Origin of the sequence: Empedobacter tilapiae (assembly GCF_004785645.1) — a bacterium.
GTDB lineage: Bacteria > Bacteroidota > Bacteroidia > Flavobacteriales > Weeksellaceae > Empedobacter > Empedobacter tilapiae.
On the sequence record NZ_SRPE01000007.1, the window covers coordinates 173,014 to 230,684 of the forward strand.

Genomic DNA, 57,671 nt, shown 5'->3' on the forward strand with positions numbered 1-57,671 from the left:
AGTTTCAACAATACAAATAGTATGCTAAAATAAAAACACACTAATAAATAGTACAAAAAAAGTGTTACAAAAACTGTAACACTTTGAATTTAAATAAAATATTTTTTATGAAATTTTATCCTTTGATAACAATTTCCATTTTTTCTTGTTCTTCTAAAGCTAATTCTAAATCTACAAGAATACGACCTGAATGCTCATCAGCAATAATTTTCTTACGCTGAGCAATATCCATTTGTCTTTGTGGTGGAATTGTAAAGAAAGACCCAGCAGAAGCACCACGTTGAACTGGAACTACAGCTAAACCATTTTTTACAGAACCTCTGATACGGTTGTAAGCGTCTAATAATCTTTGTTCAATTTTAGCAGAATACTCAGAAGATAACTTAATTAAAGTATTTTCTTCTTTCTCTGTATCTTTTACAATTGTATCTAATTCAGCTTTTTTATGCTCTAAATGTTCTTTCATCGAAGCTAATTTTGTATTAAAATCTTCGATTTGAGTATTTTTTTGTTGAATTTTAATTGTAAACTCACGAATACGTTTTTCAGACAATTCAATTTCTAAACCTTGGTACTCTACTTCTTTTGCTAAAGCATCAAACTCTCTGTTGTTACGTACGTTATCTTGTTGCTTCGTATATTTCTTAATTAAAGCTTCTGCATTTTTAATTGCCTCTTTCTTCAATTTAATTTCTTCATCCAAACCTTTCGTTTCGTCAACTACTTTTTGGATTCTCGTTTCTAATTGTGCAACATCGTCGCTCAAATCTTCCACTTCTAAAGGCAATTCACCTCTTGTGTTTCTGATTTCATCTAAACGTGAATCAATTAATTGCAAGTCGTATAATGCGCGAAGTTTTTCTTCTACGCTTAGTTCTTTGATATTTTTTGTTTCAGACATAGTTAACAATAATTAACAGGATTGGTATTAATTCCAGAATTAAAGACCACAAAATTAGTAAATTTTTCTTTAAGATACGAAGTTATTAAGTATTTTGTAAATTGTTCTGACTCGAAATGTCCAATATCAGCCAAAACAAGCTTATTTTCAGCAGTAAAAAAATCATGATATTTTAAATCAGCGGTAATATAAATGTCTGCTCCAGCCGAAATTGCATTTTTTATACCAAATGCGCCAGATCCTCCAAGTACAGCAACTTTCTTTATTTTTTTGTTTAATAATTTCGAGTGACGAATAAATGGCGTATTCATTTGAGTTTTTAAATAATTGAAAAAATCAATTTCACTCATCTCATTTTCCAAGTCTCCAATCATTCCGATCCCAACATAATTGTTCTGATTATTCAACGAAACAACAGAATAAGCAACCTCTTCGTACGGATGATTCTTAAATAAAGCTTTGATTATATCATCTTCCAAATGTTGAGGAATAACAACTTCTATTCTCGTTTCATTTACAGCTTCCAATTTGCCTATTTTTCCTATAAAAGGCTTTGCTCCTTCAATTGGTCTAAAATTCCCTCTACCTTCTTGTGAAAATCCACACGAATCATAATTACCTATTCTTCCTGCTCCAGCTTCATATAAAGCATTCTTTAAAGAATCTGCATTTTCAGTCGGAACATAGGTAATCAATTGTTTTAAGGTTTGAGTTTTTGGAATTAAAATTTTTGTATCTATCAATTTTAATTGTTCTGAAATCTTAAAATTAACACCAACTTTAGAATTGTCCAATGCTGTATGCGTTGCATAAATGTTAATTCCATGTTTTATAGCTGTCATCACAGCTTTTTCAACATAACTCTTGCCATTTAATTTCTTTAATCCAGAAAAAATTATTGGATGAAAACTTACAATTAAATTACAATTTTTCTCAATAGCTTCTTCTACAACTTCTGGTGTTGTATCAAGTGTTACTAAAACTCCTGTAACCTCATCATTATAATCTCCAACTAGTAATCCTACATTATCAAAATCCTCGGCATACGTCAATGGCGCAATTTCTTCCATCGCAAAAGCGATGTCTTTTACTTTTATCATTATATTTTTTTCAAAACTAATTTTTCTGTTGGCAAATCATTTTCAATTCCCTTCCAATAAGATTCAAAATTAAATTTTTCTAACAGTTTTCGTGAAGCTATATTATCAGGATCAATAACAGCCATCACTTCAAGGTTTGGAAATTTGTTTTTAGATTCTGAAAGCAAGTGCTCACAAATAGTAGAACCAAAACCTTTTCTCCAAAATTCTTTTTTTAATAAATATCCTATTTCTAATGAATTTTCGAGATGTTTATTGTAGACTAATTTACAATCCCCTAAAAGATTATCATTTTCATCATAAACTTTAAAAAATCCTAAATTTTCGTCTACCGAACTTTTTTCTAAAATTGAAGTGAATTTATGATTTGCTTGTTCTTCGTTCAGACCTTTACCTGAAATATATTTCATTTGATCATCATCTTGAACAAGTTTATAAAATTCATTAAAATCTGATGGTTTATATTTTTCGAATCGAAGTTTCTTCATGAAATTTAGTTAATGCTTTTAATAAATTGATTTGGTTTATCGTACGATTAAGATTTTGCTTTGGATAAGAAATTGAATAATAGATATCATTATTTAAATAATCACTTAAAAACCTAACCGCTTGAATATAGATTACAATATACGCAACAAAATCCATATTTTCAATCTCTATTGGTCGTAAATCATATTTTAAATGTTCTAAAAACCCATTTTTAACCGCTTTATAATAATCAGGTTCAAATAATTTTTCGGGATTAGGATCATCTTCTTCTTTTAAATTAGAATAAGTTCTTATCATATCTCCAAAATCGCACAAAATATTTCCTGGCATTATGGTATCCCAATCAATTAAAGCAATTGCCTGCGAATAATTCTTTTTATCGAATAGAAAATTACCCAATTTAGCATCTGCATGAACGACACGTTTTGGAAAATCTATCGCTAAATATTCTCTAACCTTTGATAAGTTATCTAGAATATAATTTATTTCATTTTTTGTCTCACTTAAGCGCTCTTCTGAAGCATTTCTCAAAGCTTTATTAAAATCGTCTATACGTTTTTTATAATCTAAAAATCCTTCAATTGATGGAGAAATTTGATTGATGTCAAAATCTAATAAATAAGAATGAAATTCACTTACTGTTTTAGCTGCTTCAAAAGCTTGTTCTGAGGATTCTACTTTATCAAAACAAATAGAATTTGAAATAAAAGAAGTTAATCTCCATATCTCATCATTTTCACGAGCCAAAAGATTTCCCTGTAAATCTGGGATAATTTCGATGATTTGCTTTGGATACTTTTTTGATTTTAAGTGAGATGATATAAGCTGTATATTAGTTGAAATTATACCTGGATTTGGAAAAACTTTTGTATTTATTTTTTGTAAAATATATTTTTTCCCTTGATTAACTATTTCATAAGTAGAATTAATCCAACCAGTATTGATTGGATTAATTGCTATTTGATTAATATTTTGAAAATAGTGTTTTAATACTTTATCCATTTTGTTTTAACTCCAAAGTGTTTTTGGATATTTATTATTTTCAATTAAATTTTGAATAGAATTAACAACGACTTCTCTATCGTCAGGATAAGTCATCCCAAACCAATTTTCATTAGATTTCTTTACAATTACTTCTAACTGATCTTCTTTAATCATGTCATTAATCACTTTTGGTAGAAAAAATTCTGCTTTTAATTGAGTTGCATTTTCTTTTAGAAATTGATTAAACTTATCTTCCAAGTTTCTGAAAATTGAAGGATGAAGTACCCAAAAATTCATTGAAACAGGAGATTCCTCATCCAAAGGGTAATTTGCTCCTTCATTTTCGTAAACAATTGCACCTTCATTATCCACAAATATATTTGTACGTTCTACAACATAACTTAACAACTCTTTTTCAACAGTACAAATTCCTCTAGAAACAGATCCATTTTCGCTCAAAGTATTTTTTAATTTATAAGCAACCATTCCATAACGATTTGGTAAAATCAATTCTTGTTGAACCAAATCTTTTGCTTTTTCAAATGCCTTTCTTCCATAAAAATCATCAGCATTAATTACAATAAAAGGATTACTTAAATGACTTTTTGCAATTAATAAAGCATGTCCTGTTCCCCACGGTTTTTTACGATTTTCTATTGTATCATAAATACTTCTCGAAACAGCTGTGTATGTAGTTTGTAAAATAAATTCTACCGTTCCTCCATTTCGTTCGATTATATTTTGAAAATATTTTTTTGTTTTCAAATCAAACTCTTGGTTAATAATGAACACAAAATGATGAATTCCGATAGAAAAAGCATCAAAAATTGAATACTCCATTAAAGTTTCATGACTTGGACCAATGGGATCAACTTGTTTTTGTCCATTATATCGGCTTCCCATTCCTCCTGCCAATATTACTAAAGATAAATTAACCATAATTTTCAAAACCAAAAACTGGTTTTCTTATTTTATATTTTCCTCTTGTAAAATCTGGCATTTCCTGAGAAGCACCATTTCCTTCTATCGATTTTTCACTTAAAGGTGTTACTGCATACCAAGTAGCTAAATCGTAAACATCAAAAGGAAATTCTTTATTTTCTTTTATACATTCAATAAAATCATTAATCAAAAAGAAATCCATTCCTCCATGTCCAGCTCCTTCTGCTTGAGTTTCATACTTTTTCCAAATAGGATGGTCATGAGTTTTTAAATAATCTTCAGAATTTGCCCATTTATGGGAATGTTGCATTTCATTTTCGAAATAAATAAACCCTTGATTAAATCCTCCTGAACCAATATCTTGCCATATACCATTTGTAGCTTGAATTCTAAAACCAAGATTATATGGACGTTGTAAAGATGTGTCATGAGTTAACAATATTGTTTCTCCATTTTCACATTTTAACATAGTTTGTACAACGTCTCCTTGTTTAAATTTAACTTTTGTATTTGGATGATCTTTTCCTCCGTTCTTTGCTATATAATCTGTTAAACCTGCTTGTTTAGAAGCCATAGAAGTTAAATGTGTAATTCTATTTCCTCTGTTTACATCCATCATTGTTCCAATTGGACCTAAACCATGAGTTGGATACAATTCTGCATTACGTTTTACATAATGTTCTGTTCGCCAAGCTGCTTCAGAAAAACCCTTTGCACCAAACTCAACTCCTCCTCCATAAGGCTGTTTACCATCATTAAATAACACATTTCTCAAATCATGTTGGTAACCTCCTTGCCCATGTAGTATTGTTCCAAACATTCCTTTGCGAACTATATTCATAACTGCCATTATATCTCTACGGTAACAAACATTTTCCATCATAAAAACAGGAACTTTAGTTTTTTCATACGTATCTACATAGTTCCAACATTCTTGTAAATTCATTGCTCCACAAACTTCTAAACCTACAATTTTTCCAGCATTCATAGCAGCAATTGTATGTTCAGAATGAAACTCCCACGGAGACGAAATAATTACAGCATGAATTGATTTATCTTTATATAATTTTTTATATCCATCCAACCCTTTAAAATACTCAACTGGCTTCTTGTTATGTTTCTGAAAAATCTTATTACAACGATCAATCATACGTTGATCTGGTTCTGCTATAGCTACAACCTCTACATCATTTCTCTTCAAAAGTTCGTCTAAATGTACTTGCCCTCTCATTCCACAAGCAACTAGTCCTACTTTTACTTTATCAATCTTTGATGTAAAATCAAATAATGAATCTGGTGATACTAATGCTACTGTTGAAGCTGCTGCAGTTGATTTAATAAAATTTCTTCTATCCATAGTGTTTTTTTAATTTTCGATTTATTCTAAGTATTAGATTGCAAAATATTAAAAAAATCAATATTAATCAGGATTTAGTTAAAGAAATTAATACGTTTTTGGTGAATCCTTAGGAAATACAATAATAAATTCTGTAGTAGTTATTTTTTCGTTTTTAGACTTAATTAAAGATAATTTTTCGCTCATATCATCAGTTTCTAGAATTTCTATTACAGCTATTTTTAAATCTGGTCGAAAATATTTCAAATACCAATAAATTCCACCATAATCTTTCGAATGATAATCACCATTATAATGAACAACTAAATTATTTTTCTTAAAATTATTCAAAATAGATTCAGCCATCGTTGCATCTTTTGTAGCCTGCGCTGCAACAAACTGCTTTGCCTTCACTCCAGCGTGATCTCCCATCATTTTTATCATCTCAGGATAACCAGGTGCATTATAATCTATCGTAATAGGAAGTTTTGCAACAAATTCTTTCTCATTACTTGAAATTGTATCTAGCGCTTCCAATCCATTTTTTGATACATATGAAGCATATTTACGTGTAACATTTGTCGCTATAAAATTCAAATTCTTTTCTTTTGCAAAATCAACAAGAGGCTTATAATCTGTTTTATAATTACTCCAGAGCTTTGTATTCTTTTGAAAATCTTCATCTGTTATTTTTCCTTCTAGATAATTAGTTAAATCCGTTTGCTGATGACGTTCAAACATTTCAGCGCCAAGTTTCAATTGATCACCTTTCAACTCATATAAAGCCTTTGTTGTTTGTAACTGTAACCAATGATTAACTGCATTATTATGATGTTCCCCAAATAAAACCACATCATATTTTGCCAATTCTTTTATCATTTTATCAAAATCAACTTTCTTTTCTTGTTGATTAAAAATTTGATAAACTTTTCCGTTCTGTGCATTTACCTGAATTGCAGCTACAATTAATAAGGAATAAAATATCTTTTTCATGTTATTTAAATTAATTCTAAATTGTAACAAATTAACAAAAAACTCTACATATAAAGAAAACAAATTCAACTACTATGAACAAAGTTCTTGAAATTAATCAACTAACAAAACAATTTGGCAGCTTTACAGCGGTCAACAACGTCAGTTTTTCGGTAGAAAAAGGAAACGTTTATGGATTACTTGGTCCTAACGGAAGTGGGAAATCGACAACCTTAGGAATGATTCTTAATGTAATTAATCCAACTGCGGGTTCGTGGAAATGGTTCGATAAAGAACCTGATAACGATTCGTTGAAAAAAATTGGAGCCATTATCGAAAGTCCAAAATTCTATCCATATTTATCAGCAGAAAAAAATCTTGAAATTGTCGCTGATATTAAAGAAGTTAATTATGCAAAAATTGACGAAAAACTTGAATTAGTTGGATTACTTTCTCGTAAAAAAGATAAATTTCAACAATATTCGTTGGGGATGAAACAACGTTTGGCTATTGCGGCTGCGTTATTAAATGATCCTGAAGTATTAATTTTAGACGAACCTACAAATGGCTTAGATCCGCAAGGAATTATTCAGATTCGTGAATTAATCATCAAAATTGCGCAACAAGGAACTACAATTATTCTAGCAAGTCATTTATTAGACGAAGTCGAAAAAGTGTGTTCGCATGTAGTGGTTTTAAATCAAGGAAAAATGCTTTATGCAGGTTCTGTAGATCAAATGAATTCAAGTTTTGGAAGTATAGAAGTTGCTGCGCAAAATATGGAAAGTTTGGAATATACTCTAAAAACGTTTTCATTCGTTTCGAAAGTTACCAAAGAGAATAACAAACTTTTTGCTGTTTTATCAGAAGAAAAAGATCCTGCAGAAATCAACAAAATGCTTTATGAACAAGGAATTGTTGTAAATCATTTGGTAAAACGTAAAGAATCTTTAGAGCAACAATTTTTCCAATTAATCCAAAAACAGAACTAACATGAAAAGATTATTTAGCATAGAATGGAATAAATTATTCTACAACAAAGGAACGCGAATTTTTATCATTTTATATTTCGTAATGATTCTATTAATGGGAATTACGTTACCGAATTTCAAACCAAACATGAATGGAATTGAAGTTGATTTAATCAAATTGGGTGCGTTAGAATTCCCTGTTATTTGGCATAATATCACATGGTTAATTGGCTTTGGAAAATTCTTTTTAGCAATTATTGTTATTAATAATATTACAAACGAATATTCTTTCGGAACATTCAAACAAAATACAATTGACGGTTTATCTAAAACAGAATTTTTAAATTCGAAAGTATTGATGAATGTAGTGATTACACTTATTTCAACATTTTTAGTTGGCGTTTTAGTTTTTGCACTAGGTTCTATTTTCAGCGAAAAATTTGATTTTGTAAACGGAATTGAATTCTTAGGAGGATATTTTATAGAAATCTTCGCTTACATTGTATTTGCAATGTTTTTATCATTTCTATTAAAGAAAAGTGCTTTTGCTATTTTGTCTTTAATTGTCCTAAATATTGCAGAATCTGTTTTTAAAGTAATCGAATTTTTAGTTCGTTTTGGTAAAAATCCTCCAAAAGATCCAGAAGAAATTAAAATATATTCTAACTTTTTACCTTTAAACTCAAATGGAAAAATAATCGATTACCCTTCTGTAGATATACAAAAAGCAATATTAGAAGGAAAGCTATTTATTCCAGATCATATTCAATGGGAATATTTTGCAATCAATGTTTTCTATATCATTCTGTTTTTAGGCTTATCATTATTGATTATCAAAAAAAGAGATTTATAGATTTTATTCAAAATAAAAAAAAGGTTTTTTAAGGAATTAAGAAACCTTTTTTTTGTTTATTTTAGAGATATGAAACAGTATTTACATTTACTTATTTTTCTTCCTAATTTATTATTCGCTCAAACAGAATTTTTGAATAATGAAGAACTAAACTATCTAAAAAAGTTTATTTATCCCATTTCTACAACTAATCCTAAGGTTGAAGATGAAAAAGATTTACTGTTCTTAAATGAATTAATTGGAAACTCAAATGTTGTCGCATTAGGCGAAGTTACGCATAGTTCTAAAGAAATTTTTCAATTAAAACATCGTATCATTAATTACTTGATCAAAAATAAAGAATTCGATATTGTAACAATGGAGTCTCCTACAGTAGAAACCAATCAAATAAACGAGTTTATTATTGATAATAAAACCAATGCCAGAAATGTCTTAAATCAATTAAACTTTCCTATATGGGAAAATTATGATGTCTTAAATATGATTAACTCTTTACATGATTATAACTTGAATCATGATAAAAAAGTACATATAAAAGGAATTGATATGCAAAGTTATATTCCTTCTATCTCTATACTAGAAGCATTTTATGCCAATAACTCTATCGATTCTAGTACTTTAATTCAATTCAAGAATTTACTAGTAGAATTGCAAAAGAATCAAACACGAATTACCAATTATACGACAAACCAAAAATCACAATTTGAAAAATACATCAACCAAATAAATTTTGAAATAAGCAACACAAAAGACTCTAAAAAAAATAGAGATTGGGCTCTTCATAATATAACCATTATTACACAATATTTCGATAAAATGTATCGCTCTAATCGAGATTTATTTATGGCAGATAATTTCTTTTGGACTCAAAACCAATATCCAAACTCTAAATTTATTATTTGGGCTCATAATCAACATATCATGCAAAAGAAGCCTGCTAGTGGATTTTATTTAGACAAGAAATTAAAAGAAAATTATACATCTATTGGTTTTACTTTCTTCAGTGGACAGAATCGTGTGTTTTTAAATACTATGAAAAAGATTCCCATTACGAAAGTTGTTGAAGCTCAAATAGAAAATAGCACATCCATAGAAGCTTACTTAAACTCTCTTAGTATTCCTATTTTTCTATTGGACTTAAAAAAAATAAAAGAAGAAAATAATAATTTAGCTAAATGGATTTTAAATAAAAAACCATATCGATGGACAGGAATGGTAGAAGCTAAAAACGAATTTGTCAATTCATCTATTACAGATGATTTCGATTATCTCATTTTCATTAATCAAAGTTCAATTTCAACTTTACTTCATGAAATCGAATAATTATCAATTGTAATGCTAAAAAATCTATTTCTTACGTTTTTATTTATCTCGACTATTCTACTATTTCACTTGTTTGTTTATCTTTGCAACTATGCAAATGACAAATTTCGAAGAGCTAAAAGCTCTTTTAAAATCAACACCAAAGAAAATTGCAATTCTACCGCACAAAAATCCTGATGGAGATGCGATAGGTTCTACATTGGCGATGTATCATTATTTGAACAAATTGGGACATACATGTAATATTGTATCTCCTAATGATTTTCCGAAGTTCCTAAAATGGATGCCTTCAGCAAAAGATATTGTAATTGCAGATTACCGACCAAAAGTTGCCGAAGCAATTATACATCAAGCTGAGTTGATTTTTATCTTAGATTTTAATACTGTAAAACGAATTGACGACTTAGGAAACTGGGTTGAACGTTCGAAAGCTCCAAAAATATTAATCGATCATCACCGCGAACCAGATACATTTGATTTTATGTATTCGGATATCGAAATGCCAGCGACTTGTCAAATGGTTTATAATTTTATCGAAGCGATGAATGATTTAGATAAAATTGATAAAGGCATTGCTGAATGTATTTATACTGGAATAATGACGGATACAGGCGGATTCCGTTTTCGTAATACATCGGCAGATACGCACAGAATTGTAGCAGAGTTAATTGATAAAGGTGTAGAAGTAGACAAAGTAACTTCATACGTTAATGATTCACAAACTCAAGGACGTTTAAAGTTATTATCATTAACCCTTAATAATCTAACTTTTTTACCAGAACATCGCACAGCTTTCATGTTCTTAAAACGTGAAGATTTACTAGCAAATGGTTTTCAAAAAGGAGATACAGAAGGCTTTGTAAATTATGGTTTGAGTGTAGAAAATTTTATCTTTTCTGTAATTTTTATTGAAGACACACATCATAATTTTATTAAAATTTCGTTACGCTCCAAAGGTGATTTTGATGTCAATGAATTCTCTCGAAAACATTTTAATGGCGGTGGTCATATGAATGCAGCTGGAGGTCGTTCGGATATGAATATGGAAGAAACAATTGCTTATTTCCAGTCACTTTTACCAGAATATCAAGAAAAGTTAGCCAACATCGTGATCTAATGAAAAAAGTTATTTTATTCTCTTTTGCCATCTTTGCATTGGCAAGCTGTGATCAAAAAGTGATACAATATCCTATTTCGTATTCCAATGACGATTTTATGAAACGTTCGCAAGAACGTGGAAAATTATTGCATCAAGAAGAATTACAATGGTTTGATGATTATATGAAAACATCTGACTTAAAATTTGTCAAAACAAATTCAGGCTTTTGGATTTCTAATAGCGGTCAACGAACAGCTCAAACAGCAAATAATGGAGATTATATCGAATTTGAATATCAAGTAACTGATCTCGAAAACAATATTTTATATTCATACAACGAAAATAAAATTCAGAAAATAGTTCTAGGAAAAGCTGATATTGTAAGAGGTTTACAAGCTGGTTTACAACTTATACCAGAAGGTGAAACTACGAAGTTATTATTACCTTCATTTTTAGCCTACGGAGGTTATGGAGATACGCAAAAAATTGCACCAGACACCCCGATTATTATGGATGTAAAAGTTTTAAAAATACAAAAACACTAATTATAAAGATTGTAAAATAAAATGAGAAAAATATTATTAATCTTAACAGTCATTACTACCTTAGTTAGTTGTGGCGTTAAAATTCCAAAGTCGATGAGTAAAGAAGAATTTAAAAGTTTAGAAGACGGATTGTATGCAAAAATGACAACAAATCATGGTGCAATGACAATCAAATTATACGAAGAAGAAGCACCTATGACAGTTGCTAACTTTGTAGGTTTAGCAGAAGGTACAAAAGAAAATAAAGCGAAAGCAAAAGGAGTTCCTTTTTATGACGGAATTATCTTTCACCGTGTAATCAAGGATTTCATGATTCAAGGAGGAGATCCAGACGGAAGAGGTACAGGTGGTCCTGGTTATGATTTCGAAGACGAATTTGATCCAGCTCTAAAACACGACAAAAAAGGAGTTTTATCTATGGCAAATTCAGGGCCTGCAACTAATGGTTCTCAATTTTTCATTACAGAGGTTCCTACACCATGGTTAGACGGTAAACATACTATTTTTGGACAAGTAGTAGAAGGATTGGAAGTGGTTGATTCTATTGCAAATGTAGAGAAAACACCAAGCGACAAACCAGTTGTACCAGTTGTTATTGAGAAAGTAGAAATCGCTCGCAAAGGGGATAAATATACGAAATATAACGGAGCTGAAGCTTTTGAAGCTGCAAAAGCGAACCACGCAAAAAAACAAGCAGAAGCAGAAGCAAAAGCAAAAGCAGAAAAAGATGCTGAAATTGCTCGCCAAAAAGAATTAGAAGCAAAAGCTCAGTCTACTCCTTCTGGATTAAAATATGTTATTTTAGAAGAAGGAAATGGAGCAAAACCAGTACAAGGAGACCCAATCCAAGTTCATTACACTTTACGTTTAAATGATGGTGAAAAATTAGATTCATCTTTCGACCGTAATCAACCATTAGACGCAACTGTTGGTGTAACAGGATTAATTCAAGGTTGGATGGAAGCTTTAACAATGTTCAACAGAGGTACAAAAGTATTTTTAATCATTCCTTCAGAATTAGGATATGGTACAAGAGGAGCTGGAGGTGTTATTCCACCAAATGCAACTCTATACTTTGATATGGAAGTTTTAGATAAATAAAAACTTATATATACAATAAAAAAATCCGCTCAAAATGAGCGGATTTTTTTATTGTTCCAAAGTAGCTTCTTCATTTTCTGCTTCTACTTTCTTTTCATATTTTTTTCGAATATAATCAGCTGCTAAGGTTACAGCAATTCCTCCAATTATTCCATAAATAGATCGTTTACCAAAAAATTTAGCAACAGTCACACCTGTAGTAGCTGCTGTCGTTAACAATCCTATTTTAGTTCCTTTTTCTTTTTGACTTTTTGTTAATGCTTCTATAATTTTCATAGTTTAGATGTTTCAATTTTAGAATAATAAACAATTATCAAACCAAACTTTACTTTATAAAATCTTCTACTATTTCTTTTGGACGTCCCACTACTCCATTTTTTTCATCTGTTACAATAGGTCGTTGAATCAATTTCGGAAAATCAACCAAAGCATTCAAAACCTCTTCATCTGACATCTCTTTCCCTTTAAAATTAGTTTTCCATTCCTCTTCATTTATCCTTACAATATCCATCGGTTTCAAATTTAGCTTTGCCAAAATTTCTTTCAATTCTACTTTAGACAAAGGCTCTTTCAAATATTCTCTTACTTCAAAATCTTTTCCCGATTCTTCTAAAACCTTAATAGCTTCTCTACTTTTCCCGCAGCGAGAATTATGCAAAATTGTATACATATCTTTATTTTTAGTAAATTTAATCAAATTAAAATGATGAAAAAATTAATCCTATTAACAACATTTTTCTTTATTATTTAATTATACACCGTAATCACTCTTTCAAGAATCAGCTCTAAGTAGAAATAATTTTTCTTTAAAATAATAAGAAACTTATACAGATTTATATAACAAAAAACTACCCAAAAATCGGGTAGCCTTTAAGGATTAAAATAAATCTTCATTTTTAAATTTTTGTAACAACAACGAGAGACAAAAACTACTCAAAACTCCTACAAGTGAAAGTAGAACTGTTGAGAAAATATCTTGCCATTGTATACTTGCATACATACCGCACATTGTACCACAAATCACACTATATTTTGTGTGATCTGGTGGTGGTATCGGATTCATCAACAGCATCATCATCAACAGTTAATTGACTTACAGCCGTTAAAACACCACCCGTAACAACTAAATATCCTCCCAACTGTACCAATAATGTTGGTAGTACAACAGGAGCGGCAATCAATACACCACCTATACTAGCAGCGACTAAACCTATTGTTCGGATATGTTGAAATAACTTGGGGGTTGGCAATTGCAAACGTTCAATTATATTCATAGCGTTTGTTTTTGAATGTGTAAAAAAACCTCTTCACCTCTCTGTAAATAGTCATAAACAATACTTTTCAATCGTTCAAATGCTTTACGAGAGTCTATTCCTTTTCCTTCTCCGCTTAGAGAACTAACAGGAGCTATACATCCATTTAGCTCCTTTTGCGCATAATTTGCTGGATGAAACAAAATCAGCGACCGATTCGGTACCAAATCAATCAAGATATGCCATCCAAAACGTTCACTAAACCGTCGTTTTAGTGAATACCTACCTTCAGGAATACAAGATTTGCGTATCATATTATCATTCCATGGTAATTCAATAGTCATACAAATCAGTTGTTGCTGTAACCAAATTTTTCCGTTGGTTCCTTCAGGTAAATACATTCTTTTTAAAATTAATTCCATTTTACATTTTATTTTTTTGTTAATCATATAGCTTCTAATGTCATGTAAAACTCTAACCTATTTTCTAATAAAACAAACAACAATAGTTCATATGTCATTTTTAATCAATTAAATACATTTTTATACCCAATAATCTGATCAAACTATCTTTTCTAAAAAAAATACACTTTTTTTAAAAAAACAATACGAATAAAACAGAAAGTAAATCAAAGCCATTCACTTCTACCTAATTTCATAACACAACTTAAAAAAAGAAAATATGAAAAGAAGAAAACGAATTATCATCTATGCAAAAGATGTACAAAATGCGACTGGAAGAAGTTATAGACAAAGTCTTCGTTTATTACAAAAAGCCAAAAATAAACTTGGAAAATCAAAAGAAGATATGCTAAGTCTAAGAGAATTTTGCGAGGTATACAACATTAATCCCCTCGATTTTGAAGAATCTATATGAAGTAAAAAAAATAAATTATGAGTGAAAAAGCAATATTTTCTGTTCAATGGTTCAATTCCGTTATTCAGAAAATCAATCTATTAGAAGAAAACTGGATGAATAACATTGTGGTATTTAATCAATCTATCCTAATGAATGAACAAGAAGTTCTCCAATTATTACAAATTTCATCTACAACTTTAAGACGTTATTGCAACAAAAAATATTTTAAAGTTTACAAAATAGGGAAACGTAATCATTATTTGCAACACGATATTATTAGAGGTGTTCTTACACATTTAGTCAAATAACAAAAAAAGAGAAATAAATGGTTTATTTCTCTTTTTTAATTCAAATTCTCTTTTAACAAAAAATTCCAAAACCATCATTGCTGGAAAGTCGAGCGTCAATTCGACATAAAAGCGTTAAAAATGATATATGTTCGCATTTCACCTCCTCTCTCAATACTAATATCTCATCTCTAACATCTAATTACTACTTTATACATTTCACATTTTACATCATACATGGTACAACTCTAAAATCTAAATTCTCATATCTAACATCTACATACATAACATCTACATATCGATACACGAACACCGAACAAACCATATAGAACGGATATACAATGGATATACAATGCATACAGCGTGGATATACAACCGATATAGAAAAGTATCATTTTCGATATACATCGATACAGGAATTTAACACTTTTTAACACTTAATTTCTCTAACCACAATAGAAACATAGGTTTTATTATGTTTTGCGTTCTACGCTTAATGTTTTATGTATTTTGTCATTCTGGGCTTGTCTCAGAATCGCATTCAATATGTCATTTCGATTCTAAATCGTCGGATTTTTAATTCTTTTTTCAATATTCAAATCCTTTTTTAACAATGAATTTATAAATCGTCATTGCTGAAAAGTCGAGTGTCAATTCGGCGTAAAGAGCGTTAAAAATGATTTATGTTCGCATTTCATATGCGAATGTTCTAAAGCATTTAGCGAGTAGCCGTTATTGACCGACTTGTAAGCACAGACTTGATTTTTTTTGATTCGTTTTTTTTATCAAGAAAAAAAATGAATGTAATAAAATAATGGACTACTAATTATCTTCTTGTTATCATAAATTATGTTCAGAACCTCATCTTTCTGTCATTCTAAACACGGGCACTGAGGTGCTCGAAGTGCAAAATCTTTCTATCACTTTTTTATTCATAGCTTATATATTTTAATTATCGGTATTCATATGCCCTACGGGGAACAGTCAAAAAAACTAACGAAAAAAGACTTGGCTGTAAACCTCTCTACTAAAATGTCTTCACTCCACTAAAGATTTAAAAAACCCTACGGGCTAAAACCTTTTTAACGCTGCACTCAAACATTTTCTTAACGTGAGAGTTTTAATGCCGGTTTCTACATCCTTATTCTATACTCAAATCCTTTTTTAACAACATTTGAGATTAAGAATTTGAAATTAAAAGGAGAAGCTCCAGTGGAGCTTAGGTAATACTTTTATTTAATGTCACTTTTTACTTGACTAAAAAGTAACCAAAAAGTCAAGGCCGTAAACCTCTCTACTAAAAATGTTTTCATTTCACTAAACATTTTACAAACCCTACGGGCTAAAACCTTTTTAACGCTACACTCAAACATTTTCTTAACGAGAGAGTTTTAATGCCGGTTTATTCATCCTTTTTCAATATTCAAATTCATTTTTAACAACGAATTCCAAAACCGTCATTGCTGAAAAGTCGAGCGTCAATTCGGCGTAAAGAGCGTTAAAAATGATTTACTGTTCACATTTTTATGTGAATGATTTAAAGCATTTAGCGAATAGCCATTATTGACCGACTTCTAAGCACGGACTTGATTTTTTTTGATTCGTTTTTTTTATCAAGAAAAAAAATGAATAATTTTAATCATGCCCCTCAACTTTTTGACACTCACCTCCAAATCATATGACATTTTTATGATCCTTTTTCAATATTCAAATACATAATACATTTTACAATTCTCTCAAATCTAACATCTAATCTGTACATTTCACCTCCTCTCTCAATACTAATACATTCAACCCTCACCAATCCCCTTCATCATCAACCAATTTCGTTCATTGATAACCATAAATCAACATCTTCAAATCATTGATTATAATTTCGAACTGTTGCTGAACCATAAGAAAAGTTTAATTTAAAATGTATTAAAATGGGAAAAATTACAGATTCTCTATTGTCTGGTACGCGAGGTCGTACTGGACGAATTGTTGTTTCGAATATCGAAGGGCATGAAATCTCTCGTATGCGTCCTCGAAAATCAAACCGAATACCAACGCCAAAACAACAAGTTATAAAAGACAGGTTCAATTTTGCTGTACAATTTATACAAGGGTACAAAACATTGGCTAAAACCTATTACGGAAAAAGGTCTGGACTAAAATCACCTTACAACCAAGCAATGGCAAATTTATTACAAGCCATTTCATGTGATATGGACACGTTAACTTTTTCAATTCATTACAACAACATTCAATTCACAAAAGGTAATTTACTCGAACCTCAACCTGTAAATGTTACAGCAGACGATCCACTATCGGCAACGATTACATGGACTAATAATGCAATAGAAGTTGTAGATCAAAATGACACCTTAGTTATATTGTATGCAGAAGATGGTAATACAAAAACACAATCAACAGTTGTACAAACAACGGTAAAACGCTCTGAAGAATCTTATGTACTACAATTTCTGCCCAAATATCAAGGAACAGATGTACATGTATGGATGAGTTTTTTATCCGTCATAAAACAAGAAGCTTCACCTTCTGTTTATTTAGGTCAAGTCACTGTACTTTAACTACTTCCCCTCTGCTTTTTGGAGGGGATTTTTGTTTTATTATAATTTATTGTATATTAGACAAATACATCTTTACTACAACCATTTTCAATTTTAATTTTTAAGCGTATGAAAATTGAAGTATATGAAGAATATATCAAGTACCTAAACTTTTTTATTCATCGATATGGGGATGTAATCAAGAAAATTGAACCACAAGTCGAGGCAAAACAAGATATCCTAAACAAACAGTATATGCAAATGATAGAATATGCATTTGGCTTTATTCAAAAAATCAATTTGTTTTCGATACAAGATTATAAATCACAACTTTTGTTTATTCCGCAATTAATCTTTTACTTCAATGATCTCTGCGAATGTCCTCGTCCTCCAACTCTATTCATAGATTTTGATGTTGACTTAGAAGCTATTTGTAAACTATTAAAAAACAACAGACAAATCAACTATAATCAAAACCAATACTTTCCTTTTCTTATTGATATTTCAGGTTTATCAGACGGTTACCATCATCTTGCAGGTTTTATCCTCCGACACAAACAAAATGAATTTACTTATTACTGTGTTTCGATACAAGTCAAAAGTCAAGAATTAAAGGGAAACTGGAAAAAATTTTATCATATTCCCATTCACAAACTCAAATTAATTTACAAAGAATGCCTTCAAAAAAATCAAACACTATATACTTTTGCAGAAGATACGGAATTTACTTACTATGAAATTCAAAAAGGATTCAACTACTATTTCAACTGCTCCTTTTCGCAATACGAACAAAAATTAAAAATGTTGAAAGCCTTGGAACTAATCATGTTTACCAATGCTCCATTCAAAGACATTGCCATTCAAAGTGGCTTTTCCAATTACAATACCTTAAACCGTGTATTTGCTAAACATCAAATTCCTTTAAAAGAAATTCCTCGATTAATTATTTAACAAAAAAACCGTCATTTCGAGTGAAATTCTGAAAAAGTTTTGTATTGAGAAAAAGGTTTTCAAATAATCTGGTTAAAATAAGATTACCTTATATAGAACAATTCTAAAACTCCTCAAAAATGAGTTCTATTTAAAAAAAATGAGTTGAATTAACAAAAATTGGTCTGTTTTTTCTAAAAATAGGTATTGACTTGCTCAATAACTTCTCTGAACTTTGTATAACACTAACCGTTAACATTTTAGCATTAACCATAAAATACAAAAACATGAGAAAATTAACACCGCTTATACAAACACTCGTCTGCTACCTATTTATCATATTGTTTATTTATGCAGCTGTGAGTAAACTAATAGATTTTGAGAATTTTCAAATTCAATTGGCACAATCACCATTACTAAGTGTATATGCAGAATTTATAGTTTATACTATAATAATTAGTATAGGAATTGTTATTGCACTATTGCTTCAAGCCAGCAAACAAGCCTTACAACAATAACGAGATGACAGTTTGAGTCCTTTTATCAAACTTGAAGGAAAAATTCTTCTTTTTTAAAGAAAATAAACCCTAAAAATAATAAGTCAAAAGGTCGAATTTATAAAAATGACGTTCAAAAAAGTGTGTTTTTTATAAAAAATATAAAAAAACTTAAAAAACAGCTATCATAAAACACTGTTAATCAGTAAATTATTTTACAAAAAAGACAAATTTATAAATTCTACCTTCCATTTATGTTTTTGCACCTCTTGATTACATTTAATCTCTTTTACAAAATCTAATTTTATAAGAATCAATATTTTATCGCCAATAAATTATTGAGTATGAGTTGAATTATTAAGATATAAATACAAAAAATGAAAAAAATAATACCTATTATACAAACACTCATCTGCTATCTTTTTATTGTTTTGTTTGTCTATGCTGCAGTCAGTAAGCTCATCGATTTTGAAACCTTTCAAACCCAGCTGGGACAATCGCCAGTTATTAGTGCTTATGCAAGCATTGTTTCTTATGGAATATTAATTATTGAACTATTAATATCAATCCTACTGGGTATCAAAAAATATCAAAAATTGGGTTTATACTGTGCCTTATTTTTGATGAATGTATTCACCATATACATTATCATTATTCTAAAATTTGCTCCATTTACACCATGTAGCTGTGGAGGTATTTTAGAAGATATGGGGTGGAACGAGCATTTGATTTTTAATCTTCTTTTTATTTTACTTGCTATTTTAGGCATTATTTTAATGAATAGTAATTATCGTCTTACAGCATCTAAAATAGGTTTAATTTTTCTTGTAGGTATACTGTTCATGATAGGACTTTTTCAAAAGAGTCAATTTGAAAAAAGCTATAACAATAGTTTTATTCGCGAATTTCTTCCTCATCATTCAAATCAATTATCTAAATTAAATTTAAAACAAGAAGGTTTTACTATTTCAGGGTTTGATAGCTGTTATGTTTATCTATCTCATCCTTCTGCTCCTCTCTATCTATTGCAATATGATTATCATACAAATAAAATTGACACGCTTCATCTAGAAATTAAGAAAAAAGAATTACCCTATAAGCGATTAATTACACAAGTCGATTACCCTACATATGTAATTGGTGATGGCTCTATTGGCATACTTCAAATTGGTCAATTAAATGCTAAACCTACTCTCCTAACCTATTATCAAAATATATATTATAATTCATATGCTCTTGGAAATAATCATCATATTGGATTTGTAGCTGCAGAACCACAAACTAGATCAAATATATTAGGTGTTATATATCCTAGCGAAAAAGGTGAAACTATAAAACTAAATAAGACTAGTCTAAAAAATCAAATCAACGGAACATTTGACACTGATGGCTTATTGATTTGGAACAAAGAAAATAATCATTTTTTGTATAGTTATTATTATCGAAACGAAGTGATAGTATTAGATACCATGATGAATGAATTATATCATTTGAATAGTATTGACACCATTACCAAAGCACAAATTGATATGGCTTATTATGCAAAAACTGATCAGTATAAAATAGGACCTCGTACAATCCGTGTGCACGAATACAGCGCTACATATGGAGATAAACTCTATATCTACAGCAGACGTTTTGGAAAATATGAAGAAGAAATAAGTGGTACAAGCATTATTGATGTATATGATTATCCTAATAAAAGTTATCTCTATAGTTTTTACCTGTATCATTTACCCCAAGAAAAATTAAGAAATTTTAGAGTGTTCAAAAATTACATTTTCGCTGTAGTTGATAAAGAGCTCTATTTCTATGAATTAATAAAATAACGTTGCAACGCAGGAGAAAGACCGAACACCTGTAAATATAGTAGGTCATCATTTTAAATCACAAAATTATGAAAACACGTTTTTTAAACAAAATCTTACCCTTAGGAGTGGGTATGATGGCTGTTGCATTTGCTTTTGCAACTGAAGGAAAATCATCAACTAAAGATGAAAGTTCAACACTTTACATCTACGATAATTTAGAATGTAAAGAGGTAAGTACGGAATGTGATAATGTACAAATTTTTCCTTGTACCTTTAGCGGAAAACAAGTGCACTTAATCAAAGATTCGCAAACTTCTTGTAATGTAGAGCTATATAATAGCTTCCAGATGGATTGATAAAATTATTAAAACGGAAAAGATTGTCTTATGGACAATCTTTTCTTTATTTTAAATACTTATCAAACCAATTCTCAATTTCAATTGTTAATAATTTTTGATTGACCGGTGTAACAACACTATGCCTCTCTTTATTGAATAATAACATTTTTACAGGTTTATTTAACCTTCTTAAACCAGTATACAAATAAGTATTTTGGTACCAGTTGGCATTATCATCTTCTTTACCAGTCCATATTAGTACAGGTATTTTAATTTTGTCCAAGTGATACAAAGTCGAGTTATTTACATAGTCTTGTTTAAATTTATAAAAATCAGGACTCATCCTAAATTGTTGGTTTTCTATACGCCACATCTGTTCCCTCTTCATTGACCAAGAAATATCATGATAATAAGTAACTAAATCTATTGTAGTGGAACCAATTACAGCTGTTTTAAAATAATTACTCTGGGTAATTACAAATCCTGTTTGATAACCACCAAACGAATGTCCTATTATACCGACTCTATTTTTATCTATAGATTTATTTTCGAAAACTTTATCCAATGCAGCTTCCAAAGATAACGTAGCTGCTTTTCCAGGGTTATTTTTCAAATAGACAATATCAGACAGTAAAATAAAATACTCTTTCGACAATAAATTTAAAACATTAAATCCCGTATAGTTACTAAAAGAAGGTGGATCAAACAATTTTGCACTTTCTGAATTACGTTCGTAAACGGATACTATAAGCGGATATTTTTTATCAGGATTATAGTTAATAGGATAAAGTAAAGCTCCTTTCAATCGTTCATTATTTATTGGAACATCATAATAAACTAATTCTTCGTCTTTTATATGAAGGTTTTTAAGCTCTTTATTGGTTTCATAAACCACACGTAAATTGTTTTGAAGATTATAATTATAAATAATTGGCGAAAGATTGAACTTACTTAGCTTAAAATAGATTTGATTATTTTGATAGAAAAAATAGTCAATATTTCCTTTTAATTTATCATGTAATTTCAAACCTTTACCTTTCTTCCAAGTTGCCCAAGAAGAGCTATGGTTTTCATAAGACACTTTTAAATAAATATAATCCTTTGTGTCTATACTTCCTCCACTAGATACCAAATTAAAGTCATTAAAAATTCTGTATCTTGTTTTAGTATCTCCACTATTTGTTATCTTTTCATGGCTGTTATTTTCTGTATTAAATAACCAAATATCATATTGGCTATAAATCATTAGAAACTTCTCATCGTCAGACCAAATTGGTCCAAATCGACTATAAGGCAATTTTAGTGTTGCTCCATCCACCCATTCGCTAAAAAACTTAGCTTTAATATTTTGGGTTAAATTTCTTTTAGTTTTTGTTTTAATATGGTATAACCACCAATCCTTCTGATCAAAATAGACGATATAATTCCCTTTAACTGAAAAATTAAAATTTCCTTCCTTTGTATAAATATGTTGAGCAATTAATGATTGTGAATTATCATCGTGAGTTTTCAGGTATAAATCACTAAAAGGAAATTCAAAAAACTCGGGTTCATATTGTAATTTATTATAAACAATAGAATTGTTAAATCTAGGATTTGTTATATAGGAAGAGTATACAGTATCAGTTAATTGTTTAATTTGATTGTTTTCAATATTCCATTGGTAAAGAAAATTAAATTTTTCATTTTTTTCATACTCATTTTTTCTCGGAAAAATCCATTTATCTGCACCCTCCCATACTTCCATCATATTCTGATTTCCATTGTTGTTTCCCTTTTGATTAAAATATACAAATTTTCCATGAACAGGTTTTCGAAGATTTAAGGTTGACGTATCAAAACTATTATTTATCTGTTTCTCAATACTTTTTTTACTATGAATAGTATAGTTCGTGAATAAATCTTTTTCCAAAAAGAATAGAGATTTACCATTATCAGTCCATTCTTGCCAATTTAAATCGATCACTGGTTTAGAAAAAATGATATCTATATCATTATTCTTTAATTGGATAAGTTTTAAATAGTCACTCCCTTCTTCATTTGTCGTTAATGAAAAAATGTTTGATATTGGATTCCAATTATTTACATACCCATTAAATTTTGCTATAACACTATAATTATCTAAATTGATTAAAACAGATGATTCCTTATAATTAATTGCAATAACAGTATTAGTACTATTGAGTAAATAAGATTGACAATTAGCATATTTATAATCTTTTAACTGTTTTAAATCTTTTATCGTAAGATCTTTTTTATTATTTAAATAAATAAATTGGGTTTCTGTAAATTCTGGTTTTCTGATTTCATTGAATTCAAAATCAATATTTTTTTGAGCATTCAATAACTTATATTTTCTTTCCATCCTATTATCAAGTTCGTCAAAAAATACCCAATCTCCTTTTGGACTAATTTTATTTAAAAAAATATCTTTTGTCCATAAAGAATCCGCAATATGTCTGGTATGATTTTTTTGAGCATTACAATAACTATGACTAAAAATCAATATTAGTAGTACTCTTATAAAAGTATTAATTATTTTCATTTTAATATCCTTGATTTTGGGGTAATAAATTTTGATTCAATATTATTTCCGATTCTGGAATTGGAAAATATTGATGAAAATCTTGAAAAGAAGGTTTTAAAGGAAGCAAGGTCTGTGATAATAAACCAAAACGCTTTAAATCAAACCATCTGTTACCATGTTCACAAAATAACTCATGTTGACGCTCATTGAGAATCGCTTCAAATAGATTTTCATTTGTGTTACTAATTCCATTTAGACCTGCTTTATTTCTAATTGAATTGATATCAGAAATGGCTTCATTTTTCTTATTTGTATTAATATATGCTTCAGCTCTAATCAAAATTATTTCTGGTAATCGAAAAACGATCGAGTATTCGCTACTTGTTGCAAGTGTATTAATTTGTTTGTATTTAGAAGAAAAGAACCAATTGCCATTACTAGATGATTTTACCCAATATAATTTTCTCAAATCCCCTTTTTCAAAACTATTTAGAAAATGATTTGTCAAAGCAATATTCGTAGGGTTTTGTCCTGTAATCGTGAAGATTGGGGCTTCATTTGTAGGACTTCCTTCTTTGGCAGTTTTTAATTGAAAAATTGTAGAAGTGCTATTTTTTAGAAATTCTGTATTTATGTCATTCACCAATTGAAACCGATTAGAATGAATAATCAAATCCGAATAATTTATTGCCTTATTCCACTCCTTGTTGTATAAATGAATTTTAGCTAATAAAGCATAAATTGTAAATTTGTTAATACGTGTATTGGTATTAATATTAGCATCTTGTAATAAAGCTAATGCATTTTCCAAATCTTCGATTAAGTTAGCATATATTTCCGATTGACTATTTTTATAACACCTACTATTTACCATGTAATCGGTAGACTTTATGTAAGGAATTTCATCATAGATCGTATGAAGTGAAAAATACATAAAAGCTCTAAAAAATAATGCCTCAGCCATTAATGTATTTTTTGAACTAAAGTGAGAATTTTCTAAACCTTGAATACTGGCATTCGCCATGTAAATTAATTTATACGAATTTGTCCAAACAGTTTTTACTTCTGCATTATTCGCGTCTATATGATGCAAATAAATATCATTAAGCCCCGAAGTAGGATTTCCATAATAATCGAGTTCATCTGCATATAATCCGAAGAGGATACTACTGCTTGATAGCTTACCATTGTAAATCGAATTATCCCTAAGTTCGGAATACAAATTGAGTATGGCTCCATTAGCTGTCGTTTCATTTTCAAAAACATATAAACTTGGCAATTGATTCGTTGGAAAATCAACTTCAACAAAATCATTACAGCTAAAAATTAAAAAGAATAAAAGGAGGATATTAAATTTAAGTATACTTGTTTTCATAATTAAAAGTTTATAGTTGTTCCAATAGATAACCTTTTTAATGGAGGTAAATAGCCAGACGTTTGCTCTGGATCTCCACCTTTAAAAGGTGTAATTGTAAATAAATTCATCCCTTGTAAATACACTTTAGCTTTGATTGATTGATCTTTTTTTGAAGGGATTTGATAAGAGATTGCAATATTTTTTAATCGAATAAAATCTGCTTTACTGAATACAGCATCACTTTGTTTAAATTGGCTACTTGCGCTTACAGCTGCTGCATTGGTACCAGAAGTTGGCTTTTGGTGTGAAGCATTAGGATTATCCTCACTCCAATAATCTAAACTAGCAACAGGCATATTATTAAAAGTTCCCATTGTAGATGTACCTGCCCATTCGTTATAGGCTATTTTTTTACTCCAATAGAACGTAAAATTAAAATTCCAGTTTTTATACTTCATATCGTTTGTAAGGCTACCATACCATTTTGGTGTTAAGTCGACTATAGCCTGTTTATCGTCGGTAGACGTTATTTTACCATCCTTATTAAAATCTTCAAACGTATATAATCCCGTTTCACTATCTACACCTGTGTATTTATAAAATTTATAGATGGATAATGGATATCCGATCTGATATAAATTGCGATAAGTAGAAGTCTCTAAATCTGGAAATTTTTTAAGGTAGGTTGTAGGAAAAGTCCATTGCATATTTACATTCCACGAAAAATGAGAAGAATTGATCACATGAGATGACAGCAAAAACTCAAAACCTTTGTTCACAACATCCGCATCTAAATTTGCTTGAATTGAATTAAACCCTGTTGTAGCAGGTAAACTATACCCTACCAATTGATTAGATGAAGTATTATAATAGAAAGAAGATTCGAGATGTAATTTTTTAAAAAGGTCTATTTCGAATGCGATTTCTCTTTTTATATTTTTTTCCCAAGAGAAATTTGGGTTATATAATCTCGAAGGATTAAGACTTACATTCCCTTCGTATAAACCATCACTGATGGAATACGTATCTAAATATTGGTAGTTACCAATTTGGTCGTTTCCAGTTACGCCAATACTTCCTCTTAATTTACCAAACGACAACCAATTCGAATTACTGAATGCGTTTTCTTTCGAGAATATCCATGCTGCTCCTACTGCTCCAAAATTAGAAAATCTATTTTCTGGCGAAAAGCGACTAGAACCATCTCGTCTCCCCGTTAAATTAATAAAGTATTTATTCTTAAAAGAATAATTAATTCTAAGATATGTCGCCATATAATTGTAAAAAGAATTGGCTTCATTTAAAATACGTAATGTCTTCGCTGCACTTAACCTTTTTAATAAAGAATTATCTAAAAAACCAAATCCATATAAACTCAAATCTTCAGTTTCTGCCTTCGAGAATGTAAAACCATACGATAAGTCGATCTTATTTTCCTTAAAAGTCTTATTGAAGTTAAGTTGAGGTTCTATAATCCAACTATTTCTTTTCCCTAAATTTCGATAACTACTCGAAGATTCTAAGCTTGACGCATTGGATGCAGGATTAAGCCTAGTATGTGGATTAATCTGAAACTCTGTGAGTTCAGTCTGATTAAAACCTAGATTAATCTTAGCGGATAGTTCGTCAGTTATTTTATAATTTAAATTTGAACCAAGATTTACTAAATAGGTTTTGTTATTGTAAACACTTTCCAAAGTCGCTATCGGATTATTCCACGTATTATTTTCCCAATTTATCCTCCCATCATTCGTATAAATAGAAGGACTATTGGGTGCAAGCGAACGCGAAACTCGTGTTAAATCTGTATGTGGTAATTTGTTTCGGTCTAAACCTAAAGAAGTATTCAGATTAAAAATAAAACGTTTATCAGTTGAAGTATGATTTAAATTTGAATAAATTGATGTTTTATTGTAATAAAAATCACCAAAATAAACAGATGATTCTTTCATAAGATTAACACCAACCATAAAAGAAGTATATTCAGAACCTCCATTCACCATAAATCGAGCTGTTTGATTACTCCCTATATTTCCAATTAGCATACGTTGCCAATCCGTATATCTCGTCTGATCCCATGTACCATTCACATCATAAGCATTAAATGGATAAGTGGTAATTCCATCATTACTAAATGCTTCTTTTCTTAACTTAATATATTGTTCTGTATTTAAAAGATCTACGTATTTAGTTATATGATTAATACTGGTATTGAAATCTACATTAAAACTTGTTTTATTTTTAGTTCCTTTTTTAGTGGTAATCAAAATCACTCCATTTGCACCACGTGATCCATAAATAGCGGTAGCATCTGCATCTTTTAACACCTCTATACTTTCAATAGATTGTGGGTCTATAGTATTCAAGGGATTTACTTTACCACTTGGTATAACCGATCCACTAACAGTTGCACTACTTGAACTACCTATATCAAACGGAACTCCATCTATTATAAACAAAGGATCATTCCCCGCATTTATACTATTCTGCCCTCTTAACCGAATGGAATATCCACCACCTGCTGTTCCTGTAGTTGGGGTAATTTCTAAACCTGCAACCCTTCCTTGCAAGGCATCTAACACATTATTCACAGGCTGATTCTCTATTTCCTTTGCCGTTACACGTACTATAGAACCTGTTCGTTCTTTGTCTTTTACGGAGTAGTATCCTGCATTCACCACCACATCTTTCAGCTGAATTCCCTCCTCTTCTTTTGTGAAACTTACATTAATCACGCTTCTATTCAACACCTCTTCTTCTCGAATAGGGAAATCCAATTGCTCAAAAATTAGTTTAGCATCATCATGTTGTAAGGTCAACGAGTAGTTTCCATTATCATCGGTAAAAGTGGAATTATCCGTTCCTTCTTCTTTTACCATTACGCCCACTAGCGGGACTTGAAGTTCTTTTACCGTTCCAGTCACGGTTTTACCTGTTTGTGCCAACAAGGGTGTTACACAAAACAATCCCAATAATACAGCAAATGACTGCCTACTGAGTTTGAAGTAAAATTTTTTCATAATTTTACATTAGTTTTTAATTCAACATTAGTTTTAAAAGCCACTCCTTTTCCTGTACATCGCGCCAACTTTGTTTTTGGGAAAGGGTTTTTTGTTTTTACGTTATAAGTTTTACGCTTAACGTTTTACGTTTTTATTAATACTCAAATCCTTTTTTAATAACGAATTTTAGAGTCGACATACGATTTGCAGACGAGTTTCAATCCATTGAAACAAGCGTAAAAAAGATTAGTGAGCATATGCGAATCATTTAATCTTTTTAGTGCGTAAAATGGTAATTGAACGTCGAAAATCGCGGTCTTGATTTTTTTTGGTTCGTTTTTTTTATCAAGAAAAAAAATGAACGTAATAAAATAATGAACTACTAATTATCGCAAATTCAATTTAGAATTTCATCTCTATTTTTCGCGCGCGCGCCTGTTTATCCTATACCTTCTAAAAAGAAATTCCCCCTCCGACAAGTTTTAAAAATTACATTAATAAATGAAAACTAATACTTAACACTAATTACTTTATGAAGATCATTTACTTTCTTCTTAAGGTGTCTTCGGGGGATAACTATGTGAGTATTTGGTTTTTTATATTATATATCTTTTCTGTCTTTCTGAACTCGTTTCAGAACCACATTCATATGACATTCCAAAATATCTTTCTTTCACTTTTCAATTATATTATAATCGAATAACCTTCTGTGCATTTCGTTTATAGAAACACATATTTCTAGAGAGTATTTTACTTGATTTGTAGAGGAATAAAACCAAGTGTATTTATTGTATGAAGTTCGATGCGATTGTTTTGGAAGAAACGACCAAAAAAAAGGCGTGAAACTCAACAAATCTGAACTGGGGTACTGGTATACCTTGTACACAGATAAGTCAAGCCCACGCCTAGGTCGTGTGCTTTTTTACTTATCATCTCGTGTACTATAAATTACCAGTTTTCAGTTCGAGAATCAAAGCAATAGCTTTAATATTTTCTATTTTAAGTATTGCAAAATTACATTTTTTATGTAATTGAATAACAAACATAATAAAAATTATTGAATGTTACAAGAACTTGTAACAAAATTAATTTCAAAAATTCCGCACTTTGTAAAAAGTGATATTATGGAAGCTATGAAAGATGATATTCTAAAGAAGTTTGGAGAGCATATTAGAAGTTTAAGAATTGAAAGTAAACTTAGTCAAGATGATATTGTATTAAATAGCAACAGAATTACGAAGGCAACGGTAAGTGATATAGAAAATGGTAAGAGAAATCTTTCTTTTACAACTTTAATTGATTTAGCCAAAGGTATGAAAAGGCATCCTAAAGAATTGCTTGACTTCAAAACAGAAGAAATCTAAAAAAGATAAAATTTAAGACATTAAGTACTTAAAAACGTTTTATTTAAAAACAATATACTAAATTAGTAGTATTAACCAGTAGGCATGGTTAAAGTTAGTAATAGTACTCTGGAGTTAGTTTTAGGTTTGTATAACTCCAGAGTATTTTATTTTTACCTCCTATTATTCATAAATACAAAAACAAAAGGCTCTTTGGAGAGCCCTTTTTCTAACATTATTCAACCTCTGTCAACTGTCTTGCTATTTCTAATTTTTCTTGAAGCAAGTCAATCTCTTCTTGCATTTTCAACAATTCTTTTTGCAAAGAATCATTGGTTTGCAATGTGCTTTCCAGTTTATACAGACACAATTCATTAATCTGCTCCTCCTCTTTCTTGCTCCCCATCAATAAGATAGTAGATAATACAACGGTAAAATAGAAATACTTCATATTATCATTTTTTGTAAAACACTAATTTACATTACTAAATGCTATTAAAATATTTTATACAACAAGGTATAAAATTGTTTATTTAATATATATTTATATCATTGTTTTAAACAATTATATAAACAGAAATTTTAATTATTTTTTATGGAGATAGATCACAATTACTTTTCAAATCAAGATATACCAGAAGAAGATAGAAGAGATCATGCTTTTCAATCAGTCAATGCTATTCGCGAATCATTAAAACTTGCTAAGCAATCTACTTCAGTAACATATGAATTTGCTTTTAGCATAATTTATGATCTAAATCCAAAACTTTATAATTCAATAATAAGTTTGTTAGTTTCTAAAAATGAAAATGAAATTGTTAAATATTATAAGGAAATGGCTGAAGCCAAAAGCACTGTAGAAAATATTGTAGAACCATTAGATTTGATTCAAATAGAATTGGATGACTTAGAAAAAGCATTAGAAAAGAAAACTGATAATAATACATATTTAAAAAAACGAAAATTTGGTCTGATTGCAGCTAAAGAATATTTTACACCACGTACTCAATCAGAACATAAAAGCTTAAATCATGATTTTTATTTAAGAAGCAGAGATGATTATTTTGGAAAACCTTTATATGAAAATGACCACTATAAAGACTATAAAATCACAAAAGACAAAGTTTTAAGAATCCGATTACTTCATCCAGATAAAGATGAAGCTATATTAGGAGTAGATATGGTTTATGAACATTTTAATATGGAAAATAAAAAAGTTCGTTTTGCCCATATGCAATATAAAGCATGGAATAACAATGTTCTTTATGAATCTGCATCAAGTAATATGCGAGCTCAGCTTATTAAAATGAAAAATCATTTATGTGATTCAAACTATTGCAAAGGTCCAGAATCTACAAACAGAAATGAATACAGATTCCCATATTGTTCAGCATTTCTAAGACCGACCGCAAAACTTCAAAATAGTGATAGTAAATTAATCACTTCTGGATATCATGTTCCGCTATGTCAAACAATTGCTTTATTAGATTTGGAAGGCAAACTTACAAAAGAAACTATTAGAGATAAAAGTATTAAAGGAAATATTTTTGAAGATTTATTTATAAGTAATATTGCCGGGAGTCGGTGGATATCAATTGACGAATTAGAAACTTTTTATGAAGAAAAAGGAATCAATTCTAATTTAAACATGATAAGAATTCATGCTCAAGAAGTTGATACATTCAGTGAATATGATAAAATTAATAAAAGAGGAGAATAAAAATCTTTTTATACCGCAAATAAATGAAGTTCAAGAATAAAAAATTAGTATCTGCTTTTTTAAATAGAATTAAAACTTGGGACAGACCTTATAACTCACTTAATTTTTACTATACTCCTAAGTTATATCTTAAATTAGCTGAAAAAAATATTGAAATATTTAACAAATTAAATAATTTAAATAAATCTTTATTAAATACAATTACAATATTAGATAACAATCAATTACCTATATCTTTCAGAGAAATAGAATATATTCAAACAATTGGATGTAATGTTTATCTGAAAAAATATTATTGTAAAAGAATACTACTCGAAAATTTCAAAATAAAAAAAAGTACTTTAAGTCAAATAACAATAGACCACAATGAATCTTTATTCTCTATAATTGAAAAAAATATAGATGATTTTACGACTCTACGATACATTTCTTATTTGATTTTAGATAAAAAAATCAATTTAGATACTAAACAAATGAAAAATGAATATAAAAGAATAGTAGACGATTTTGAGGAGTTTAATATTGATCTAGATGAAATGTGTAATGAAATTGAAAAATTATATTCTTTTAAAAGACTTCGTCTAATTCCTAGAAGTGATAATTCTTCTAAAGGAAAAAATTGAGAATAATATATTATTTTTTAAAAAAATTATGTATTAAACAAATGGTTTTTCATGCGTTTAATACTTTTTTCAAATATTTTCATTTCAATTTCGTCTAAAATTGCAATTGTTCGGTATTCAATGTTTTGAATATAATCTAAAATATACTTTCTTTTATTTATGTTATTTCTCGCCCCTCTGCCAAAATGCTCTGGAAGTAATGAAGTCATTCTATAAGCAATGTTTCTACCAGAACCGAAAAGAATTAATTCATTGGGTTTAGTATTTTTCAGTTGATATACACCTGAACCAAAAGGTACTAATAAATACTCACCTTTTCTTGGATCTGGAATTTTTTTTCCAATCTGACCATTCTAAATTATTATTCATATAAAAAAGTTTATTCTTGTTTGGTTGTTACACTAAAGATTTACTAATTTATTATATTTACATTGTATTCTACTAACAATCTATGAACGAATCAAGAACACGTAAAGAAATTATAGACCTGCGCTTAATGCATGCCGGTTGGAATACCTCTGACCGAACACAAGTAGTTGAAGAATTTCTAGTTAATGTAGCTTTGTCTGGTGTAAATGAAAATACGATCAGCTATACTAATACCTTTTCCGACTATGCTTTATTAGGTAAAGATGGAAAGGTACTAGCTGTTGTAGAAGCGAAAAAATCATCACGTGATGCTACTTTAGGACAAGAACAGGCCAAACAATACTGTTATCATATACAAGAACAACAAGGAGGTGAATTGCCTTTTTGCTTTTATACGAATGGGGACGATATCTTTTTCTGGGATTTAGGAAACTATCCTCCCAAAAAAGTGTATGGATTCCCAACTCGTGATGATTTAGAACGTTATACCTATTTAAGAAAGTATCGAAAAAATCTTTCCCAAGAGTTTATAAATACGAAAATAGCAGGAAGAGAATATCAAATTCGTGCAATTCGTTCTGTTATGGAGTCGCTTGAACGTAAAAGAACCAAATTTCTTTTAGTGATGGCTACTGGTACAGGGAAAACACGAACTGTCATTGCCTTGATTGATGCCTTAATGCGTGCGGGTTGGGCAGAAAAAGTATTGTTTTTAGTAGATCGTATTGCTTTACAAAATCAAGCTTTAGACGATTTTAAAGAGCATTTGCCTAACGAACCTCGTTGGCCTCAATACAAAGAGAATGAATTCGCTACAGATCGTAGAATTTATGTTTCTACTTATCCAACGATGCTGAATGTCATTCGAAGTGAAAAACATAATTTAAGTCCTCATTTTTTTGATTTAATTATTGTAGATGAAAGTCATCGCTCTATTTATAACACCTATCAAGAAGTTTTACACTACTTCAATACCATTACAGTTGGCTTAACAGCCACTCCAACTGACGTCATTGATCATAATACGTTTAAACTGTTTGATTGTGAAGATGGTTTACCCACTTTTGCGTATTCTTACGAAGAAGCAGTAAATCACACTCCTCCTTATTTATGCGATTTTCAGGTCATGAAAATCAAAACGAAATTCCAAGTTGAAGGTATAAACAAACGTACCATCTCTTTAGAAGATCAAAAGAAATTGATTTTAGAAGGAATAGATGTTGAAGAAATAAATCACGAAGGGACTGAATTAGAACGCAATGTTATCAATAAAGGCACCAATACACTTATTGTACGTGAGTTTATGGAAGAATGTATCAAAGATGACAATGGTGTACTTCCTGGTAAAACCATATTTTTTTGTATGACAAAAAAACATGCACGACGTGTAGAAGAAATATTTAATCAGCTTTATCCAGAATTTGCAGGTGAATTAGCAAAAGTGATTGTTTCTGACGACCCTCGCGTCTATGGAAAAGGAGGATTATTGGATCAGTTTAAAAATCATGATTTTCCTCGTATTGCCATTAGTGTTGATATGCTTGACACAGGAATAGACGTACGAGAAATCACTAATTTGGTATTTGCTAAACCTGTTTATTCGTACACCAAATTTTGGCAAATGATTGGACGTGGCACACGTTTATTAGAACCAACTAAAATGAAACCTTGGTGCTCTAAAAAAGATAGTTTCTTGGTTTTGGACTGTTGGGACAATTTTGAATACTTTAAATTAAACCCAAAAGGGAAAAATTCATCAAGTCAAGTTTCTTTACCTGTTCGCTTATTTGGGTTATATGTAGATAAATTAGCCTTAGCCATGGAATTGGCCGATGCCAAAATCTATGAACCAACTTTAGTAAAAGTAAAAAAGTTCATCGATCTACTTCCTTTAAACTCTATTGTGATACGTGATGCAATTGGGTTGGTAAATCAAGTCAAAGAAACTTCGTTCTGGGAGACTTTGTCTGCTGACAGCATCCCTTTTTTACAAGATGAAATCAAACCTTTATTTAGAACGATTAGCGGTGTGGATTTTAAAGCCATGCGTTTCGAAAAAGATTTAATTGAACTTTCGTTAGCGCAACTGCAAGAGGATACGGAGAAATTTGGGGCTCTAAAATTAGCAGTAATTGAAGAGATAGCTGATTTACCTTTAACGGTTAATACGGTAGCTAAACACAGAGATTTAATCTTAAAAGCGCAAACCGATTACTATTGGAATACCCTAACGGAGAATAAATTAGATTTATTGATTAAAACTTTAGGTCCTTTAATGATCTATCGTAATGGTACTACCTTAATGACGCCCTCAGAATATAATTTTAAAGATGAATTATTAGAGAAGGAACACGTCGTATTTGGACCGCAGAATGAAGCGGTAAGTATACAACGTTACAAAGAAATGGTTGAGGAAAAAGTACGCTTATTACTCCATGATTTACCTGTTTTACAAAAAATTAAAAATGGAGAAAACATTACGGATATAGAAATTGAAGAACTAACCTGGCTTTTATCGCACGAAAGTCCACATATTACGGTGGATTTATTGCGTAGGGTGTACAATAATAAAAATGCAGCCCTAGTGCAATTTATAAAGCATATCCTTGGTATTGAGGTCTTAGAAGATTTCCCTACCATTATTACCAAAGCCTTTGATGATTTTATTACAAAACATTCGGATTTGAGTGGGAAACAACTGGATTTTTTAAGACTTTTGCAAACCTATATCATAGAGAAAGGTAATGCAGAACGAAAAGATTTGATTTCTGCTCCCTTTACCCGCATTCATCCCAATGGTATTAGGGGTGTTTTTGACGGGAAAATGATGAATGAAATATTAGAGTTAATACATGTGCTAGCCGCATAAAAAAGAAAAATGGATAATCAAGAAATTAAAAGTAAAGTAAACGACCTGTGGCAAAAATTTTGGTCAGGTGGTTTAACGAACCCTATAGATGCAATACAACAAATTACTTATTTGTTGTTTATGAAACAGTTGGACGAAAACGACCTAAAAAGACAAGGTGATGCCGAATTTTTAGGTACTGACTATAAATCTATATTTGCAGGACAATTCTACTTACCTGGTGAAGATTCAGATAAAGGAATTGCTAAAGAAGAATTGCGTTGGAAAAACTTTTCACGCAAGCCGTCGGACGAAATGTATCAATTGGTACAGACGCGTGTTTTTCCTTTTATCAAATCGTTAGGCGATATCGATTCTCCCTTTGCTAAACATATGGAGAATGCGGTTTTTATTATCCCTAAGCCTAGCTTATTAACAGAAGCTGTAATTAAAATTAATGAAATCTATGAAGTACTGCATGCACAAGATCGCTTTGTAGATGCACAGGGTGATATTTACGAATATTTATTACAACAATTAAGTACGGCAGGTAAAAACGGGCAATTCCGTACACCTACCCATATTATTGAAATGCTGGTGGAATTGGTAAAACCTCAGTTAGGGAACCGTATCGCGGATCCTGCTTGTGGTACTGCTGGCTTTTTATTAGCGGCTTATCAGTACATCTTAACGCAATATACTTCTGAAGAACATCAAGTGGTAGATGATTACGGTTTTACCCGTGGTACATTGGCCGATAAATTGGTAGATGATGCATCTAAAAATGTATTAAATCGTAAAACATTTTACGGTTTTGACATCGACCAAAATATGATTCGTATTGGGTTGATGAACTTAATGATGCATGGTATTGAATACCCTAACATTGATTATACCGATACCTTAAGCAAGTTTTATAATGAGGATAATGCGTATGATGTTGTTTTAGCCAATCCACCATTTACAGGAAGTTTGGATAAAGGCGAAATCAACGAAAGTTTTACCACAGATACAAAAAAAACAGAATTATTATTTTTAGAGCGTATTTACAAAATGTTGCGTATGGGTGGTACGGCAGGGGTTATTATTCCACAAGGGGTTTTATTTGGCTCAGGAAAAGCATTTCAAAATGTGCGTAGCATTTTGATGGATAAGTGTGAACTGAAAGCGGTGATTAATTTACCTTCTGGTGTATTTAAACCTTATGCCGGAGTTGCTACAGCTATCTTAATTTTTACCAAAGGAGGTGAAACCGAACGTGTATGGTTTTACGATATGGAGCACGATGGTAAAACTTTGGATGATAAACGTAATGACCGTTTTGATAAGGAAGGCAACCGTGATTTTGGTGACATCCATAAAATTATTGCGCATTTTGATAATCGTGGTACTGAAAACCCTACCGATCGTACGCAACGCTACTTCTACGTAGATAAACAAGAAATTGTAGATAAAGCCTATGATTTAAGTTTTAACCGTTACCGCGAAGAAGTTTATGAAGAAATTAGCTATGATGCACCTAAAGTAATTATGACTCAATTGCAAGAACAACAACAGCACATTTCTGATTTGATGAATGAACTTGAAAATATGTTGTAATGGAGAAAATTAATCTTGGGCAAATTTCAAAGCAGATAAGAGGCGTTTCATACAAACCAAATGATGTGATTGATTCTAAAAATTCTGGATATATACCATTATTGAAAGGTAATAATATTCAAGATTTCGACATCGATTGGAGTAATGTAATTTACATAAAAGAGAATAATATATCCGAAAATCAATTATTAAGATTCGGTGATATACTTCTTACTTCTTCTAGTGGAAGTAAAAATTTATTGGGTAAACACTTAATGATTAAATCCAATAATATTAATGTTACGTTTGGAGCATTTTGTAAAGTGATTCGCCCGATAAAAAATAAAATATATCCTTATTATTTAGATGCATATTTCAAAACAAATACATATAGAAAATATATACAGAATGTTACTCAAGGAGCAAATATTAACAATTTAAGAAATGAAGATTTTGATAATATAGAAATCCCTCTTCCTTCATACGCTGACCAAATCCGTATAGCCAATGTATTAGGTAAGATTGAGGAAGTGATCCAAGCGCGTAAAAATGCCATCGACCAATTAGACGAATTGGTAAAAGCTACTTTTTACGATATGTTTGATGATCCTGTGAGAAATGAAAAGGGTATTCCATTAAAAGAATTAACAACTAAAATTGGCTCTGGTTCTACGCCAAAGGGTGGAGATGAAAGCTATAAAGATGAAGGTATTAGCTTAATCAGAAGTTTGAATATTTATAATAACAAATTTAGTTATGACAAATTAGCTCATATTGATGATGATCAAGCTTATAAACTAAGAAATGTAATTGTTGAAAGTGATGATATTTTATTAAATATAACTGGTGCATCTGTTGCTAGATGTTGTATTGTACCAAATGATGTCTTACCTGCAAGGGTAAATCAACACGTTTCAATTTTAAGGTTTAAGAAAGATACCATAAATCCATATTATGCTGTACACTTATTAACATCTGATAGCTTTCAAAAATATCTTTACGAGTTGTCTACTTCTAAAAGTGCAACACGTGAAGCTATTACCAAAGATCAATTGGAGAATTTATTAGTTAATGTACCTCCATTAGATATACAAAACCAATTTGCAGCCATTGCTCAGAAAATAGGAAAATTAAAAGCGGAGCAAGAAAAGCAGTTGTTGGAAATGCAAGCTTTGTATGCTTCTGTAAGTCATGCTGCATTTTCGGGTACGTTAGATTTAACTCGTATACCTTATGATGAACGTTTGTTGCCGGTTGTAGAACCTGTTAATGAACCCGAAGTTATTGATAAAAAAAAAGAGGAACCTAAAGAATTAGAAAATAAAATTCCATTACAGCTTAATGGTTTAAGTGGTAAAAGAACTAAAGATGTTTTACCCTCGACTAACGAATGGAGTAAGCTAAGTTTTAAGAAAATTGCCGAATTGATTACTAATCATTTTCAGGCGAATTACTTTAATTCTGAAATGTTGCTTCGATTTTTAACTGAAGAGGCTAAATTGAACGTTGATTATTTCAGTTCTAAAGAACAAAAATTAAATCTAAAACTTGAAAACGCTAATGATTTTCTAATCTTCCTTTCTGATGCGGTTACCGATAAAAATCCTTATCTGAAATTAGAACAAGTTTTTTATGATGCTGAAGTAGAAAACATTATCGGTATTGCTTTTACAATCCAAGACTTAGAAAAATTAAGTAAAAAAACAACCCAAGAACGATCTGGAATTTATTTCCGTATAAAAAATGAAACTACTACGCGTTAAAATATTAGGTCAAAATTTTCGTAGTCTACCCGCCAACGTAGACTACGTTTTTAATGACACCTTAACTGAAAATAAATTATCTACTAAAGTATTTGCTGGTTTGAATGGTAGTGGTAAGTCTAATTTTTTGGAACTTATAGCAGAGATATTTTATTATTTGGAAAGATTTAGTCTAGAAAAAACATCAAAAGATTATAAAAAGAATAAAAATATAGGGTTTGAAATAGAATATGTTATTGCTAATAAAGATATTATCTCTCATAAAAAAAGATTCTCTTTACTTGATGATACTATAGATGCTGATATCCACGTACGTATCATTAAACAATTAGATGAATTACCAGAATTTTCTTATTCTTCATATGGAGACACTAAATTTGTACGTTTAGACAATACAATTGGTCAATTACTACCCACGCATATAATCGCATACACTTCTGGCCAGAATGAATTGTTAAGCAACGCTTTTATACGTATACGCTATCATTACTTTAATGAAACACAAAATTTATCCAATTCATTGTTTGACAGAAGGATGTATTTTATCGACGAAGAAAGTAACTATAGCATTTTTGTTGCGAATATGTTATTGGGTAAAGAAAAACCCTTAACGTATTTGAAGAAAATTTTTGGCGTTGAAGATCTTTATTCATTTAGAATTACTGTTAATTATAAAACAAGAAATAAAGGTGATGAGCAATTATTAAAAACCAAGATAGGCCTTTTAGAACCACTAAAAGCGTGTGCAAGCAGTTGGAAAAATGATATAGTGAATAAAGTGCTCGTATTGGATTTTGTGGTTAATGAAGCAACGCATCAAGCCTTTAAACATTATTATAAAAGTGCTTTTAAGTTGTTTCAAGTTTTTTACGAATTACAAAGTTTAAATTTATTGGTAGACAAGCAAGATGTCCGAAAATTTGTAGTGAATGCTTCTAAAGTACTGAATGTATCGGATGAATTGTCTAAGCCTGATCCTTCTGATTTAATTTTTAGAATTGAAAAAATTAGAATAAAAAAGGTACCAAAAAAAATCACTGAAAAAGATAACAATAAACCTATTTATTATAAAGCTTTATCCGATGGTGAACATCAATTGAATGAAGTGATAGGCTCAGTCATGATGATGGAGAATGAAGGTTCTCTGTTTTTAATGGATGAACCAGATACGCATTTTAACCCGAAATGGCGTGCAAAAATGGTAACGATGCTTAACCAGGTTTCAGGGAATGAATATGATGTTAAAGGTAATCCGGAAAAGATTCGACAGCATGAAATCATCATGACGACACATTCCCCTTTTATTATAAGCGATAATCAGAAAGAAGATGTGTATAAGTTTGAGAGAGAAATAATTTCTCAAAAAGATATAAATGATCCTGAAATAGAACATCATTTTGAAAAATTGAATTTAAAAAATCCTGAATACCAAACCTATGGTTCATCAGTAGGATTTGTTTTAGAAACTATTTTTGATAGAGATTTAACTATTTCTGATTATTCGAATGAAGAGTTAAACGATTTAAAAGCAAGTATTAAAACTTTGGAAGACGTAAAACGTGTAAAGAAGGAACTACTTAAATTCGGTGAATCAATTGAAAAGTTTGATGCTTATAACTATTTAATGATAAAAGAGAAAGAACTTAAATCAGAAAAAGATGCTGACTAGTTTCAATGAAATAGATCATCCTATCTATACATTCCATGATCATATCTATCATATTTTTAGAAATATATTTTATTATGATTTGCAGTTTTATGATGAACAAAAATTGGTTCATAGGGATTTTAGATCCTGTGTAAACTCTTCTAAGAAAAGACTTTTAAACCCTTTGAAAGAAATTGTTATTCTTTACCATCAATTACCTTATCTTGAAAAATTAAAATTGCAGGAAGCATTAGTAATTAATAATGATATATCAATATTTAATGATTGTACTAGAGATTTAATTTCATTTAAGGAGATTCATCCCAGTATATCTAATAAATTAAAAGTTTTTTTTGAAAGTTTATGGTCGGATTATCCTCAAAACAATGAAATAGAAGATAAATTTGGAACTGTAAAAGATCATTATGATAAATTAATCCATGAAGATAATTTTGATTTTTTAATCTGTCCATTTTGTGGGTTAAATAAATTTGAACCTTCTGAAGCTCTATATCGTGAAGAATATGATCATTTATTAGCTAAAGCTTCTTATCCTTTTGTTGCAGTAAATTTTAAGTTGCTATTTCCTTGTTGTAAAAAGTGTAATCAACAAGAGAAAAAGAAAAAAGACCCTTTATATGAAATTATTGATCCTTTATATAAGGAAATTAAAACACGTAGATTAGCTCACTATCCATATGATCCTTCTATCAAATTGGATTTCCTTTCAATACAGATTATACTAAAAAATCAATACAACAATGAGAATCTAAAAACACTTTTAAAATACGTTGAATGGGATATAAAAATATTGCGCAATGAAGTACATGATGATCGAGATGAAGCTTGGGATGAAATATACGGTATAAAACGACAATTTTCTGAACACTTAAAATCACTACAGAACTATTGTTTCTCGGAGTTAATATTGGAATATAAGACAAATATAAAACCATTTGATGATTTCAGTAAAGATTATATCACCCGATTAAAGACTCAAATTAATTATGTACCAATGGGAATCGTTCGATATATCTATTTCACTTTTATTTTCTCTATTCCTGACATTGAAGAAAAATTACAACAAGTAATTGCTACATAAACAAACGAGAACCAATAGGTTCTCGTTTATTATTTTATAAATTCTTGAATTTTAAAATCATCCCAAAATCTTTTGTAAATATTAATCATTCTAGTAGTAATGGCATAAAAATGATTTTCTATTTGACCATCATAAATTCGACCTTCAATTTTACTCCAATATTGATAATCTGAATCTTGAACAAAATAATTTTTCTTTTCTAATTTTTCTTTTACTCTATCTTTTGGGGGAACTTTACTCCCTTCAGCCCTATTAATATCTAAGGATAAAACTCTAAAATTCCCATTGGTATTGTTCCAATCTCTAATTCCTTGATTAACTTGTTTTTTGTACACCCATTCTGAAGGATATATATGATCCCAATCCCAAGGTGTGTTTGTATCATCAAAATCTTCTAATTGATTGAAATCTTTAAAATGATCATTTACATATTCTCTTTGGGCTAATAGTACTAATGATTTAGTTCCTCTGATATTGCCAATGAAATGTTCGAAATATTTATTAGCCGTATCAACATCAACTGTATCACCTTTAATTTTCTCGAAATAATTTTTAATCTCTTTATTCGTCTCAATTAAGCCCCATCTTTCTGGCACTTTATTTTTAAACCTCTCCACAGCTTGAGGTATTTTATAAAATTTTTCTAATAAATCTGGAGGCATAATAAAATTAATCCCATCTACATCATTCCTCCAGATGTATTCATTAACAGGCTCAAAACAAAAATTGTTATTCTGAATTTCAGCTTCCCATAATGCTTTAATATTTTTAAAATTGAATAAATGAAATAGATATATTTTACCAGCTATTTTAAATTTAAGTTCATCTGTTAATTCTTTATCATTCTTGTATAGCCAATAGACAAGAAATAAGAATAAATCTTGATTCCTTTTGATGAAACTTTTAATTACAACTGGAGGAACTTCATTTTTATACTCATCAATATTCTTACACGATAAAATATCAAGCGCAGTATCTATAGCTGTCCTAATATCTTGTCCATTGACAAATCCCTCTAGCTTATCACAGAAATTTTTATCTTTTATCTTATTTTGAAAATCACGAATGTTTAATTTTTTTACAAATCGGTCATTTTCTGTATCTGAAACCGCTAAACGAGTGATTAATGAAATAACTTGGGTGGGTGGAATAAAACTAAGCCCTATACCTTCTACAATATCTTTAGTACCAGGGAATATTGTTTTATAAATTGAATAGATTAAATCATCTCCAGATAAAGTAGTTCCCGATGAATTAATACGTTGAAATAAGGTAGGGTTTTCTTCTTGGTTTTCTTGTTGAACTACTTCTTCTGATACTACATTTGCATGTATCGTTTTATCCCTAATTGATTTAATTTGAGTTAAAATCACCTCAATATTACTTACTAAATCGTTGTTTAGTTTTTGTATAAACTCTTCTTTATTCTGAAAATCACCTCTTTTCGTTTTGATATAATCTGGTAGATATTCTTCAACCATTTTTAAGACTTCAGTAGCATTTTCAGCTTCTAAAAAAAATGATAAAGGAATTGGATAAGAACAATCGTATGGAAATACAGATATATTCTCAAATTTAGTATAACCTATTACTTCATTATTCGGATTTATCCTGAAAATTTTAATTGCACTTCTTCGATCAGATTCAGTTAAACGAATATCATTATTTTGTATCTGATATCCCCAAGGGTGTGAATTGGTAACTACTCTTATCGCATATAAACTTAATTTTGGTTTATATTCTGGAGCAATATCAATCCAAACAACGGGTAACTGAGATTTTATAGACCAAGCTTTAGCCTCATTACTATCCTCAAAAGGATTATAAAGACCTAAAAATATAGCTGTAGCTCGTTGTTGTCCATCTAATAAACTAAATTTATTCTTTTCTTTAGAAAGTAAAAAAGAACCAATAGGATATCCTCTAAGTATAGAATCCCATAAATCTTCGATTTGCTTTGGTTTCCAAACGAAACCTCTTTGTAGATCTGGTAATTCTACATTAGATTTTGTACCTCCTAATTGCCAATTAGCAATTTGTTTTAATGTATAATTATTGTTCATTTTTTAACGTTCTTTACTTTTAAATGGTCTACCATAAATTTCATCAAAAGCTAATTCAACCTGTTCCCGAATTAATTTATTGCTTCCTTTCATTTTATGAATAATTACTTTCCAAGAGTAGTTACAATAAGGTTCCTCATTCAAATTTATCCCTTGTATACCTTCCTCAAACTTTAAACATACTGTATATTTCACTTTGTTTTTGAAATCAAAATTATTGTATTCAGAATTAAATAAATGACTTTTTAATCGATCTCTAACAGAATAAGAATGTCCTCTATATATTGCAGTACAATCATCAAAAGAAAAGTTACAATTATTGTCTGCAAATTGTTCATCTAATAAAATAATATAGAATCCAGGCCCTGTATATACTTTTCTTAAATCATCAATGATTTTTATATCAATGATTTGAATTTCTTTTGATATTTCTAAATAATTGAATTCTTTAAGATAATCTAATAAATCTCTTTTTACATCATTACGTAATAACTCAAATTTAATATTCGACTCATCAATCATATTTCTCATAATACAATATTGTTTATTTTGTAAATATAATATGTTTAAAAGCATTATAAAAAGCTATTTTGAAAGTGTTATTAATAATGTTATATAAGGAAAGTGATATATAAATTAGCGTATCAAATCAATTTAAGCCTCAAACTCATAGTTTAAATTTTTGATTGTAATAAATGTCGAATCTACACAAACAAATGATTCGTCCGTAAATACTGCTAAATTATAACCACCTATATGCATTGCACTTTTATACTCTATCGCATCAAATCCTTTTAGTTTGATAAATTCGCACAGATATTGCGTTGGGAGATAATCAAGTAAAGAATCTTGTTTACGAATAGGTTTTGATAATTCTGCTTGTAACTTAAGCAAATAAGGACGGATATTAATAAATTCTTCTAATTCAAAACCTTTTTCTTTGACCTCAAATGGGCTTAATTCTTCTATTTTATGTAAGGAGATAACTTGCAATGGGCGATTTAGTTGAAAACTACCTACCGTTAAACAATCGTACAGGGATGATCGAGTTTCGTATATGGTAGTTTCTATACTATCAGACAAATAAAGGTATGGAATTCCTTGGGGATTTGCTCTACCCGATGTCGCATATTCTTTAGAAGGTCTACCCAACTCATTTATTGGAAACCTAGTATTTCCAATTCTCGAACGATAAAAAATTGTCTCAGGATAATAGGTTTTCGCTAAACGCTCTAAAATACCTTCTATAAATTCTAAATCGATAGTTTCATTCAAGAAAAAACGATTATTCTCCTTCAATTCATTGGCAAAAGTTTCCCATTGTAAAGCCAATGTTGCTGCACTTTCATCTGTAATATGAGCCTGAAAACCAACTGGCTGTTCGAATAATTCAGTAGAATATAGTATACTCGTTCTACCAATCGCATAAACCAAATGCTTGATTGAAGTAAGATTCAAATCTGGAGAGAACAATCCCTCCCAATAATGCTTCAAATGTTCATGCAATAGCATTTCACCCGACGAATTGGGTTCATACAACTCCAGTATTTCATCAAAAAGTTCTGTGAGTGTTTCACAATTGATTAAAGCAACAGAAGTACTTAAACAAAAATCACAATTACCTACTCCTACTTTATTCTTTAGTATATAATCTTGTAAGTAGGTATCTGAAAAGCAATTTACACAACAATTCATATCGTTTAGATTAAACCTTGTATTAACTGAATATGGTGCATAATACTTAATTTCTTTACAACACCTAACCCTGGATAAGCTTGAGTGTTATAATAGTCCCTAAATTTATCAATGGCAAAACTCGTTAATTGTTTTTGTTCAACAAAAGTGATTAATTTTTCTAATGCCTCAAAAAATTTACCCGCAGGATTCTCGCGTCCATCATTGCTGTCTGATACAAAATGAGCAACTTGAATATCATCACTTCCTTCTTCTTTATATGTTAAATGTATAGCGACAGCAAATGCAGCTCCTCCAGTCTCAGAATAATCTTTTCCTATCACTTGATAATCCGAAAACCCTACACAACCTTCGTCTTGATAATACATATAATCAGAAGAAAAGACTTCGAAAGGGACATCAAGATAAGCTTTGTTATTTGATAAACGATTAAAATAATCATTCAACATACAGACATTTCCCTTCAATTTTCTTCTCATAGCAAACAAATGAGCAATTTGCACTACATGATAAAGACAATTATTAGAACTAGAAAAAGAGTGTAATGCATCTAAATCATTCACTTTATTGAGATGGACAAAACTAAAACCATTTGTATCATAATGATTATCTGCAATAATTGTTTTTATTCTATCAAACGCCCTATCACTAGATATTATAAAAGAAGGAATAAGGTTTGTATAACCTTGAGCTTGTAATTGATTAAAAAAAGTAATTAAAGAAGAGTTATTTGATTTGAAATCACCTACTTCTGGATTCAAAATAACCTGAGCCTTAATATTATACCTTGCTAATACATCTATTGCTGTTTTTAGAGAAGCTGTATTCGTTTTTACAGGTTCTATCAAAGGAATTATTTTTGAAGAATCTAATATTGGAGCAAGCTCTCTTAAAGCTAATAATTCAAATTGTTTACCTCGTAAATATGGGAAATACATACTACAAAATTTTATACCTTTTTCATCAGGTTGTTCTGTAGTGTAAGATAAGAATTTTTTGTTAATTTTTGATGATAATAAGAGTAGTTGTAAAACTTGGGAAATACCCCTTCTTCTATCTCTATATTTTTTGCAAACGAAATACGTTCTTTAAGAATTTTATGATACTGCTTTTGTACTTCTTGCGGTGTAAAACTCAATAAAACATCTAAACATGCTGTATACAAATAAACTGGAGTCGCATCTGGAACAAACCCTACCATATTTTTTACGAGTTTCATGTATTCTGGCTTGCGCAAGGTCGCCATCATAGTAGGAATATCAAGCAACTCATCGACAAAAGTAGCTTTTCTATACTCTACCAATTTTAACTCATCAGTAAGAGCAATAATACCGACCGTTTCTTCTATTTTGCTCGAATATTTTTCGATCAAAGTATAATGGGTAACCAAATAAACCTCTGTAAATGCTTTATAATAATTTTCTATTTGCGATTGAAAACGTTCTAAACTATCCAATTCTGTTTTAATTTCAAAAACTTTATTTGTTCCGTTCACAATCACCATATCAGCAATTGAATCTTGTATTCTAAATTCGTTTAATAAAACAGTGTCATCTAATGAATAGTGATGAAGTACAAAATCATTTAATAAACTTGTTTTATATATATATTCGTGACGATAGTCTTGTTCTAATATCGAATAACCATAAGCAATGAGCTCACTTAGTGTAGTTGGTTGTTCTTGTTCAATAGAATCCCATTCAATATATTTTTTCATTTGCCGAATATAAGACGACTGATTACTATCCAAAGCTATTTTCTTAAAAGCAGCATGGTTAATTAATCGAGCTATTCCTCTTAAATTCGATATATGTAAAGCATGAGATTGCATGAGACAAAGGTAAACAAAGTTTACATTTAGTAAACAAAGTTTACATTTTATCAAAATAAAAACGACTATCCTAAAATATTTCCTCAACTTAAAATTGCTTTTCATTAGTCAGTAAACTAATTTAGTTCATTTCAATACAACAACATATAACCTCAGCAATGATTGAAACTTCTATTACATTATTAATTAACCGCAAAACAGATTTTGATTTAATTAAAAATATTATCATTAATAGTAGAATTGACGTTCCAATTTATATGGTTGAGTACGAATTTCACATTCAAATTAACTTTACAAGCGACAATGAACAATGGGAACTTGAAACAGAAATAGTAAAAGCACTACCTGATTATGAATTTAGCTTTGGTCCTGATAAAGGGCGTAAAGAAGCGAGAATTCAACTGTCAAGATATCAATCTAGCTTATGTACTGATGGCTGGGGAAGAAGAATTGAAGACCCTCTTGATGAAACGAAATACCTTGTTAAGAAATCGAAAACAAAATCAGAAAGATTTAATCCAAAAATGAAAATTTTATTTGACAATGTTGAACAGACATATTATATCAATATTGTTGAGGGGATAAACGAAAAAACAAATGAAGAAGGTTATATACTTTTAAATGAATTTAAAAACCATATTACCAAAGGAGATATATTAATTCATAAATTATATAAATCACGTCACGATGCATTTCTGATTGGACAACAACAAATGCAAAAAACTGTTAATGTAGATTATGAAAATTTTAAAGCTGAAAAAAAGAAAAAAATAAGAGCTGAACAGAGAATTCCTAGAAAAATAGTTAGAAATTTTATTAATTCTTGTAATAAAAGTGATTGTATTGCAATATTCAATAACCTTTCTGAAAATATATATTATGAAAAAAGAAAAAAATGGAAAACTGAATATTATATTGAAAGTCTAACAAATTTCAAAGAATATATTCTTTCATCTGAACAAGATATTTGTTCCAAAAATTTCATAATTAGATCAAGCTGGGAAATCAATTTACCTTTTATAAAAATTGGCGTAAAGTTTTTTCCCCACCCAAATGACAATAATTTAAACTCACTTGAATATAGAGATTTTACTTTTAAAGTAGAGAACGAAAAAATCACACAAATAATTGAAGAAAAATTTTTATAATATTTCATTTGCTGACTAAATATAAAAAACCTAATAATTTTATCAAGAGAAAGATACTACACCAAATTATAAAATCATCTCTGTTGAGATGATTTTATTACATTTTACAATCAACAATGTTATATAGATTTTAATATTTAAAAGGATATCAACTCAAAATCTTATCCAATGTCACCACAAAAGGTTGTCCTGCTCGTGTGTAAATAGAACCTGATAAACCTTTATATTCATCGAATTCCTTATAAGCAATTTCTATGTCTTCCCAATCTGTACATGGCTCTATGCCTACAACTAAATAATCGGATTGAGAAGGGTTGGTATAACCCAATTCAACTAATTTTTCTTTCGAATACACTTTAGGTCCTTTGCTCGTAATTCTGAACAATTGAGTTGCTTTTTCTTTTCCGCTTTCTCTTAGTAACAAATATTTTGCTTGTACAATATCACTAGTCAACACCAAAGAGCCTACATTATCGTTCATCCTAAAATTATAGACACCATTTGTCAAACACCAATCTAAATGCTCCTGAGATTTGGTATACCCCACTATAACAAATGTATTCAATACATCTATTTTACTTTTTTCTAATTCAATAGAAAGTGGTTTTAAAGCATTTCCGTAAGCCAACAAAGGTTCTTTTAGAATTTGATTTGATGTATTTAAAATTCGTTCGCGCTGAGTCGTACGATCTACCAAATGCTGAATAACACGATCAATAAATGCATTTAACCCATTTATACCTGTATCGTATTTTGAGGGATTAATAGTAAAAGCACCCAAGCCCGGTAAAACTTCATGAAAGCCATCAAATCGTTTTTCAACACTTCCGGGATATAAAATATAAGCACCACCTGTACGACGTATCGCATCTTTGTAAGCATGCATTTTTAAAAGATCAACATTCTTAAACGTTCCTTTACGTTCTCGTTCATCCATTCTATTCAACACCTCCTCATCCACTGTTTCGGTGTACTGTTCTTGAATGTTCTGTATCTTATATTTCGCATCAAAATGAATATGCGTAATGACATCTTCCTTTTCTGCTTCGGTCTCGGTAAACGAGCTAGGCCATATACTTAAAGTATAATCAGGACGAAGCGTAGTCGTTATACTACCTGCATTCCCAGATACATAATCATTACCTCCTTTAAATGTTCGGTTATAGCTGAATCGAATACTTAGATTACGTGAAACAAAATCCGTTTCACCTTTAATCATTAATTCTTTTCCTGATTTTAGTTTTAAAGAAAGTCCAGAATCATCCGTCTCAAATAAATGATCAAAATTTTGATTTTGGTAAACTTCTAAATTAAATTTATCGACAATCAACTCATACAACTGGAAGAAAAGCCAATATTCGTACAAAGTGGCAATATCTCGTTTACCCGCTTCATAGACATCTTCTCCTCCTTGCCAAATTAATTTAGAAGCCAAATCAAATTGTAACCAACGGTTTAAAACTTCTCGATAACCACTACGCTTTTGTAACAAAGGGCTATTTAATTTTAAAGTTGTTGCATCAGAAATCTCATTAAAAAATGAATAAGACAAATAGCCATTTATTTTCTCTATCAAGAGACTACTCTCTTTTAAAGCGAATTGATACTTCTTTGCTGTTGAAAAAATAGCTTGACAGTCTTCGACAAAATGTAAAAAAACACCCAACACATGCTTAATAAAACGATTTTCAGGTGTGTCTACACTTTCTATTCTGATATCTGATTGTATCGTTCGAGGCACACTGCTCAATCCTATATCATTCAAATAAGCCAATCTTGAAGTATCTATTCTATTCGAAGCAGTTACAAATTGTTTGGCAATCGTTCGATTAACACGTTTAATTTGAGAAGTTTTAATCGATGTTTCTTCCGTTTTCCATACAGTTGATGGATTAGAAATAATACGTATGATTGCTTCCTCGAAGTCAACCGAATCTAAAAATGATTTGACAAAACAAAAACGTTGGTACAATGTCTTGGTGTCAGTCGAATAATCAATAGTAACATGCTGTGTAACTGGTGTATTAATTTGCATCATAAGATCTGTACACTTATCGGTAATATCTTCCAACATTTGGCGATAATTCTCACGATACGACACATCTTCTTTTTTATCAAATTTAGTTGCAATCACCTCTACCGAAATTGGAAAACTTTGTTCCGTTTCTGTGTTCACTATTTCTAGTGGTAAGTTACCTACATAAATATTGGGTGTAATTCGACCACGATAAGCATGACGATTAGATGGTATAACTACCCCATTAATTCTTGCACGTAGACAGTAGTTGGCTTTATTGATGCCTAAAAATTCGTATTCATACGAATGTCCTTCAAACAATTGATAAACACTTTCATTGTATTGCTCTGCAACAACTTTATCCAATTGTCGAATACGAGAGTGTTGCTCTGGAAATATTTCCAAAGTTAACCCCTCATCAATATGATGTAAATCAAATTGTAAAACTTTATCGTTAGGCTTCTGCATAACTTGTAAATCCGTTACTTAAAGCATTTGCATACATTCGTTTTAGTTTATCAAACGATACGTTATATTTTATTTGATCTTCTTGAAGAGCATCCAATTTAGAAAGATTGAATTCAGCTGCATCTTTTAAACATAACCTCATCAAAGCTTCTAACGATTTTATAATCTTTGAGCGTGAGCCATGTAATTTTGGTAACAGTTTTTGCATTACAGCAAAGTCAATTTTATCCTCTTCACTAAGAGAAGAATCTAATTTTGAGAATTGTGCAAACAGCAAATGAATCTCGAAAGCTGTACGGTAACCAAATTCAGCTCCGATTGTTTTCAATTCTTTAAAGAATTCTACCAAAGTTTCATTTAAAACTTCATTAGACGCTGTATCATTCTGTTTAGATAATGTGATAAAACTCGATGCCATTGCAGCACCTTCCGAAATTAACTGCGATAGATCTACTTTTTTAGGTTCAGCTAAAAAAACTTTTAAATCATCTTCATCCAATCGAAACTCAATGACATTTGCACGATCCAATACTTTTGGACTAAACATATACGTCGTTTCATCTATATTCACTGTTCCAATAATAAACAGATTTTTAGGCCAAGAAATTGTCTGAGGTATTTCTAAATCATTTGTTGATGTTCTTTTAGACCCTGTATAAAGTTTAATCGAATCCTCCGATTCCATAATACTTAAGAAATCTGCAAAATAACGTTCTACATGTGATAAATTCATTTCATCTAAAACCAAAAAATATGGTTTATCTTGATTTTCAGATTTCGAAGCATTTATCATTAATTGCAATACACCATTGTCTGGCATCACATATTCATCCTCTTTTAATCCATTTGGGTACCCTAATAATGGTTCACGATTAATCCAATCGGCACCTACAGCTACTAATTTATATTGTTCTTCTCTTTCGCACATCCATTGAATAAATGATTGCGCTAATTTGGTTTTTCCCGAACCTGCTAATCCTGTTAGAATCACAAAAGGTTTTGTAAGTAATGAAGCAACAAATCGTTGCACTAACTTATTATTGAATTGGAGGTTTGATTTTGTTAATGAATTACTAAAAGCATTAATGTCAAAATCTTTATTCTTTATCATACTCTTTTCAATTGATGAATGTTGCTTACTATCACGATTCATTAATTCCAGATATTCCTCAATTAATAGATCAAGATCTCTTTTTAATGTATCTTGAGAAGGTAAATTCGTTGCATCATATACTTTAAATACATAAGAATTACCATAACTTTTTAATTTTATATCTAATTCTTCTTTAAAATAATCTTTTATAGATGTTTTACTATCTAGTTTGTCCCATTTCAATGTAGGTTCATTAGTTTCACTAACACCATATGCTAAAACTAAAATATTATGTTCTTTATAATACAGAAATACAGGATAAATTCCTTCTTTAACCTTTTGTTGATTTCCTAAGAAAGCAATCCATGGTATAGCTGTTGAACGACCTACTCCATAAGATATCTCAACAGCAAGTTTTTTATACGCTCCTTTACTTTTCCTAATAAAATTAGTTGCTTCCGAATTTGTTCCTTGACCAATTACTTGACTATTCGCTACTTCAATAAATTCTTGTATATTTACCATTTGTTCAACTTTAGGAATTACATGAAACCCATTTTCAATTAAATATTTAAAAGCCTTTTCTGTACTATTTTTAAAATCTTTTAACAACAGTTCTTTACCTCCTTTTAATTCATTTGCTTTTGACAACACTAAAATTGGAGGGTATTTTTTACCTTCATATACTAAATCATATGTAGAAGATTCCCTTCCTTTAAATTCTTCAGGATGTTGATCTAAATATTCAATTGCGTTTACTAATTCTTCACTCGAAAAGCTATATTCCATTACCAATACTATATGTTGATAAAAATAATAAAACTAACCTAAGTAAGCAATTCTAAATTTTGATTAAATTGAACCTATAAATTATGACAAAAGAAAATATAACCAACGAAAGCATTTCTATTTTAGAAATACCAACTGTTTTAAACCCTCCCATAGATCTAAAATTTACAGATCATTCGATCTATTGTCCTTTATGCAACATAGAGATTGATTTAGAAAAACAAGTAATAAAAGATGGAGACGATGTATGTTGTGAAGATTGTAACCATAAGATAGTTTTCAGAATTATAAGAGTTTAGTGTATTTAGAATACAATCGCATAATTATTTAGATTGAAACAAATAAAAAGAGGTCGCTCCCTGAGGATCTTGATGGGAAAAGGTTAAACACTCAAAGGGAGAAGGTTTTCAGTATGGGTGAAATTTAGTTTATATTTATTGGTAATTAAAATTCGTCAGTTCGAGTGATTTTTCGAAATAATACTTCGATAAACAGTACAAGTTGAAGAAAAATTGTATCGAGAATAGAATTTTATCCCCAAAAAACCTCAGCCACCAACAGATCGTTCCCTGAGGCTCTCGAAGGGAAAAGATTAAACAATACAAGCTGAAGTTAATAAAACGGTTGAATCTTTTCCTCCACTAAAACCAATAATCCATGGTCTTTCACTAGTATCTGCATATGTATACTGATCTATTATCTCATCAATAATTTGTTCAGCTTTTTTACTTCTAATCTTTTCCATATCCACTTAACAATTTCTATAATTAGGTATAGAAATTTACAGAACAAAGTTAATATATTTTAACCGTATAGTTTACTTGAATGATAATCTTCTATCATAATATTATGCAACTACATGATTCTAATCAAAGTAGAAAAAAATATGTAAATCATATTTTAATATTTCTAAACTTTCATTTAATACGGTTAACCGTAATTTTATATAAAATAATTGTCAGATATTGAAAAAAATCTAATAGTATAAAAAATACCATTTTATGTATTAAGAATTTTTATACAATATTAAAAATAAATGAAAGAAAAAAATAGCATAGCATTTATTCCTTTAAATCATTTGAAAAGCAAACATTTTGTAGTTAAGGAATATCAACGCGGGTATAAATGGGAAAGTGAACAAATTCTAGCTTTATTGAATGATATAGATTATCATAAAACGGGTAAATATTGTCTACAGCCTATTATTACTGACGAAAGTAATAATGAAATAGAATTAATAGATGGGCAGCAGCGTATAACAACCTTATACTTATTACTCCACTTTTTAGATGAAACAAAATTTTATACAATAGATTATCAAACACGGAGAGCTTCTCAGACTTTTATAAATAATGAACTCTCTAAAATGAGTGATGCAATAGTAAAAAACAAAGACTGGGAAACATTTATATCATCCTATAGTGATATAGATAATACTGTAAATTTCAATAATGTAGATATTTATCATTTTTATTTAGTTTATAAAGAAATATTTTCCTGGTTTAATGAAAAATCAGAAGAGTTTAAAAATGATTTTAGATTAAAAATTTTAAATCAAGTATACGTCATTTGGTATGATATTAAAAATAATAACAGAAATCTAAGTGCTGAAGATGTTTTTTTGAACTTAAATGCTGGTAAAATTCCACTTACTAATTCTGAATTAATTAAAGCTCTTTTTATACTTGATATTCAAAAAAGATTCGCAAATGAAATTGCTACTTTAAAATCTGTTGAATTAGCCGCAGAATGGGATAATATTGAAAATCAATTACACGAATCTGAATTTTGGTTCTTTATCTGCGACCATGTTTATTATAATAATCTGGATACTCGTATTGACTTGGTGATTGATTTAACGAATAAAATTTCTCCAAAAAAAGATTGGGATGGTATGGAAGCTTACAGAATCTATGAAAATGAGTTCATAAAAGAAAATCAATTAAATTGGGAAAACATTAAGCAAACATTTAATAAACTAGATGAATGGTATAGAGATAAAGAGTTATATCACTTTGTTGGATATATTATTGTAAGCCAAATAAAAAAACTTTCCGAAATCATCAAATTAAGTAGTGGAAAAAGTAAAATTGAATTTAAAGATATATTAATTAAAATAATAAAAAGTGAGCTAAATAAATCAAAAAAATTAGAAAATAATTTGATACAAAAGATTTATGATTTAGATGTAATTAATTATGAAGATCATCCACTTGAATGCAAAAAACTTCTTTTATTGCTTAACGTACAATATTTCTTAAATAACTCAAGTCATAATAAATTCCCTTTTAACTTATATCGTAACGAATCTTGGAGTGTAGAACACATCAATCCTCAAAACCCAAAAACTTTTAAAACAGTTGGTCAAATAGTAAAATGGTTAAAGTCATTTGAAGTGTACTATGAAAAGTATCCACCAATACATTTGGAAATTATCCAAGAAATCAAAGATTTACATAATCTTTTAAGTAACTCAGAAAATGAAAATAAAAAACTATCAGAATTAAAATTAGAAAAAACAAGCATAGAGAAATTGCAGAACGTAATAGACAAAATTACAAACGATTTGGATTTGCATAGCATAGCTAATTTGACATTACTCGATAGAAATACGAATAGTAAGTTAGGAAATAACATTTTTTTGGACAAAAGAAAAGTTCTTTTAGATCTTTATTACACACCAAAAGAAAAAGGGGTTTTTATTCCAGAGTGTACAAAAGATGTTTTTACTAAAAATTTTTCCAAAGAAAACGAAAATATATCAGATGAACTCTTTTCCTTAAAAGATATGAGTGATTATAAAGAACATCTGAAAAAACAATTGAAACTTTATTATCAATAAATGAAAAATACATTTTATACATTTTGGCAGCTAATAGATGAATGTACAATAGAAATTCCTACTATTCAACGTGATTATACTTATGGAAGAGAAGGGTCTCGTGAAATCAGTAAGAAATTAATTCATTCTATTTTAAAATCTTTACAAGATAATGATGCTTCTTTACATCTGGATTTTGTTTATGGAAAAAAATTAGGAATTGATAATTTTATTGCCCTTGAGAGAAATAAAAATAGTATTGACACACTACTTCTTTCACTTAAAAACTATGCGGAAAACTTAAATATTTCCGTTAATTTCAATACTCAACAAAAACAAAACTTAGAAGCTGAGGTTGTTACTTTCATTCCATTAGATGGACAACAAAGATTAACTACTTTATTTTTAGTACATTGGTATGTAAGCAATGTTTTAAAAGATAATACTTCAAAAAAAGTACTTCAAAGATTTAAATATGCTACACGAACAAGTTCAAAAGAATTCTTACAGTTTCTAACAAATGACACCTATCACTTTGACTGTAATTCAAAAACTTTTAGAAAAAACATAGAAAATCATGAAGGTTTTTTTACAAAATGGTTAAAAGATCCTACTGTCATAAGTATGCTTTCAGTCTTAGAAGAAACTCATAAACAATTTTTGGAAAAAAGATTAGAAGCAAGGGAAGTATGGGAAAAATTAGAAAAGAAAGAAGTAATAACCTTTGATTTTTTTGACTTAGAGGATTTCGAGTTAACAGATGAACTGTATTTAAAAATGAATGCAAGAGGAAAAAAACTTACTCATTTTGAAAATTTCAAAGCTTGGCTATTTAAAGAATTTACCAATCAAATTCAAATAAATGGTTGGAAAAAAAAGATTGATCTCGAGTGGAATGACTTATTCTGGAATCAAAAACCATTAGGAGATTCAAAAATTGACATCCCTTATTTACAGTTTTTTAAAAATATGTTTCTCGGAGACTTCCTAATGGACGAAAGTATTTCAGAAAAAGATTCTAATATTGATTTATTAAGATCTGAAACTGATTTTAATCCTGTTTCATTGTTCGAAAAAAATATAATTTTTCAAAATAATATAGAAAGCTATTTAACAGTTTTAGAATATTGCATCAATTTAAAGATTAAAATAAATCCTCTTTATAATGAAGCTGAAAATGTAAATAATTTTCTCTTTTCTAAAAATATAGGTTTAAGTTGGTGGCATACTACAATGTATTTCGCTATCACTAGATATATTATTAAAAATAAAAGTAACCTCACACATATTAATAAATGGACAAGAGTAATTTCGAATCTTATCTATAATACCCCAATTGAATCACCTAAATTGTTCAGTGAGGCTGCTATTAGTATTTTAGAATTATTAGATAAAGTACAAGATCAAAACGTTTATGAAGTTATTGAGCAATTAAAAACTTCTGAAATTAGTTTCTTTAATGAGAAACAAAAAGAAGAAGAAATCTTTAAAGCCAAAAAAATTATTAATGAACCTCAACATGATTGGGAAGTTCTCTTTATAGATCTGGAAAATCACAACTATTTCTATGGTCAAATAGGATTCATATTTAAACTAAATGAATCTAAGGATTATTCAATTTTTATAGAAAATTCGCTTAAAACAAGACTACTATTTTCGGAAGAGATAATGAAGAATTCCAATTATTTACTATACAGAAGTTTTTTAACCTTTGGAAATTGCTTTTTAAAGAATGGGAATAACCTTACCTATCCTTCAAATTTAAGAGGTACTTTAAGAAATCGTAACGAAAATTGGAGAAGATTTATTGATCAGAAATTTATTTTTTTAAAACAATTAGTTGATGAAATTAATCCAATTGATAATATAACATCTCAACTCAATGATTTAATTAATTGTTATGTCTTTTCTTCAACAAATAATAGTAAATTGATTAAAAATCCAGTACTATTAAGTTATCCTGAAAAGAATCATATTCGAATCTATGATAACGGATATTATCTCCTTAACAAAACTAGAATATATGGTTTCTTTAAAGAAGTATTTACTTATGATTGGTTCATAATGAACCCATCTACTTGTAAAGAACATTCTATTGAATACATAGATGGTAAGGGGGAAGATAGCGACCCAGGATTACTTTTAAAAAATATTAATAAAAAAATAATAATAGATAGTAAATCTTTAAAATTCAAACTTGAAGATGAATCTGATATTTATGAAACAGTAGAAGAAATTTTAAAAAAGATGAAAGTTAATGTATAAAATACATTAGGACTAACTTCTATTTAAACTCTATTATAAATAAACCTCGTCTTTAGACTCACTAAACGAGGTTTTTTATATGAAACCGTATTTTTTTGTGAAATAGTTTTTTGATATTTGAGGATAACTTTTAAATCTATCGTAAAAATGACTTTACACGAAGCTATTATCAAAGTTTTAAAATCCAGAGGTAGAGAAATGACTACAACCGAGATTGCTTATGAACTAAATCGGAATAAATGGTATCAAAAAAAAGATGGTTCTGATATAATTCCGTATCAAATTCATGGTAGAACAAAAAATTATCCTATTTTTTTCAAAAGAAATGGTTCTGTTGTTTCATTAGTTGAAAATGAAGTAAAATGTAAACAACCAGAATTATCTAACAAAAATAGGAGAGAAAAACCTAAACAATTAAAAAGTGGTAATTCTGATGAATTTTATATTTTAGGTTTATGT

The 57,671-nt window shown here is 29.6% G+C and carries 48 protein-coding genes (1 of these 48 running past the window's edge); 25 read left to right on the plus strand and 23 right to left on the minus strand.

The genetic code is table 11. The features are described from left to right. Positions 1-115: 115 nt before the first annotated feature. The 7 genes from E4J94_RS11375 to E4J94_RS11405 form a co-directional block, all read right to left on the minus strand. A complete protein-coding gene (locus E4J94_RS11375) occupies positions 116-901 on the minus strand; it encodes a zinc ribbon domain-containing protein (protein WP_135835926.1) in 786 nt (261 codons plus the stop codon). A gap of 2 nt (positions 902-903) precedes the next feature. Then, positions 904-2,001, minus strand: coding sequence for a Nif3-like dinuclear metal center hexameric protein (locus E4J94_RS11380; protein WP_135835927.1), 1,098 nt, complete (start codon positions 1,999-2,001; stop codon positions 904-906). After that, positions 2,001-2,489, minus strand: a complete 489-nt coding sequence (locus E4J94_RS11385; RefSeq protein WP_135835928.1) for a GNAT family N-acetyltransferase — start codon at positions 2,487-2,489, stop codon at positions 2,001-2,003. Before E4J94_RS11385 ends, E4J94_RS11380 begins: the two co-directional genes overlap by 1 nt. Beyond that, the gene (locus tag E4J94_RS11390) at positions 2,461-3,492 is read right to left on the minus strand and encodes a phosphotransferase enzyme family protein (protein WP_135835929.1); all 1,032 of its coding nucleotides are present in this window, start codon (positions 3,490-3,492) and stop codon (positions 2,461-2,463) included. Before E4J94_RS11390 ends, E4J94_RS11385 begins: the two co-directional genes overlap by 29 nt. A 6-nt stretch (positions 3,493-3,498) precedes the next feature. Next, on the minus strand, positions 3,499-4,413 hold the full coding sequence (locus E4J94_RS11395) for a nucleotidyltransferase family protein (RefSeq protein ID WP_168801862.1): 915 nt from the start codon (positions 4,411-4,413) through the stop codon (positions 3,499-3,501). Further along, complete coding sequence (locus E4J94_RS11400) at positions 4,406-5,773, minus strand: Gfo/Idh/MocA family protein (RefSeq protein ID WP_135835930.1); 1,368 nt, start codon at positions 5,771-5,773, stop codon at positions 4,406-4,408. The genes E4J94_RS11395 and E4J94_RS11400 overlap by 8 nt, the downstream gene beginning before the upstream one ends. 87 nt (positions 5,774-5,860) lie before the next feature. Further along, on the minus strand, positions 5,861-6,745 hold the full coding sequence (locus E4J94_RS11405; protein WP_135835931.1) for a ChaN family lipoprotein: 885 nt from the start codon (positions 6,743-6,745) through the stop codon (positions 5,861-5,863). Between the two features lie 74 nt (positions 6,746-6,819). Between E4J94_RS11405 and E4J94_RS11410 the strand changes: the two genes are divergently transcribed. The 6 genes from E4J94_RS11410 to E4J94_RS11435 all read left to right on the plus strand — a co-directional run bounded on the left by E4J94_RS11410 (position 6,820) and on the right by E4J94_RS11435 (position 12,616). Next, positions 6,820-7,716: an ABC transporter ATP-binding protein gene (locus tag E4J94_RS11410; RefSeq protein WP_135835932.1), complete on the plus strand. Its 897-nt coding sequence runs from the start codon at positions 6,820-6,822 to the stop codon at positions 7,714-7,716. A 1-nt stretch (position 7,717) separates the two neighbouring features. Continuing rightward, positions 7,718-8,548: an ABC transporter permease gene (locus E4J94_RS11415; protein ID WP_135835933.1), complete on the plus strand. Its 831-nt coding sequence runs from the start codon at positions 7,718-7,720 to the stop codon at positions 8,546-8,548. A gap of 69 nt (positions 8,549-8,617) precedes the next feature. After that, complete coding sequence (locus tag E4J94_RS11420) at positions 8,618-9,871, plus strand: erythromycin esterase family protein (protein WP_135835934.1); 1,254 nt, start codon at positions 8,618-8,620, stop codon at positions 9,869-9,871. Between the two features lie 91 nt (positions 9,872-9,962). Then, positions 9,963-10,988, plus strand: coding sequence for a DHH family phosphoesterase (locus tag E4J94_RS11425; RefSeq protein WP_135835935.1), 1,026 nt, complete (start codon positions 9,963-9,965; stop codon positions 10,986-10,988). Then, positions 10,988-11,515 carry an FKBP-type peptidyl-prolyl cis-trans isomerase gene (locus E4J94_RS11430; protein WP_135835936.1) on the plus strand — a complete coding sequence of 176 codons (528 nt, stop codon included), beginning with the start codon at positions 10,988-10,990 and terminating at the stop codon, positions 11,513-11,515. Before E4J94_RS11425 ends, E4J94_RS11430 begins: the two co-directional genes overlap by 1 nt. Positions 11,516-11,536: 21 nt before the next feature. After that, positions 11,537-12,616 carry a peptidylprolyl isomerase gene (locus tag E4J94_RS11435; RefSeq protein WP_135835937.1) on the plus strand — a complete coding sequence of 360 codons (1,080 nt, stop codon included), beginning with the start codon at positions 11,537-11,539 and terminating at the stop codon, positions 12,614-12,616. 48 nt (positions 12,617-12,664) lie between these two features. On the opposite strand, the gene E4J94_RS11440 is transcribed toward E4J94_RS11435, so the two are convergent. The 4 genes from E4J94_RS11440 to E4J94_RS11455 form a co-directional block, all read right to left on the minus strand. Then, on the minus strand, positions 12,665-12,892 hold the full coding sequence (locus E4J94_RS11440; RefSeq protein ID WP_135835938.1) for a hypothetical protein: 228 nt from the start codon (positions 12,890-12,892) through the stop codon (positions 12,665-12,667). Between the two features lie 49 nt (positions 12,893-12,941). Then, entirely contained in the window at positions 12,942-13,286 is a 345-nt protein-coding gene (arsC, locus tag E4J94_RS11445) for an arsenate reductase (glutaredoxin) (protein ID WP_135835939.1), read from the minus strand. Between the two features lie 355 nt (positions 13,287-13,641). After that, entirely contained in the window at positions 13,642-13,866 is a 225-nt protein-coding gene (locus tag E4J94_RS11450; RefSeq protein WP_246034311.1) for a hypothetical protein, read from the minus strand. Positions 13,867-13,886: 20 nt separating this feature from the next. Continuing rightward, complete coding sequence (locus E4J94_RS11455) at positions 13,887-14,291, minus strand: DUF5675 family protein (RefSeq protein WP_135835941.1); 405 nt, start codon at positions 14,289-14,291, stop codon at positions 13,887-13,889. Positions 14,292-14,550: 259 nt separating this feature from the next. Here E4J94_RS11455 and E4J94_RS11460 point away from each other — a divergent pair, with 259 nt between their 5' ends. From E4J94_RS11460 to E4J94_RS11490, 7 genes are all read left to right on the plus strand, one after another. After that, positions 14,551-14,745 carry a hypothetical protein gene (locus tag E4J94_RS11460; RefSeq protein WP_135835942.1) on the plus strand — a complete coding sequence of 65 codons (195 nt, stop codon included), beginning with the start codon at positions 14,551-14,553 and terminating at the stop codon, positions 14,743-14,745. A gap of 17 nt (positions 14,746-14,762) precedes the next feature. Next, complete coding sequence (locus E4J94_RS11465) at positions 14,763-15,035, plus strand: helix-turn-helix domain-containing protein (RefSeq protein ID WP_135835943.1); 273 nt, start codon at positions 14,763-14,765, stop codon at positions 15,033-15,035. A gap of 1,904 nt (positions 15,036-16,939) precedes the next feature. Next, on the plus strand, positions 16,940-17,587 hold the full coding sequence (locus E4J94_RS11470; protein WP_135835944.1) for a DUF6266 family protein: 648 nt from the start codon (positions 16,940-16,942) through the stop codon (positions 17,585-17,587). A gap of 108 nt (positions 17,588-17,695) precedes the next feature. After that, positions 17,696-18,517: a helix-turn-helix domain-containing protein gene (locus E4J94_RS11475; RefSeq protein WP_135835945.1), complete on the plus strand. Its 822-nt coding sequence runs from the start codon at positions 17,696-17,698 to the stop codon at positions 18,515-18,517. Positions 18,518-18,783: 266 nt separating this feature from the next. Then, complete coding sequence (locus tag E4J94_RS11480; RefSeq protein WP_135835946.1) at positions 18,784-19,014, plus strand: MauE/DoxX family redox-associated membrane protein; 231 nt, start codon at positions 18,784-18,786, stop codon at positions 19,012-19,014. Between the two features lie 356 nt (positions 19,015-19,370). Further along, positions 19,371-20,822, plus strand: a complete 1,452-nt coding sequence (locus tag E4J94_RS11485; RefSeq protein WP_135835947.1) for a MauE/DoxX family redox-associated membrane protein — start codon at positions 19,371-19,373, stop codon at positions 20,820-20,822. 68 nt (positions 20,823-20,890) lie between these two features. Further along, positions 20,891-21,160: a DUF6520 family protein gene (locus tag E4J94_RS11490; protein WP_125350859.1), complete on the plus strand. Its 270-nt coding sequence runs from the start codon at positions 20,891-20,893 to the stop codon at positions 21,158-21,160. Between the two features lie 46 nt (positions 21,161-21,206). Here E4J94_RS11490 and E4J94_RS11495 read toward each other — a convergent pair whose 3' ends face one another. Genes E4J94_RS11495 through E4J94_RS11505 form a run of 3 tightly spaced genes read right to left on the minus strand, consistent with a single transcriptional unit; the run spans position 21,207 to position 28,046 of the window. Next, positions 21,207-23,687, minus strand: a complete 2,481-nt coding sequence (locus tag E4J94_RS11495; RefSeq protein WP_135835948.1) for a S9 family peptidase — start codon at positions 23,685-23,687, stop codon at positions 21,207-21,209. Position 23,688: 1 nt separating this feature from the next. After that, the gene (locus E4J94_RS11500; protein WP_135835949.1) at positions 23,689-25,044 is read right to left on the minus strand and encodes a RagB/SusD family nutrient uptake outer membrane protein; all 1,356 of its coding nucleotides are present in this window, start codon (positions 25,042-25,044) and stop codon (positions 23,689-23,691) included. Positions 25,045-25,046: 2 nt separating this feature from the next. Further along, positions 25,047-28,046, minus strand: coding sequence for a SusC/RagA family TonB-linked outer membrane protein (locus E4J94_RS11505; RefSeq protein ID WP_246034312.1), 3,000 nt, complete (start codon positions 28,044-28,046; stop codon positions 25,047-25,049). A 1,043-nt stretch (positions 28,047-29,089) separates the two neighbouring features. Here E4J94_RS11505 and E4J94_RS11510 point away from each other — a divergent pair. Next, complete coding sequence (locus E4J94_RS11510; protein WP_246034313.1) at positions 29,090-29,392, plus strand: helix-turn-helix domain-containing protein; 303 nt, start codon at positions 29,090-29,092, stop codon at positions 29,390-29,392. Between the two features lie 214 nt (positions 29,393-29,606). Here the strand turns inward: E4J94_RS11510 and E4J94_RS11515 are convergent, their stop codons facing one another. Beyond that, positions 29,607-29,822, minus strand: coding sequence for a hypothetical protein (locus E4J94_RS11515; RefSeq protein ID WP_135835950.1), 216 nt, complete (start codon positions 29,820-29,822; stop codon positions 29,607-29,609). Positions 29,823-29,966: 144 nt separating this feature from the next. Between E4J94_RS11515 and E4J94_RS11520 the strand changes: the two genes are divergently transcribed. The 7 genes from E4J94_RS11520 (at position 29,967) to E4J94_RS11555 (ending at position 41,022) form a co-directional block, all read left to right on the plus strand. Further along, complete coding sequence (locus E4J94_RS11520; RefSeq protein WP_135835951.1) at positions 29,967-31,091, plus strand: hypothetical protein; 1,125 nt, start codon at positions 29,967-29,969, stop codon at positions 31,089-31,091. Between the two features lie 23 nt (positions 31,092-31,114). Continuing rightward, positions 31,115-31,714 (plus strand): hypothetical protein, encoded by a 600-nt coding sequence (locus E4J94_RS11525; RefSeq protein WP_135835952.1) that lies wholly within the window; start codon positions 31,115-31,117, stop codon positions 31,712-31,714. A gap of 745 nt (positions 31,715-32,459) precedes the next feature. Next, positions 32,460-34,952, plus strand: a complete 2,493-nt coding sequence (locus E4J94_RS11535; RefSeq protein ID WP_246034314.1) for a type I restriction endonuclease subunit R — start codon at positions 32,460-32,462, stop codon at positions 34,950-34,952. 9 nt (positions 34,953-34,961) lie between these two features. Continuing rightward, complete coding sequence (locus tag E4J94_RS11540; RefSeq protein ID WP_135835954.1) at positions 34,962-36,530, plus strand: type I restriction-modification system subunit M; 1,569 nt, start codon at positions 34,962-34,964, stop codon at positions 36,528-36,530. After that, positions 36,530-38,272 (plus strand): restriction endonuclease subunit S, encoded by a 1,743-nt coding sequence (locus tag E4J94_RS11545; RefSeq protein ID WP_135835955.1) that lies wholly within the window; start codon positions 36,530-36,532, stop codon positions 38,270-38,272. Before E4J94_RS11540 ends, E4J94_RS11545 begins: the two co-directional genes overlap by 1 nt. Beyond that, complete coding sequence (locus tag E4J94_RS11550; RefSeq protein WP_135835956.1) at positions 38,253-39,941, plus strand: restriction system-associated AAA family ATPase; 1,689 nt, start codon at positions 38,253-38,255, stop codon at positions 39,939-39,941. The genes E4J94_RS11545 and E4J94_RS11550 overlap by 20 nt, the downstream gene beginning before the upstream one ends. Continuing rightward, positions 39,931-41,022, plus strand: coding sequence for a hypothetical protein (locus E4J94_RS11555; protein WP_135835957.1), 1,092 nt, complete (start codon positions 39,931-39,933; stop codon positions 41,020-41,022). The genes E4J94_RS11550 and E4J94_RS11555 overlap by 11 nt, the downstream gene beginning before the upstream one ends. Positions 41,023-41,051: 29 nt before the next feature. Here E4J94_RS11555 and E4J94_RS11560 read toward each other — a convergent pair whose 3' ends face one another. The 5 genes from E4J94_RS11560 to E4J94_RS11580 all read right to left on the minus strand — a co-directional run bounded on the left by E4J94_RS11560 (position 41,052) and on the right by E4J94_RS11580 (position 46,497). Further along, the gene (locus E4J94_RS11560) at positions 41,052-43,085 is read right to left on the minus strand and encodes a DUF262 domain-containing protein (protein WP_135835958.1); all 2,034 of its coding nucleotides are present in this window, start codon (positions 43,083-43,085) and stop codon (positions 41,052-41,054) included. A 3-nt stretch (positions 43,086-43,088) separates the two neighbouring features. After that, positions 43,089-43,616, minus strand: coding sequence for a hypothetical protein (locus E4J94_RS11565; RefSeq protein ID WP_135835959.1), 528 nt, complete (start codon positions 43,614-43,616; stop codon positions 43,089-43,091). Between the two features lie 123 nt (positions 43,617-43,739). Beyond that, positions 43,740-44,780: an RES family NAD+ phosphorylase gene (locus E4J94_RS11570; protein WP_135835960.1), complete on the minus strand. Its 1,041-nt coding sequence runs from the start codon at positions 44,778-44,780 to the stop codon at positions 43,740-43,742. A gap of 5 nt (positions 44,781-44,785) precedes the next feature. Beyond that, entirely contained in the window at positions 44,786-45,718 is a 933-nt protein-coding gene (locus E4J94_RS11575) for a sce7725 family protein (protein WP_135835961.1), read from the minus strand. Between the two features lie 11 nt (positions 45,719-45,729). After that, entirely contained in the window at positions 45,730-46,497 is a 768-nt protein-coding gene (locus E4J94_RS11580) for a sce7726 family protein (RefSeq protein WP_168801863.1), read from the minus strand. Positions 46,498-46,769: 272 nt separating this feature from the next. Here E4J94_RS11580 and E4J94_RS11585 point away from each other — a divergent pair, with 272 nt between their 5' ends. Then, positions 46,770-47,759: a hypothetical protein gene (locus E4J94_RS11585; protein ID WP_135835963.1), complete on the plus strand. Its 990-nt coding sequence runs from the start codon at positions 46,770-46,772 to the stop codon at positions 47,757-47,759. Between the two features lie 148 nt (positions 47,760-47,907). Here the strand turns inward: E4J94_RS11585 and E4J94_RS11590 are convergent, their stop codons facing one another. The 3 genes from E4J94_RS11590 to E4J94_RS11600 all read right to left on the minus strand — a co-directional run bounded on the left by E4J94_RS11590 (position 47,908) and on the right by E4J94_RS11600 (position 52,871). Further along, positions 47,908-50,244 carry a DUF2357 domain-containing protein gene (locus tag E4J94_RS11590; protein ID WP_135835964.1) on the minus strand — a complete coding sequence of 779 codons (2,337 nt, stop codon included), beginning with the start codon at positions 50,242-50,244 and terminating at the stop codon, positions 47,908-47,910. Then, complete coding sequence (locus E4J94_RS11595) at positions 50,231-52,126, minus strand: McrB family protein (RefSeq protein ID WP_135835965.1); 1,896 nt, start codon at positions 52,124-52,126, stop codon at positions 50,231-50,233. The genes E4J94_RS11590 and E4J94_RS11595 overlap by 14 nt, the downstream gene beginning before the upstream one ends. A gap of 592 nt (positions 52,127-52,718) precedes the next feature. Beyond that, entirely contained in the window at positions 52,719-52,871 is a 153-nt protein-coding gene (locus E4J94_RS11600; RefSeq protein WP_221411292.1) for a hypothetical protein, read from the minus strand. A 291-nt stretch (positions 52,872-53,162) separates the two neighbouring features. On the opposite strand from E4J94_RS11600, the gene E4J94_RS11605 reads away from it, so the two are divergent. The 3 genes from E4J94_RS11605 to E4J94_RS17720 all read left to right on the plus strand — a co-directional run. Then, positions 53,163-54,968, plus strand: coding sequence for a DUF262 domain-containing protein (locus E4J94_RS11605; RefSeq protein WP_135835966.1), 1,806 nt, complete (start codon positions 53,163-53,165; stop codon positions 54,966-54,968). Continuing rightward, on the plus strand, positions 54,969-57,212 hold the full coding sequence (locus E4J94_RS11610) for a DUF262 domain-containing protein (RefSeq protein WP_135835967.1): 2,244 nt from the start codon (positions 54,969-54,971) through the stop codon (positions 57,210-57,212). A gap of 147 nt (positions 57,213-57,359) precedes the next feature. After that, on the plus strand, positions 57,360-57,671 hold the 5' portion of the coding sequence (locus tag E4J94_RS17720) for an HTH domain-containing protein (protein ID WP_221411289.1). It continues 387 nt past the right edge of the window; the window shows 312 of its 699 coding nt (coding positions 1-312); its start codon is at positions 57,360-57,362; its stop codon lies beyond the right edge, outside the window.

Coding starts and splice junctions, on each gene's coding strand:
- E4J94_RS11375 (WP_135835926.1), bottom strand. CDS start 901: ATGTCTGAAACAAAAAATATCAAAGAACTAAGCGTAGAAGAAAAACTT.
- E4J94_RS11380 (WP_135835927.1), bottom strand. CDS start 2,001: ATGATAAAAGTAAAAGACATCGCTTTTGCGATGGAAGAAATTGCGCCA.
- E4J94_RS11385 (WP_135835928.1), bottom strand. CDS start 2,489: ATGAAGAAACTTCGATTCGAAAAATATAAACCATCAGATTTTAATGAA.
- E4J94_RS11390 (WP_135835929.1), bottom strand. CDS start 3,492: ATGGATAAAGTATTAAAACACTATTTTCAAAATATTAATCAAATAGCA.
- E4J94_RS11395 (WP_168801862.1), bottom strand. CDS start 4,413: ATGGTTAATTTATCTTTAGTAATATTGGCAGGAGGAATGGGAAGCCGA.
- E4J94_RS11400 (WP_135835930.1), bottom strand. CDS start 5,773: ATGGATAGAAGAAATTTTATTAAATCAACTGCAGCAGCTTCAACAGTA.
- E4J94_RS11405 (WP_135835931.1), bottom strand. CDS start 6,745: ATGAAAAAGATATTTTATTCCTTATTAATTGTAGCTGCAATTCAGGTA.
- E4J94_RS11410 (WP_135835932.1), top strand. CDS start 6,820: ATGAACAAAGTTCTTGAAATTAATCAACTAACAAAACAATTTGGCAGC.
- E4J94_RS11415 (WP_135835933.1), top strand. CDS start 7,718: ATGAAAAGATTATTTAGCATAGAATGGAATAAATTATTCTACAACAAA.
- E4J94_RS11420 (WP_135835934.1), top strand. CDS start 8,618: ATGAAACAGTATTTACATTTACTTATTTTTCTTCCTAATTTATTATTC.
- E4J94_RS11425 (WP_135835935.1), top strand. CDS start 9,963: ATGCAAATGACAAATTTCGAAGAGCTAAAAGCTCTTTTAAAATCAACA.
- E4J94_RS11430 (WP_135835936.1), top strand. CDS start 10,988: ATGAAAAAAGTTATTTTATTCTCTTTTGCCATCTTTGCATTGGCAAGC.
- E4J94_RS11435 (WP_135835937.1), top strand. CDS start 11,537: ATGAGAAAAATATTATTAATCTTAACAGTCATTACTACCTTAGTTAGT.
- E4J94_RS11440 (WP_135835938.1), bottom strand. CDS start 12,892: ATGAAAATTATAGAAGCATTAACAAAAAGTCAAAAAGAAAAAGGAACT.
- arsC (WP_135835939.1), bottom strand. CDS start 13,286: ATGTATACAATTTTGCATAATTCTCGCTGCGGGAAAAGTAGAGAAGCT.
- E4J94_RS11455 (WP_135835941.1), bottom strand. CDS start 14,291: ATGGAATTAATTTTAAAAAGAATGTATTTACCTGAAGGAACCAACGGA.
- E4J94_RS11460 (WP_135835942.1), top strand. CDS start 14,551: ATGAAAAGAAGAAAACGAATTATCATCTATGCAAAAGATGTACAAAAT.
- E4J94_RS11465 (WP_135835943.1), top strand. CDS start 14,763: ATGAGTGAAAAAGCAATATTTTCTGTTCAATGGTTCAATTCCGTTATT.
- E4J94_RS11470 (WP_135835944.1), top strand. CDS start 16,940: ATGGGAAAAATTACAGATTCTCTATTGTCTGGTACGCGAGGTCGTACT.
- E4J94_RS11475 (WP_135835945.1), top strand. CDS start 17,696: ATGAAAATTGAAGTATATGAAGAATATATCAAGTACCTAAACTTTTTT.
- E4J94_RS11480 (WP_135835946.1), top strand. CDS start 18,784: ATGAGAAAATTAACACCGCTTATACAAACACTCGTCTGCTACCTATTT.
- E4J94_RS11485 (WP_135835947.1), top strand. CDS start 19,371: ATGAAAAAAATAATACCTATTATACAAACACTCATCTGCTATCTTTTT.
- E4J94_RS11490 (WP_125350859.1), top strand. CDS start 20,891: ATGAAAACACGTTTTTTAAACAAAATCTTACCCTTAGGAGTGGGTATG.
- E4J94_RS11495 (WP_135835948.1), bottom strand. CDS start 23,687: ATGAAAATAATTAATACTTTTATAAGAGTACTACTAATATTGATTTTT.
- E4J94_RS11500 (WP_135835949.1), bottom strand. CDS start 25,044: ATGAAAACAAGTATACTTAAATTTAATATCCTCCTTTTATTCTTTTTA.
- E4J94_RS11505 (WP_246034312.1), bottom strand. CDS start 28,046: ATGAAAAAATTTTACTTCAAACTCAGTAGGCAGTCATTTGCTGTATTA.
- E4J94_RS11510 (WP_246034313.1), top strand. CDS start 29,090: ATGTTACAAGAACTTGTAACAAAATTAATTTCAAAAATTCCGCACTTT.
- E4J94_RS11515 (WP_135835950.1), bottom strand. CDS start 29,822: ATGAAGTATTTCTATTTTACCGTTGTATTATCTACTATCTTATTGATG.
- E4J94_RS11520 (WP_135835951.1), top strand. CDS start 29,967: ATGGAGATAGATCACAATTACTTTTCAAATCAAGATATACCAGAAGAA.
- E4J94_RS11525 (WP_135835952.1), top strand. CDS start 31,115: ATGAAGTTCAAGAATAAAAAATTAGTATCTGCTTTTTTAAATAGAATT.
- E4J94_RS11540 (WP_135835954.1), top strand. CDS start 34,962: ATGGATAATCAAGAAATTAAAAGTAAAGTAAACGACCTGTGGCAAAAA.
- E4J94_RS11545 (WP_135835955.1), top strand. CDS start 36,530: ATGGAGAAAATTAATCTTGGGCAAATTTCAAAGCAGATAAGAGGCGTT.
- E4J94_RS11550 (WP_135835956.1), top strand. CDS start 38,253: ATGAAACTACTACGCGTTAAAATATTAGGTCAAAATTTTCGTAGTCTA.
- E4J94_RS11555 (WP_135835957.1), top strand. CDS start 39,931: ATGCTGACTAGTTTCAATGAAATAGATCATCCTATCTATACATTCCAT.
- E4J94_RS11560 (WP_135835958.1), bottom strand. CDS start 43,085: ATGAACAATAATTATACATTAAAACAAATTGCTAATTGGCAATTAGGA.
- E4J94_RS11565 (WP_135835959.1), bottom strand. CDS start 43,616: ATGAGAAATATGATTGATGAGTCGAATATTAAATTTGAGTTATTACGT.
- E4J94_RS11570 (WP_135835960.1), bottom strand. CDS start 44,780: ATGAATTGTTGTGTAAATTGCTTTTCAGATACCTACTTACAAGATTAT.
- E4J94_RS11575 (WP_135835961.1), bottom strand. CDS start 45,718: ATGTATTTCCCATATTTACGAGGTAAACAATTTGAATTATTAGCTTTA.
- E4J94_RS11580 (WP_168801863.1), bottom strand. CDS start 46,497: ATGAAAAAATATATTGAATGGGATTCTATTGAACAAGAACAACCAACT.
- E4J94_RS11585 (WP_135835963.1), top strand. CDS start 46,770: ATGATTGAAACTTCTATTACATTATTAATTAACCGCAAAACAGATTTT.
- E4J94_RS11590 (WP_135835964.1), bottom strand. CDS start 50,244: ATGCAGAAGCCTAACGATAAAGTTTTACAATTTGATTTACATCATATT.
- E4J94_RS11595 (WP_135835965.1), bottom strand. CDS start 52,126: ATGGAATATAGCTTTTCGAGTGAAGAATTAGTAAACGCAATTGAATAT.
- E4J94_RS11600 (WP_221411292.1), bottom strand. CDS start 52,871: ATGGAAAAGATTAGAAGTAAAAAAGCTGAACAAATTATTGATGAGATA.
- E4J94_RS11605 (WP_135835966.1), top strand. CDS start 53,163: ATGAAAGAAAAAAATAGCATAGCATTTATTCCTTTAAATCATTTGAAA.
- E4J94_RS11610 (WP_135835967.1), top strand. CDS start 54,969: ATGAAAAATACATTTTATACATTTTGGCAGCTAATAGATGAATGTACA.